This window comes from Vulcanisaeta sp. JCM 16159 (assembly GCF_001316265.1).
In the GTDB taxonomy this organism is placed as follows: Archaea; Thermoproteota; Thermoprotei; order Thermoproteales; family Thermocladiaceae; genus Vulcanisaeta.
Genome location: NZ_BBDN01000003.1, coordinates 164,457 through 215,577, shown reverse-complemented (window position 1 = coordinate 215,577; position 51,121 = coordinate 164,457). Strand labels below are relative to the sequence as shown.

81 protein-coding genes and 10 pseudogenes (2 of these 91 only partly in view) are annotated in these 51,121 nt (G+C 46.9%); 47 read left to right on the top strand and 44 right to left on the bottom strand.

The annotated features are described in order from the left end of the window. Nucleotides 1-1,047: the 5' portion of an NAD(P)/FAD-dependent oxidoreductase gene (locus JCM16159_RS04110; protein WP_054857040.1), read on the bottom strand. It extends 261 nt beyond the left edge of the window; the window shows 1,047 of its 1,308 coding nt (coding positions 1-1,047); it begins with the start codon at nucleotides 1,045-1,047; its stop codon lies off the left edge, out of view. A gap of 60 nt (nucleotides 1,048-1,107) precedes the next feature. On the opposite strand from JCM16159_RS04110, the gene JCM16159_RS04105 reads away from it, so the two are divergent. From JCM16159_RS04105 to JCM16159_RS04065, 12 genes are all read left to right on the top strand, one after another. Then, entirely contained in the window at nucleotides 1,108-1,437 is a 330-nt protein-coding gene (locus JCM16159_RS04105; RefSeq protein WP_243665828.1) for a glycosyltransferase, read from the top strand. A 139-nt stretch (nucleotides 1,438-1,576) separates the two neighbouring features. Beyond that, on the top strand, nucleotides 1,577-1,963 hold the full coding sequence (locus JCM16159_RS04100) for a hypothetical protein (RefSeq protein WP_054857038.1): 387 nt from the start codon (nucleotides 1,577-1,579) through the stop codon (nucleotides 1,961-1,963). Between the two features lie 105 nt (nucleotides 1,964-2,068). Next, nucleotides 2,069-2,824 (top strand): glycosyltransferase family 2 protein, encoded by a 756-nt coding sequence (locus JCM16159_RS04095; RefSeq protein WP_054857037.1) that lies wholly within the window; start codon nucleotides 2,069-2,071, stop codon nucleotides 2,822-2,824. Beyond that, nucleotides 2,824-3,129: a hypothetical protein gene (locus JCM16159_RS04090; RefSeq protein WP_054857036.1), complete on the top strand. Its 306-nt coding sequence runs from the start codon at nucleotides 2,824-2,826 to the stop codon at nucleotides 3,127-3,129. Before JCM16159_RS04095 ends, JCM16159_RS04090 begins: the two co-directional genes overlap by 1 nt. 191 nt (nucleotides 3,130-3,320) lie before the next feature. Next, nucleotides 3,321-3,848 carry a hypothetical protein gene (locus JCM16159_RS14400; protein ID WP_243665826.1) on the top strand — a complete coding sequence of 176 codons (528 nt, stop codon included), beginning with the start codon at nucleotides 3,321-3,323 and terminating at the stop codon, nucleotides 3,846-3,848. An 11-nt stretch (nucleotides 3,849-3,859) separates the two neighbouring features. Further along, nucleotides 3,860-4,084, top strand: a complete 225-nt coding sequence (locus JCM16159_RS14395) for a hypothetical protein (protein WP_243665825.1) — start codon at nucleotides 3,860-3,862, stop codon at nucleotides 4,082-4,084. Between the two features lie 11 nt (nucleotides 4,085-4,095). Further along, nucleotides 4,096-4,503, top strand: coding sequence for a hypothetical protein (locus JCM16159_RS14390; protein ID WP_243665824.1), 408 nt, complete (start codon nucleotides 4,096-4,098; stop codon nucleotides 4,501-4,503). Next, on the top strand, nucleotides 4,488-5,195 hold the full coding sequence (locus JCM16159_RS14385) for a hypothetical protein (RefSeq protein ID WP_243665823.1): 708 nt from the start codon (nucleotides 4,488-4,490) through the stop codon (nucleotides 5,193-5,195). The genes JCM16159_RS14390 and JCM16159_RS14385 overlap by 16 nt, the downstream gene beginning before the upstream one ends. After that, a complete protein-coding gene (locus tag JCM16159_RS04075) occupies nucleotides 5,180-5,746 on the top strand; it encodes an HAD hydrolase-like protein (RefSeq protein WP_054857035.1) in 567 nt (188 codons plus the stop codon). The genes JCM16159_RS14385 and JCM16159_RS04075 overlap by 16 nt, the downstream gene beginning before the upstream one ends. Before the next feature lie 137 nt (nucleotides 5,747-5,883). Next, nucleotides 5,884-6,054: a hypothetical protein gene (locus JCM16159_RS14380; protein ID WP_243665822.1), complete on the top strand. Its 171-nt coding sequence runs from the start codon at nucleotides 5,884-5,886 to the stop codon at nucleotides 6,052-6,054. Continuing rightward, the gene (locus JCM16159_RS04070; RefSeq protein WP_243665821.1) at nucleotides 6,051-6,389 is read left to right on the top strand and encodes a PaREP1 family protein; all 339 of its coding nucleotides are present in this window, start codon (nucleotides 6,051-6,053) and stop codon (nucleotides 6,387-6,389) included. Before JCM16159_RS14380 ends, JCM16159_RS04070 begins: the two co-directional genes overlap by 4 nt. 129 nt (nucleotides 6,390-6,518) lie before the next feature. Continuing rightward, entirely contained in the window at nucleotides 6,519-7,064 is a 546-nt protein-coding gene (locus tag JCM16159_RS04065; protein WP_054857034.1) for a PaREP1 family protein, read from the top strand. A gap of 209 nt (nucleotides 7,065-7,273) precedes the next feature. Here JCM16159_RS04065 and JCM16159_RS18530 read toward each other — a convergent pair whose 3' ends face one another. Both JCM16159_RS18530 and JCM16159_RS18525 read right to left on the bottom strand, forming a co-directional pair. Continuing rightward, entirely contained in the window at nucleotides 7,274-7,405 is a 132-nt protein-coding gene (locus tag JCM16159_RS18530) for a hypothetical protein (RefSeq protein ID WP_367834270.1), read from the bottom strand. A gap of 55 nt (nucleotides 7,406-7,460) precedes the next feature. Beyond that, nucleotides 7,461-7,592 (bottom strand): hypothetical protein, encoded by a 132-nt coding sequence (locus JCM16159_RS18525; RefSeq protein WP_367834269.1) that lies wholly within the window; start codon nucleotides 7,590-7,592, stop codon nucleotides 7,461-7,463. Nucleotides 7,593-7,744: 152 nt separating this feature from the next. Here JCM16159_RS18525 and JCM16159_RS14375 point away from each other — a divergent pair, with 152 nt between their 5' ends. Continuing rightward, nucleotides 7,745-7,918, top strand: coding sequence for a hypothetical protein (locus JCM16159_RS14375; protein WP_243665820.1), 174 nt, complete (start codon nucleotides 7,745-7,747; stop codon nucleotides 7,916-7,918). Nucleotides 7,919-7,941: 23 nt separating this feature from the next. Further along, nucleotides 7,942-8,127, top strand: coding sequence for a hypothetical protein (locus JCM16159_RS04060; RefSeq protein WP_054857033.1), 186 nt, complete (start codon nucleotides 7,942-7,944; stop codon nucleotides 8,125-8,127). A gap of 322 nt (nucleotides 8,128-8,449) precedes the next feature. Here the strand turns inward: JCM16159_RS04060 and JCM16159_RS14370 are convergent, their stop codons facing one another. The 16 genes and pseudogenes from JCM16159_RS14370 to JCM16159_RS14355 all read right to left on the bottom strand — a co-directional run bounded on the left by JCM16159_RS14370 (nucleotide 8,450) and on the right by JCM16159_RS14355 (nucleotide 19,676). Then, nucleotides 8,450-9,007 (bottom strand): hypothetical protein, encoded by a 558-nt coding sequence (locus tag JCM16159_RS14370; protein ID WP_243665819.1) that lies wholly within the window; start codon nucleotides 9,005-9,007, stop codon nucleotides 8,450-8,452. Further along, complete coding sequence (locus tag JCM16159_RS14365; RefSeq protein ID WP_243665818.1) at nucleotides 8,961-9,212, bottom strand: DUF86 domain-containing protein; 252 nt, start codon at nucleotides 9,210-9,212, stop codon at nucleotides 8,961-8,963. The genes JCM16159_RS14370 and JCM16159_RS14365 overlap by 47 nt, the downstream gene beginning before the upstream one ends. A gap of 81 nt (nucleotides 9,213-9,293) precedes the next feature. Further along, on the bottom strand, nucleotides 9,294-9,395 hold the full coding sequence (locus JCM16159_RS18520) for a hypothetical protein (RefSeq protein ID WP_367834268.1): 102 nt from the start codon (nucleotides 9,393-9,395) through the stop codon (nucleotides 9,294-9,296). A gap of 14 nt (nucleotides 9,396-9,409) precedes the next feature. Then, nucleotides 9,410-9,526: a hypothetical protein gene (locus tag JCM16159_RS18515; protein WP_367834274.1), complete on the bottom strand. Its 117-nt coding sequence runs from the start codon at nucleotides 9,524-9,526 to the stop codon at nucleotides 9,410-9,412. Nucleotides 9,527-9,607: 81 nt separating this feature from the next. After that, a pseudogene (locus JCM16159_RS18510) lies at nucleotides 9,608-9,688 on the bottom strand (DUF3782 domain-containing protein); the annotation flags it as partial. Between the two features lie 445 nt (nucleotides 9,689-10,133). Next, entirely contained in the window at nucleotides 10,134-10,259 is a 126-nt protein-coding gene (locus JCM16159_RS18505; RefSeq protein ID WP_367834267.1) for a hypothetical protein, read from the bottom strand. A gap of 45 nt (nucleotides 10,260-10,304) precedes the next feature. Further along, the gene (locus JCM16159_RS04045) at nucleotides 10,305-10,586 is read right to left on the bottom strand and encodes a hypothetical protein (protein WP_243665817.1); all 282 of its coding nucleotides are present in this window, start codon (nucleotides 10,584-10,586) and stop codon (nucleotides 10,305-10,307) included. Nucleotides 10,587-10,780: 194 nt separating this feature from the next. Then, on the bottom strand, nucleotides 10,781-11,149 hold the full coding sequence (locus JCM16159_RS04040) for a hypothetical protein (RefSeq protein ID WP_054857030.1): 369 nt from the start codon (nucleotides 11,147-11,149) through the stop codon (nucleotides 10,781-10,783). Continuing rightward, nucleotides 11,146-11,763: a hypothetical protein gene (locus tag JCM16159_RS04035; protein ID WP_054857029.1), complete on the bottom strand. Its 618-nt coding sequence runs from the start codon at nucleotides 11,761-11,763 to the stop codon at nucleotides 11,146-11,148. The genes JCM16159_RS04040 and JCM16159_RS04035 overlap by 4 nt, the downstream gene beginning before the upstream one ends. A 68-nt stretch (nucleotides 11,764-11,831) precedes the next feature. Continuing rightward, nucleotides 11,832-12,641: a hypothetical protein gene (locus JCM16159_RS04030; protein ID WP_054857028.1), complete on the bottom strand. Its 810-nt coding sequence runs from the start codon at nucleotides 12,639-12,641 to the stop codon at nucleotides 11,832-11,834. A gap of 101 nt (nucleotides 12,642-12,742) precedes the next feature. Then, entirely contained in the window at nucleotides 12,743-12,994 is a 252-nt protein-coding gene (locus JCM16159_RS04025; protein ID WP_054857027.1) for a hypothetical protein, read from the bottom strand. Between the two features lie 28 nt (nucleotides 12,995-13,022). After that, nucleotides 13,023-14,828 (bottom strand): hypothetical protein, encoded by a 1,806-nt coding sequence (locus tag JCM16159_RS04020; RefSeq protein ID WP_054857026.1) that lies wholly within the window; start codon nucleotides 14,826-14,828, stop codon nucleotides 13,023-13,025. Between the two features lie 8 nt (nucleotides 14,829-14,836). Continuing rightward, a complete protein-coding gene (locus tag JCM16159_RS04015; RefSeq protein ID WP_243665816.1) occupies nucleotides 14,837-16,732 on the bottom strand; it encodes a hypothetical protein in 1,896 nt (631 codons plus the stop codon). Nucleotides 16,733-16,757: 25 nt separating this feature from the next. Next, entirely contained in the window at nucleotides 16,758-18,380 is a 1,623-nt protein-coding gene (locus JCM16159_RS04010; protein WP_054857024.1) for a hypothetical protein, read from the bottom strand. A 180-nt stretch (nucleotides 18,381-18,560) separates the two neighbouring features. Then, on the bottom strand, nucleotides 18,561-19,463 hold the full coding sequence (locus JCM16159_RS04005; RefSeq protein ID WP_243665815.1) for a hypothetical protein: 903 nt from the start codon (nucleotides 19,461-19,463) through the stop codon (nucleotides 18,561-18,563). A gap of 15 nt (nucleotides 19,464-19,478) precedes the next feature. After that, the gene (locus tag JCM16159_RS14355) at nucleotides 19,479-19,676 is read right to left on the bottom strand and encodes a hypothetical protein (RefSeq protein WP_243665814.1); all 198 of its coding nucleotides are present in this window, start codon (nucleotides 19,674-19,676) and stop codon (nucleotides 19,479-19,481) included. Between the two features lie 457 nt (nucleotides 19,677-20,133). Between JCM16159_RS14355 and JCM16159_RS04000 the strand changes: the two genes are divergently transcribed. Then, nucleotides 20,134-20,733 carry a hypothetical protein gene (locus JCM16159_RS04000; protein WP_054857023.1) on the top strand — a complete coding sequence of 200 codons (600 nt, stop codon included), beginning with the start codon at nucleotides 20,134-20,136 and terminating at the stop codon, nucleotides 20,731-20,733. 90 nt (nucleotides 20,734-20,823) lie between these two features. Further along, a complete protein-coding gene (locus JCM16159_RS18500; RefSeq protein ID WP_367834266.1) occupies nucleotides 20,824-20,994 on the top strand; it encodes a type II toxin-antitoxin system RelE/ParE family toxin in 171 nt (56 codons plus the stop codon). Nucleotides 20,995-21,007: 13 nt separating this feature from the next. Here JCM16159_RS18500 and JCM16159_RS14350 read toward each other — a convergent pair whose 3' ends face one another. Both JCM16159_RS14350 and JCM16159_RS03995 read right to left on the bottom strand, forming a co-directional pair. Beyond that, nucleotides 21,008-21,346, bottom strand: a complete 339-nt coding sequence (locus JCM16159_RS14350; protein WP_243665813.1) for a hypothetical protein — start codon at nucleotides 21,344-21,346, stop codon at nucleotides 21,008-21,010. Further along, nucleotides 21,265-22,074, bottom strand: a complete 810-nt coding sequence (locus tag JCM16159_RS03995; protein WP_243665812.1) for an ATP-binding protein — start codon at nucleotides 22,072-22,074, stop codon at nucleotides 21,265-21,267. Before JCM16159_RS03995 ends, JCM16159_RS14350 begins: the two co-directional genes overlap by 82 nt. A gap of 90 nt (nucleotides 22,075-22,164) precedes the next feature. On the opposite strand from JCM16159_RS03995, the gene JCM16159_RS14345 reads away from it, so the two are divergent. The 6 genes and pseudogenes from JCM16159_RS14345 to JCM16159_RS14330 all read left to right on the top strand — a co-directional run bounded on the left by JCM16159_RS14345 (nucleotide 22,165) and on the right by JCM16159_RS14330 (nucleotide 23,584). Continuing rightward, a complete protein-coding gene (locus tag JCM16159_RS14345) occupies nucleotides 22,165-22,320 on the top strand; it encodes an aspartyl protease family protein (protein WP_243665811.1) in 156 nt (51 codons plus the stop codon). Then, nucleotides 22,313-22,654: a hypothetical protein gene (locus JCM16159_RS14340; protein ID WP_243665810.1), complete on the top strand. Its 342-nt coding sequence runs from the start codon at nucleotides 22,313-22,315 to the stop codon at nucleotides 22,652-22,654. The genes JCM16159_RS14345 and JCM16159_RS14340 overlap by 8 nt, the downstream gene beginning before the upstream one ends. Continuing rightward, nucleotides 22,651-22,731 (top strand): annotated as a pseudogene (locus tag JCM16159_RS14335) (HEPN domain-containing protein); the annotation flags it as partial. The gene JCM16159_RS14340 and the pseudogene JCM16159_RS14335, both read left to right, overlap by 4 nt. Before the next feature lie 9 nt (nucleotides 22,732-22,740). Continuing rightward, nucleotides 22,741-23,103, top strand: a complete 363-nt coding sequence (locus tag JCM16159_RS03985) for a nucleotidyltransferase family protein (RefSeq protein WP_243665809.1) — start codon at nucleotides 22,741-22,743, stop codon at nucleotides 23,101-23,103. A 43-nt stretch (nucleotides 23,104-23,146) separates the two neighbouring features. Next, the gene (locus JCM16159_RS03980) at nucleotides 23,147-23,359 is read left to right on the top strand and encodes a hypothetical protein (RefSeq protein WP_054857022.1); all 213 of its coding nucleotides are present in this window, start codon (nucleotides 23,147-23,149) and stop codon (nucleotides 23,357-23,359) included. A gap of 21 nt (nucleotides 23,360-23,380) precedes the next feature. Next, nucleotides 23,381-23,584 carry a hypothetical protein gene (locus tag JCM16159_RS14330; protein WP_243665808.1) on the top strand — a complete coding sequence of 68 codons (204 nt, stop codon included), beginning with the start codon at nucleotides 23,381-23,383 and terminating at the stop codon, nucleotides 23,582-23,584. Here JCM16159_RS14330 and JCM16159_RS03975 read toward each other — a convergent pair. The 3 genes and pseudogenes from JCM16159_RS03975 to JCM16159_RS03965 form a co-directional block, all read right to left on the bottom strand. Continuing rightward, nucleotides 23,531-23,974, bottom strand: a complete 444-nt coding sequence (locus tag JCM16159_RS03975) for a hypothetical protein (RefSeq protein ID WP_054857021.1) — start codon at nucleotides 23,972-23,974, stop codon at nucleotides 23,531-23,533. The genes JCM16159_RS14330 and JCM16159_RS03975 overlap by 54 nt on opposite strands. A 46-nt stretch (nucleotides 23,975-24,020) precedes the next feature. Continuing rightward, complete coding sequence (locus JCM16159_RS03970) at nucleotides 24,021-24,209, bottom strand: hypothetical protein (RefSeq protein WP_054857020.1); 189 nt, start codon at nucleotides 24,207-24,209, stop codon at nucleotides 24,021-24,023. A 34-nt stretch (nucleotides 24,210-24,243) separates the two neighbouring features. Then, a pseudogene (locus JCM16159_RS03965) lies at nucleotides 24,244-24,794 on the bottom strand (30S ribosomal protein S4). A 59-nt stretch (nucleotides 24,795-24,853) separates the two neighbouring features. On the opposite strand from JCM16159_RS03965, the pseudogene JCM16159_RS14325 reads away from it, so the two are divergent. The 8 genes and pseudogenes from JCM16159_RS14325 to JCM16159_RS18495 all read left to right on the top strand — a co-directional run. Then, a pseudogene (locus tag JCM16159_RS14325) lies at nucleotides 24,854-25,278 on the top strand (ATP-binding cassette domain-containing protein); the annotation flags it as partial. Then, nucleotides 25,267-25,563: an AAA family ATPase gene (locus JCM16159_RS14320; protein WP_243665806.1), complete on the top strand. Its 297-nt coding sequence runs from the start codon at nucleotides 25,267-25,269 to the stop codon at nucleotides 25,561-25,563. The pseudogene JCM16159_RS14325 and the gene JCM16159_RS14320, both read left to right, overlap by 12 nt. After that, nucleotides 25,560-25,721: a hypothetical protein gene (locus JCM16159_RS14315; RefSeq protein ID WP_243665805.1), complete on the top strand. Its 162-nt coding sequence runs from the start codon at nucleotides 25,560-25,562 to the stop codon at nucleotides 25,719-25,721. Before JCM16159_RS14320 ends, JCM16159_RS14315 begins: the two co-directional genes overlap by 4 nt. 50 nt (nucleotides 25,722-25,771) lie before the next feature. Beyond that, the gene (locus JCM16159_RS14310) at nucleotides 25,772-25,933 is read left to right on the top strand and encodes a hypothetical protein (protein WP_243665804.1); all 162 of its coding nucleotides are present in this window, start codon (nucleotides 25,772-25,774) and stop codon (nucleotides 25,931-25,933) included. 145 nt (nucleotides 25,934-26,078) lie between these two features. Then, a complete protein-coding gene (locus JCM16159_RS14305; protein ID WP_243665803.1) occupies nucleotides 26,079-26,462 on the top strand; it encodes a hypothetical protein in 384 nt (127 codons plus the stop codon). A gap of 49 nt (nucleotides 26,463-26,511) precedes the next feature. Next, nucleotides 26,512-27,209, top strand: a pseudogene (locus JCM16159_RS03950) (ribosome assembly factor SBDS). A gap of 52 nt (nucleotides 27,210-27,261) precedes the next feature. Then, the gene (locus tag JCM16159_RS03945; RefSeq protein ID WP_367834265.1) at nucleotides 27,262-27,747 is read left to right on the top strand and encodes a hypothetical protein; all 486 of its coding nucleotides are present in this window, start codon (nucleotides 27,262-27,264) and stop codon (nucleotides 27,745-27,747) included. Then, complete coding sequence (locus JCM16159_RS18495) at nucleotides 27,735-27,998, top strand: KH domain-containing protein (protein ID WP_367834264.1); 264 nt, start codon at nucleotides 27,735-27,737, stop codon at nucleotides 27,996-27,998. The genes JCM16159_RS03945 and JCM16159_RS18495 overlap by 13 nt, the downstream gene beginning before the upstream one ends. On the opposite strand, the gene JCM16159_RS03940 is transcribed toward JCM16159_RS18495, so the two are convergent. Then, on the bottom strand, nucleotides 27,930-28,850 hold the full coding sequence (locus JCM16159_RS03940) for an acyl-CoA thioesterase (protein ID WP_243665802.1): 921 nt from the start codon (nucleotides 28,848-28,850) through the stop codon (nucleotides 27,930-27,932). The genes JCM16159_RS18495 and JCM16159_RS03940 overlap by 69 nt on opposite strands. A 178-nt stretch (nucleotides 28,851-29,028) precedes the next feature. On the opposite strand from JCM16159_RS03940, the gene JCM16159_RS03935 reads away from it, so the two are divergent. After that, nucleotides 29,029-29,580, top strand: coding sequence for a nicotinamide-nucleotide adenylyltransferase (locus JCM16159_RS03935; RefSeq protein WP_054857018.1), 552 nt, complete (start codon nucleotides 29,029-29,031; stop codon nucleotides 29,578-29,580). A gap of 94 nt (nucleotides 29,581-29,674) precedes the next feature. Continuing rightward, nucleotides 29,675-29,815, top strand: coding sequence for a DNA-directed RNA polymerase subunit P (locus tag JCM16159_RS03930; RefSeq protein ID WP_048057262.1), 141 nt, complete (start codon nucleotides 29,675-29,677; stop codon nucleotides 29,813-29,815). Nucleotides 29,816-29,817: 2 nt separating this feature from the next. On the opposite strand, the gene JCM16159_RS03925 is transcribed toward JCM16159_RS03930, so the two are convergent. From JCM16159_RS03925 to JCM16159_RS03915, 3 genes are all read right to left on the bottom strand, one after another. Next, on the bottom strand, nucleotides 29,818-30,876 hold the full coding sequence (locus JCM16159_RS03925; protein WP_054857017.1) for an acetoin utilization protein AcuC: 1,059 nt from the start codon (nucleotides 30,874-30,876) through the stop codon (nucleotides 29,818-29,820). A gap of 86 nt (nucleotides 30,877-30,962) precedes the next feature. Then, nucleotides 30,963-31,871: a hypothetical protein gene (locus JCM16159_RS03920; protein ID WP_243665801.1), complete on the bottom strand. Its 909-nt coding sequence runs from the start codon at nucleotides 31,869-31,871 to the stop codon at nucleotides 30,963-30,965. A gap of 99 nt (nucleotides 31,872-31,970) precedes the next feature. Then, entirely contained in the window at nucleotides 31,971-32,453 is a 483-nt protein-coding gene (locus JCM16159_RS03915; RefSeq protein ID WP_054857015.1) for an HIT domain-containing protein, read from the bottom strand. An 83-nt stretch (nucleotides 32,454-32,536) separates the two neighbouring features. On the opposite strand from JCM16159_RS03915, the gene JCM16159_RS03910 reads away from it, so the two are divergent. Genes JCM16159_RS03910 through JCM16159_RS14300 form a run of 3 tightly spaced genes read left to right on the top strand, consistent with a single transcriptional unit; the run spans nucleotide 32,537 to nucleotide 33,850 of the window. Next, the gene (locus JCM16159_RS03910; RefSeq protein WP_054857014.1) at nucleotides 32,537-32,809 is read left to right on the top strand and encodes a hypothetical protein; all 273 of its coding nucleotides are present in this window, start codon (nucleotides 32,537-32,539) and stop codon (nucleotides 32,807-32,809) included. Further along, nucleotides 32,781-33,674, top strand: coding sequence for an ATP-binding protein (locus JCM16159_RS03905; RefSeq protein ID WP_054857013.1), 894 nt, complete (start codon nucleotides 32,781-32,783; stop codon nucleotides 33,672-33,674). The genes JCM16159_RS03910 and JCM16159_RS03905 overlap by 29 nt, the downstream gene beginning before the upstream one ends. A 20-nt stretch (nucleotides 33,675-33,694) precedes the next feature. Beyond that, on the top strand, nucleotides 33,695-33,850 hold the full coding sequence (locus JCM16159_RS14300; RefSeq protein WP_243665800.1) for a hypothetical protein: 156 nt from the start codon (nucleotides 33,695-33,697) through the stop codon (nucleotides 33,848-33,850). Here the strand turns inward: JCM16159_RS14300 and JCM16159_RS03900 are convergent. After that, complete coding sequence (locus tag JCM16159_RS03900; RefSeq protein WP_054857012.1) at nucleotides 33,847-35,031, bottom strand: glycosyltransferase; 1,185 nt, start codon at nucleotides 35,029-35,031, stop codon at nucleotides 33,847-33,849. The two genes, JCM16159_RS14300 and JCM16159_RS03900, sit on opposite strands and share 4 nt — an antisense overlap. A 143-nt stretch (nucleotides 35,032-35,174) precedes the next feature. Here JCM16159_RS03900 and JCM16159_RS03895 point away from each other — a divergent pair, with 143 nt between their 5' ends. Further along, nucleotides 35,175-35,924 (top strand): hypothetical protein, encoded by a 750-nt coding sequence (locus JCM16159_RS03895; RefSeq protein WP_243665799.1) that lies wholly within the window; start codon nucleotides 35,175-35,177, stop codon nucleotides 35,922-35,924. On the opposite strand, the gene JCM16159_RS18490 is transcribed toward JCM16159_RS03895, so the two are convergent. Then, complete coding sequence (locus JCM16159_RS18490; RefSeq protein ID WP_367834263.1) at nucleotides 35,917-36,048, bottom strand: hypothetical protein; 132 nt, start codon at nucleotides 36,046-36,048, stop codon at nucleotides 35,917-35,919. The genes JCM16159_RS03895 and JCM16159_RS18490 overlap by 8 nt on opposite strands. A 39-nt stretch (nucleotides 36,049-36,087) precedes the next feature. On the opposite strand from JCM16159_RS18490, the gene JCM16159_RS14295 reads away from it, so the two are divergent. Then, nucleotides 36,088-36,258, top strand: coding sequence for a hypothetical protein (locus tag JCM16159_RS14295; protein ID WP_243665798.1), 171 nt, complete (start codon nucleotides 36,088-36,090; stop codon nucleotides 36,256-36,258). Nucleotide 36,259: 1 nt separating this feature from the next. Here the strand turns inward: JCM16159_RS14295 and JCM16159_RS03890 are convergent, their stop codons facing one another. Continuing rightward, on the bottom strand, nucleotides 36,260-36,727 hold the full coding sequence (locus tag JCM16159_RS03890; protein WP_054857011.1) for a GNAT family N-acetyltransferase: 468 nt from the start codon (nucleotides 36,725-36,727) through the stop codon (nucleotides 36,260-36,262). Nucleotides 36,728-36,793: 66 nt separating this feature from the next. On the opposite strand from JCM16159_RS03890, the pseudogene JCM16159_RS18485 reads away from it, so the two are divergent. From JCM16159_RS18485 to JCM16159_RS03865, 6 genes and pseudogenes are all read left to right on the top strand, one after another. Then, a pseudogene (locus tag JCM16159_RS18485) lies at nucleotides 36,794-37,191 on the top strand (exosome complex exonuclease Rrp41); the annotation flags it as partial. A gap of 39 nt (nucleotides 37,192-37,230) precedes the next feature. After that, on the top strand, nucleotides 37,231-37,497 hold the full coding sequence (locus tag JCM16159_RS18480) for a hypothetical protein (RefSeq protein ID WP_367834273.1): 267 nt from the start codon (nucleotides 37,231-37,233) through the stop codon (nucleotides 37,495-37,497). A 90-nt stretch (nucleotides 37,498-37,587) separates the two neighbouring features. Beyond that, entirely contained in the window at nucleotides 37,588-38,439 is an 852-nt protein-coding gene (gene rrp42 / locus JCM16159_RS03880) for an exosome complex protein Rrp42 (RefSeq protein ID WP_054857010.1), read from the top strand. Between the two features lie 102 nt (nucleotides 38,440-38,541). Continuing rightward, entirely contained in the window at nucleotides 38,542-39,198 is a 657-nt protein-coding gene (locus JCM16159_RS03875) for a restriction endonuclease (protein WP_054857009.1), read from the top strand. 25 nt (nucleotides 39,199-39,223) lie between these two features. Continuing rightward, a pseudogene (locus JCM16159_RS03870) lies at nucleotides 39,224-40,685 on the top strand (carboxypeptidase M32). Nucleotides 40,686-40,731: 46 nt separating this feature from the next. Further along, nucleotides 40,732-41,831 (top strand): annotated as a pseudogene (locus JCM16159_RS03865) (S-methyl-5-thioribose-1-phosphate isomerase). Here the strand turns inward: JCM16159_RS03865 and JCM16159_RS18475 are convergent. From JCM16159_RS18475 to JCM16159_RS03830, 8 genes and pseudogenes are all read right to left on the bottom strand, one after another. Further along, nucleotides 41,817-42,677: a hypothetical protein gene (locus tag JCM16159_RS18475; RefSeq protein ID WP_367834262.1), complete on the bottom strand. Its 861-nt coding sequence runs from the start codon at nucleotides 42,675-42,677 to the stop codon at nucleotides 41,817-41,819. The pseudogene JCM16159_RS03865 and the gene JCM16159_RS18475 overlap by 15 nt on opposite strands. Next, entirely contained in the window at nucleotides 42,602-43,192 is a 591-nt protein-coding gene (locus JCM16159_RS18470) for an NAD(P)/FAD-dependent oxidoreductase (RefSeq protein WP_367834261.1), read from the bottom strand. The genes JCM16159_RS18475 and JCM16159_RS18470 overlap by 76 nt, the downstream gene beginning before the upstream one ends. Nucleotides 43,193-43,247: 55 nt before the next feature. Next, nucleotides 43,248-43,938 (bottom strand): annotated as a pseudogene (locus tag JCM16159_RS03855) (metal-dependent hydrolase). 43 nt (nucleotides 43,939-43,981) lie between these two features. Further along, nucleotides 43,982-44,263: a hypothetical protein gene (locus JCM16159_RS03850; protein ID WP_054857008.1), complete on the bottom strand. Its 282-nt coding sequence runs from the start codon at nucleotides 44,261-44,263 to the stop codon at nucleotides 43,982-43,984. Nucleotides 44,264-44,379: 116 nt separating this feature from the next. Further along, nucleotides 44,380-44,727: a Holliday junction resolvase Hjc gene (gene hjc / locus JCM16159_RS03845; RefSeq protein WP_243665797.1), complete on the bottom strand. Its 348-nt coding sequence runs from the start codon at nucleotides 44,725-44,727 to the stop codon at nucleotides 44,380-44,382. A gap of 1 nt (nucleotide 44,728) precedes the next feature. Next, nucleotides 44,729-45,169, bottom strand: coding sequence for a hypothetical protein (locus tag JCM16159_RS03840; RefSeq protein ID WP_054857007.1), 441 nt, complete (start codon nucleotides 45,167-45,169; stop codon nucleotides 44,729-44,731). Further along, complete coding sequence (locus JCM16159_RS03835) at nucleotides 45,169-45,438, bottom strand: hypothetical protein (protein WP_054857006.1); 270 nt, start codon at nucleotides 45,436-45,438, stop codon at nucleotides 45,169-45,171. The genes JCM16159_RS03840 and JCM16159_RS03835 overlap by 1 nt, the downstream gene beginning before the upstream one ends. Next, nucleotides 45,438-46,015: pseudogene (locus JCM16159_RS03830) on the bottom strand (TATA-box-binding protein). Before JCM16159_RS03830 ends, JCM16159_RS03835 begins: the two are co-directional and overlap by 1 nt. Before the next feature lie 125 nt (nucleotides 46,016-46,140). Between JCM16159_RS03830 and JCM16159_RS03825 the strand changes: the two are divergent. Beyond that, a complete protein-coding gene (locus tag JCM16159_RS03825; protein WP_367834260.1) occupies nucleotides 46,141-46,494 on the top strand; it encodes a 30S ribosomal protein S25e in 354 nt (117 codons plus the stop codon). Here JCM16159_RS03825 and JCM16159_RS03820 read toward each other — a convergent pair. Next, nucleotides 46,491-46,814, bottom strand: a complete 324-nt coding sequence (locus JCM16159_RS03820) for a hypothetical protein (RefSeq protein WP_243665796.1) — start codon at nucleotides 46,812-46,814, stop codon at nucleotides 46,491-46,493. The genes JCM16159_RS03825 and JCM16159_RS03820 overlap by 4 nt on opposite strands. Then, entirely contained in the window at nucleotides 46,790-47,395 is a 606-nt protein-coding gene (locus JCM16159_RS03815) for a hypothetical protein (protein ID WP_054857004.1), read from the bottom strand. Before JCM16159_RS03815 ends, JCM16159_RS03820 begins: the two co-directional genes overlap by 25 nt. A 53-nt stretch (nucleotides 47,396-47,448) precedes the next feature. Here JCM16159_RS03815 and JCM16159_RS14290 point away from each other — a divergent pair, with 53 nt between their 5' ends. From JCM16159_RS14290 to JCM16159_RS03805, 3 genes are read left to right on the top strand one after another with little or no spacing between them, the layout of a single operon-like run. Beyond that, entirely contained in the window at nucleotides 47,449-47,706 is a 258-nt protein-coding gene (locus tag JCM16159_RS14290; protein WP_243665795.1) for an ArsR family transcriptional regulator, read from the top strand. Nucleotides 47,707-47,761: 55 nt separating this feature from the next. Then, nucleotides 47,762-48,265 (top strand): hypothetical protein, encoded by a 504-nt coding sequence (locus JCM16159_RS14285; RefSeq protein WP_243665794.1) that lies wholly within the window; start codon nucleotides 47,762-47,764, stop codon nucleotides 48,263-48,265. 39 nt (nucleotides 48,266-48,304) lie between these two features. After that, on the top strand, nucleotides 48,305-48,841 hold the full coding sequence (locus JCM16159_RS03805) for a methyltransferase (protein WP_367834272.1): 537 nt from the start codon (nucleotides 48,305-48,307) through the stop codon (nucleotides 48,839-48,841). Between the two features lie 54 nt (nucleotides 48,842-48,895). On the opposite strand, the gene JCM16159_RS03800 is transcribed toward JCM16159_RS03805, so the two are convergent. The 3 genes from JCM16159_RS03800 to JCM16159_RS03790 form a co-directional block, all read right to left on the bottom strand. Further along, nucleotides 48,896-49,951 carry a phosphate uptake regulator PhoU gene (locus JCM16159_RS03800; RefSeq protein WP_054857003.1) on the bottom strand — a complete coding sequence of 352 codons (1,056 nt, stop codon included), beginning with the start codon at nucleotides 49,949-49,951 and terminating at the stop codon, nucleotides 48,896-48,898. A gap of 102 nt (nucleotides 49,952-50,053) precedes the next feature. After that, nucleotides 50,054-50,485: an Hsp20/alpha crystallin family protein gene (locus tag JCM16159_RS03795; RefSeq protein ID WP_054857002.1), complete on the bottom strand. Its 432-nt coding sequence runs from the start codon at nucleotides 50,483-50,485 to the stop codon at nucleotides 50,054-50,056. Nucleotides 50,486-50,598: 113 nt separating this feature from the next. Continuing rightward, nucleotides 50,599-51,121, bottom strand: the end of a protein-coding gene (locus JCM16159_RS03790) for an FAD-binding oxidoreductase (protein ID WP_054857001.1). Its footprint extends 647 nt past the window's final position; the window shows 523 of its 1,170 coding nt (coding positions 648-1,170); its start codon lies off the right edge, out of view; it ends in the stop codon at nucleotides 50,599-50,601.

Here is a 51,121-nt window from a genome sequence, read left to right as displayed (position 1 = left end):
ATCCTCCTTCACGGTCTCCCACGGAGATATTGTGATTTCAAGGAGTAGTGAGGATTTATCCCTTGGCGCGTTCTGCGGGCTATAGTTGGAGATCCAGGCATACCTATGGAAAATCACGTCCTCATTAGGCACATAAACCCAGTGCTGATCCGGCGCCGGCTTATTAAGGGCCACGCCAATTACTAAAACCCTATTGTAGTCCAATCTTTTCGATAACTTAATCACGTACTCGGGCGCGTTCATGTATGTAACAAGTTCGTTAAGCGGTATTGAACTAATGATGTTCTTAGCCTTAATTTCATCATTTATAATCCACTCATCCCCAACCTTCTTAAGGCTCTTAATGGCGTAGCCGCTTAGGAGCGCTATGCCGAGTGATTCAGCCTCCCTAAGCGCACTACTGTATAGGGTCTGAATACCGCCAATGCTTGGGTAATAAAATGTTGCTTGCTCTCTATAGCCAACAGTAGCTATCCCCATCGCCGACTTAACCACATCCCTCCAGTCAGGTATTGGAAGCCTACCCGGCGTATAGACCCAGTCAACATCAATCTCCCTCAAATCCCTTTTCCAAATCTTCCTATTGTAGGGAACCAAGTACTTCTTGGCAATCCACTTACCGAAGAACCCATGTATCCACTCATCAAGGTTACTAGGCCTCCAATCAACTGCGCGATTCATCTGGACCTCTAGGAAAGCTATCAATGCGTCAGCCCTATCCTCAAGCGGAAGTGCGTATAACCCATTCTCCAGTGGGTACGGGACTAGGGCATCGCCAATCCTAATAAACGACTTTCTCTCATGCTTAACAAACCCATTACCGAGGAAACCCAGCATCCTTGATAGGATCTCCTTATTGCCCGAGAATATTACGTGGCTACCGCCAACATCAAAGGTAAAACCATTAACAGCCTCACTCCTCAACAAGCCGCCCAACTGGGTCGACTTATCAATAACAAGAACATCAGTGCTAAGAAACCTACGTCTCAACTCAAGGGCATACACCAAACCAGCCCAACCACCACCCAAAACAACAGTGGAGAACATATAAAACACGATGCTTTATGGACTAAATAAATATAAGCAATATGCCTCAGCTTGATTTAGATGGTTGGTGTTTGTTTTGTGTCTTTTACTAGGAATTCTGGTCGTTGGTTGAGGGGTTTGCTTGATAATGTTGTTGATGAGATTGTAATTGTTGATGGATACTCAAGCGATGACACCGTAGAAATCGCCAAGTCCTACGGAGCCAAGGTATTCCAAAGAAAACCAAGGGGTTATGTGGAGCCCGATAGAGCGTTCGCAATTAGGCAGTGTAAAAACGACTGGGTACTTTACTTAGACACCGATAAAAGACTCAACTCAAAATTAAAGAGGGACTTGAGAAAAATAATTGAACACACCATAGAGAGTAATTTACTCAGCAATAATGATTAACAGATATAATTATTGCATTAAATCAAGAAGTTTCATACTTGATTCCGGATTTCCGGATCCGCAAATTCGGGTTTTTAATAAACATAGAATTGAGTATAGAGGCATAATTCATGAACACCCAAGGGTATATGGAAAAGTAATGAAATTACCATCGGAATATGCAATAATGCATTTGGTAAATGACCTAATGCCACTAAGTAGGAAGGATGTGATCTATGCATACGTAGAAAGGCTTGACCATGTGTATAGGTCATCAAGGCTTTATTCAGCGTTTATTCATTTACCACCACTTACAATATTAAGTGCATGGGCAATACTTTATGGTTACTCTACGGTGAGACAATTAATGGCGGGAAAACCCGTGAACATGATAGGGCTATTAAGCAACCTACGTGTAGCCCTCTATAAGCACTTGGCATTACTACTAATAACAACGCGTGGAAGGAAACTCAGTAGGATAGCGAGCGCGATAAATAGGTATGGGTTGATAAATTTACTGGAGCATGAGGTAGTAACTCAAAGCTAATGCATTACGATAACACGACCTAATACGTACTGCTCACTCATACCAATCACTTGGTACAACCCATGTGATGCTAACAATTTAAAAATACTCTGGCGCTCTCAACCTGTGGTTAAGGCCTCAGTCATATGGCTTAATTTTAATAGTATGGGCTTTATTGACATTGTACTTAGGAGTCTTGAGTCGTTTCTTAACCTTGATTTTGATGATTATGAGTTGATTGTTGTTGATAATGCCTCAACTGACGGTAGTTTCGAGCGTATTAGGAGGTTTGTTGAGGAGCATAGGCCAAGTGGTGTTAGGGTGAAGGTTATTCGCAATGAGAGGAACCTGGGCTATGCAGGGGGTATGAACGTTGGTTGGGAGGCCAGGGACCCGGACTCGAAGTACGTGGCCTTCGCAAACAACGACCTAATACCAACACAGGAATCACTAACCAAACTAATCGAGCACATGGAGGGAGACGAGAAGGTGGGAGCCGTAAGCGGACTAATCTATTACGGAGATGGAAAAACGATTTATGCGGCTGGTTGGGCTGTTGATGATATGTTAACTAGTATCAGCGTATGCGGTGGGCATGGATTGTCTGATTGCTTGACTGCTGATAAGATGCATTTCGTCACTTACGCCGATGGTTCTTATATGGTTATTAGGGTTAATGCCATCAGGGCTGCCGGCTTTGATGGTAAGCCCTTTATCGATGAAACGTTTCTGTATGCTGATGATGCGTTGCTAGGCATTAGGTTGTGGAATTTTGGGTATTCCTCGTACTACGTACCTATCAAAGCAGGTATTCACTATGCATCGTTGACTACGAAAGGCACGGGTTTTATCAAGTATTACCCAATTAGGCTAAGTTTATAATGTACGCCATGGTTAGAACCACGCATGATGACATAGTACCCATTTATTATACCAGGATTAAGTGGTCTTCTTGGCTACTGTGTAAAGCAGGCCTTAATCAATACTGTACCATGTATAGAGCCACCATTGACGGTTGGAAGTTAGGATTAGGTTTCAGAAGTAAGTACGGCGTTCTTGAGTTGAGTAAGGCACCGCACATTAGGGTTCCAAATCACGTAATAATAACCCACGCGTTCTTCCCAATAAGGTCGACATTCCTAAGGAATAGATTCATTGTTCATAGTGATTTAGTATTCGATGTGTAATTTCAGGTATAATGTTTTAGAAATTTCTAATGGGGTTTAGTTTTTATTTGGGGGTGTTCCCTGGTTTTGGGTTGTTATGTCCATGTTCCCGTTTGGCAGTGTTGTTGAGGTTAGGCCTGTGCTTGTTGGCATTACTAATTATGCTGTTTGGGGTTCTGTTTTTAGAGATTTTGATGGTTCAATTGGTTTGTATGCCTCTATCTGTAGTGGTCCTCGGGATTGTTCTATCGTTTTTTTATAGGTCGCTTGATGGTTTTTCATTTAGGGAGGTTGGTACTGTGGTTGGGGATGGGTTAACCGCGGCGCCCTTTAGGTTTGGTGACTCGTATTACCTCGTCTATGTGGATAGGAAGAGGGGTAATAGGGTTAGGCTTGCCGTTTCGGGGAACCCGGACTCCGGCTTTAAGGATGAGACGATAATCGCTACCTCGCAGGTCTTCGGTAACGCGACTGAGGTTGACCTTGGGTGTAACGTGTACATGAGGGGGCCCATGATTGATTTGGTGGTGAGCAACATACTGCCATACCCAAGGAGTCTATACCTACTTAGGTTCTCCATTAGTGGTAACTTCATAACCGTGAAACCCCTGGTCAGTGGGTCCGGAGTCCCTGGTCCCTGGCACAGTCTGCATAACGCCTCTGTCTACAGGGTTGGCGACACATATTACCTATTGTCAGCATCCAACGACTACTCGCAGAAGCCGTATAGGGCTACATAGTTGCCTTTATTATGGATCACCCATATAATGTCGGTGATTCATTTAGGTATGTGCTCATCGATGCAACCCAACTATCCAAGCTATTCATCGGTAGGGAGGCCGTGCTTGGCGCAGATACGCCATCACTACTGATGAACGATGGCGAGGCCCTACTATACCTGAGCGTCGTGGATAGGAACGGTGGTCCCTGGAACCTTTATGTGGTTAGGTATAAAAGCGAGCGTTATACCCACTGAGGTTGAGGGAAATGCGAAGTGCCAGGGTATTAATCACGGGTGTTGGCGGTATTGGCGGTGTGAATTTCGTCAATGCCCTAAGACTTGCGGAGAGCCAGGTTGATTTGAGGTTATACCTCGTGGGCACTGACCACAACCCATACTATATACACTTCGCCAATGTTGATGCCAGATATAGGACCCCTCGCCATGATGACCCAAACTTCCTAAGCACTATACTGGACATAATTAGGAAGCATGGTATTGAGTTTCTACACCCACATCCAAGTGTTGAGGCTAACGTAGTGGCGAGTAACAAGGGATTGCTTGACCCAATTAACGTAAGGACTTATTTACCGAGCCCGGAGTCAATAGCCCCTGATAAGGCCGTGATAGTTGATAAGATGACCAGGCAGGTGTGCCCGTGCCTAGGACCATGAGTATCAAGACCTTGGATGACATTGATGAGGCATTTTCCAGATTGGGAGGCCCACTGTGGATAAGGGCTAGGCATGGTGCGGGTGGTAGACTTAGTCTCAGGGTTAATAACCCTGAGGAGGCGAAGCTCTGGGTTAGGCTGAACGTGCTCCAGGGCAGGGCATCCATCGAGGACTTCATAATCCAGGAATACCTACCTGGTAGGGACGTGGCCTTCGACTCGCTATGGTACAGAGGCAAGTTAGTTACGTCCTACGCCAGAGAACGCATTGAGTATCCATTCAAGCACATATCGCTGTCTGGTATAACGGGCACGCCCTCGGTGGCTAGGACAATAAGTGATGAGGAGGTTAACAAGGTGGGAGTAAGGGCAGTACTTGCGCTTGACCCCGAGCCCCACGGCTTCTACTCAGTTGATCTGAAGGAAGACCCCAATGGTAGGTTCAGGGTTACCGAGGTTGACGGTAAGTGGCACACAACGGCACCGCTCTGGGGCCTCTCAATGGCAAGGGCATACCAGGACCCGAGGTATAACCTGGCATATGTCTACCTGGCCCTTGGCATGTGGGGTGAACTGCCCTGGGACCTACCTCAGTATGACCTATTCCCAAGCGACCACTACCTAATTAGGCAGATGGACAGCGGCGTATTACTAATGCGTGGAGGGGATGGTAATCTATGGAAGATACTATAGCCAACTACGCACTGGTCCTTGACTTTGACGGTGTAATAACCAGGCTAAACATTGATTGGCAAAAATTGAGGGAGGAACTCAGCAGGTACCTGGGCATTAGGGTCGTAAGTATTAACAAGCTCTTTGAGGAGACCCACGGAACACAAACCTTCTGGTTGGCGCATGAGTTTGTGGAGAGGCATGAACTAGAGGCCGTAAAGACAAGCGAACTAAATGATGAAATTAAGAAATTAATTACAACCTTCCCAGGCACTAAATACATTGCAACGCTGCAGTCTGAGAAGGCCGTAATAAGGTTCCTGGAGAGGCATAAATTACTGAGCATCTTTAGGGAGGTTCTTGGTAGGCCAAGGTTTGCCAGCAAAGAACAGGAACTTAAGTACATAGTAAATATAGTAAGTACTAACAGGGTAATATTCGTGGATGATTCACGGCAAAACATAGAAACCTGTGAAAGGCTTGGGATTAAGTACTGCATTCATGTTAGAAATTACCCAGAGGTTAAACACGTCATCAAGTTATTAAAGGAAATATCGCATACTTACTGGTGAAAAACAAGGCTTGTATTGGTAAGCAAACGCAACTTTGCAAGTGCCATTACATAGAAATTGTGAGAGGCATTGCGGAGGACGCACATAAGGATTAATAATTTGCGTTCAGGAATTGGAGTTGATTTGTTATGTGCGCAATGGTTATTGAGGTTCCGAGGGAGTTGTACGAGGAGACCATGGCGAGGGGTCTTGATGTTGAGGAGTTGTTAATAACGGTGTTGACTAAGGCCTTAAACCTAATCCCTGAGGTGACAGTGAGGGCTAGGCCTGAGCTGGCTGTTAAGTACTTGAATGAGGGTAGGGGTTGATTGATAGAGATCCCGTGCAGGCCAGCGAGAAGCTTTACAAGGCTGCTGAGGAGGTTGTTAAGGCCCTCGCCCAACACTACGACTTGAATGACGTATTGAGTAGGGTTGAGGATAGGTGGACGGTGATTGACCTTGCTAGGGCAGTGGCGGTAATAGCCGATAAGCCTGGTAAGTGGTTTGAGGAGGCTTGGGACACCGCGAATTACCTATGCGCCTGGGGATTCCATGAAGCAAAGCTTGACAGTGAATTATTCAGGAGGAGGCTGCTAGACATAGAAAGGATGGTCCAAGAAGCACAAAAGATAACTGGGGCAGTGAGGGTAAGGAATAATTAATTAGTGATTGTGTGAGTGGTGAAGTGCCGTAGAGGTAGGCCTAGAACGACGAGTTTACTACAGGAAAGTGAGTAACTCTCAATAAGTAAATAAGTATTTAAGTAGCTGGTTGGGTATTGGTGCGTAGATGTGGAGGTTCTTGAGAGGCCTTTGCCTAAACCAACCACGGAAGATTACATAGCGGCTAGACTGCTTGAGGCTTTGGTCGAGGCTAGGTTAGCCCTTGACTTCCTGGCCAGGGGCCTTGTCAGGAACGCCGCGGGTAAGGCGTTTCAGGCTTGGAGGGCTTTGCTTGCAGCCTTGCTGAGGCTCGAGGTTGATAATTTGATTAAGTTAGCTAAGACTGAGGAGGAGAGGAAGTGGCTCATGGAAAGGGCTGTTCCTAGGATACCGACAGGTAGGATGAAGGCGCTGTCGCAGATGCTTGAGGAAATTGGGCATGAGGGGCTGTCCTTCGTCACGAGCACCGCATTGAACCTGCATGCTTATCAATACAATGGGCCGGACCCAGACATGGCAATGAGTAAATACAGAAACAGGGAGGAGGCCGTGGTAGACGTGAAACTGCTCATGAGGGAGTTGGTTAGGCGTGTGGAGAAGCTGAAGGCAAGGGTGAAATGGACTAATGAACTCGAGAACGCACTAATGGAGTTAAAGAGGGAAGTTGAGTCATAGGAACGCATTAATGAGGCAGTGCCTACGTCCTCCCCACTGCCCATCATGAATGGCACGTCGCCCATGGCCACCAAATCCGCATTGGAAGGCCTGGACCCGCTGTGGTTCCTAGCAATTACGTGGAGCCTATGTTCATAACCCTCGAGTGGTTTTGTATACGGCCTTGGTCTCGAGTTCATGAGTAATCCTCCTCACGTCAACTCACCGAGCTAGGCAACGGTCTTAATGACGCTGTAATACGTTGAGTACTCCCTAAATCCCTCCCTAATAGGAAGAATGCTTCGTCCCTGAGTGGGGAGCCAGGCTCGAGGAATAACCTCCCTATGACGCCATCGATGCATAATCCTCACCGACAAATGCGTGGTAGTAAATACACCTAGCACCAGACCTGCTGCGTCACTTAAGAATAAGCCTGGTCTTACCAACCCTACGCCTACCATAAATAACGACCAGGCAGGGCCTCGAGGCATACGCACTGCCCAGAACCCTCAACTCCTCCTCACGATCAATAAACCCAGTAACAACCACAGTAAGTTACCCCAGCTGTTGCAACAACTAGGGTAATTAAGCCCAGCCTCCGCCACACCATAACCATGGAGTTTAGTCCAGTTATTATTAATTAATAATTAATTATTTATACTCATGTAAAATTGAATTAATTAGTTAAAATAAGTGGTGATATGCAGGGTAGGTGCCCTAGGTGCGGTGCACCGATTAAGGGGATTTACAGGGTGAGTAAGAGGTTGAATTTCTACTACGTGGCCGTGCATGTTGATGGCACACAGCATTACCTGGAGCCGCTGCATTATAAGTATGGGACTAGGACGAATAGGGTAGTGGTTAGGGCGCAATAGACATCAATAGGGAATTGAAATATATGGAAGAGATCACGAAGGCAATAACCGAGGAGAGGCTGGGCAGGGAAGCCATCATAAACGCCATTGAGGAGGTGATGAAGGCAACAGCCGAATTAATAACAACAGCAACACAGAAACACCCAGAGACAACTGAGGTAATAACACCATGGATAAAGTACATAAACAAACTAGTGAAAGGCCAATAAGCAGATAAAAAGCCAAAACACTCAAACAACCATCCACAACCACGGGCAGGCCATGTTAACTATTTATTCCCCGGCCACGTTTAGAAATTTCTAAAAACAACAAGGAAGACTAAAGCCAGGGGCAGCTCAATGACCTCCCTATGCCGTGTTAACCATCATTGAATTCCTCGCCAGTGTGAGGTCCTTGTTCCTGTTCATGGTTTTTGTTTATTGCCTTGATGGTTGGTACTAATCATTAATTGTTTGGTGGTATCTGGCTATTTCTGGGTTTGGCTGTTGATTAATTCTGAGTTCTCGAATTGGTCTATTGCTTGCTCGCGTTCTAGTCCTCATTATCCAGTGGCTTGGTGTCCTGGTTGGTCATTAGTTTGTTGAGACCTCTGTCTGTGGTGTTGGCTCTGTTAGGTGCTATGCGCCTTTCTGGGTGGTTTACGTACTCATTGATGGCCAGGAACTCTAGGTACCTCCTCCATAGGTAGTTCATGGCCTCGTCCTCATTGCCGTAGATCACCACGCCGTCATTAATCACTGAGTAGAGGATTGAGGCACCCGCGCTCCCTAGGTGTACCACTTCGACCAGGTCCTCGGTTACGTCTAGCGTCACAGCTATATCCACTATTAACCCGCCGAGTTCCAGGGCGCTCCTGAGGCTTGCTGAAACGGCGATGTCGTAGTCCCTATCCACCCCAGCCCTGGCCCTCAAGCTGAATAGGAACGCGTACTTAACGCCGTACCTCTCGAACACGGGCTTTAACCTAATCCTCAACTCCTCAATGCCCACCTGCTCTGGATCACCAACGCTGCCTATGAAGTTGCTGAGTCTCTCGAGCTCCTTAAATGCCTCCTTCCTCAAGGCCCCTATTATTTTCCGCGTATCCATGACCCAACACATTCCTAAAGCCGGCGAGACCCCTCAAGAACCTCCTTAAGTCTTCGCCTAGGTCAAGTTTATTGGATAGGTAATCAGCAATGCCACCGTAGGTCTCAGGCCTTTTGCCCCTGAGCTCAATGGCAGGCATTGCACCCAAGTCCAGCAAGGCTTGTATCGTTAATTGGGCAAGCCTCTCAATTGCGTAAACTCCCACCACCCCTACGCACATCCCTGAATTCGCTTAAGTACTTATTCAGTAAATCGAGGATTCTTCTAAGCCTCATGAAAACCACGCTCACTGTCTCGTCAATTCCTCAGGCTCTATGATCCTTATCCCCAGGGAGCTTGCGAGCTCAATCACTGCCTTCTCATCCCTCTCCCCAATGAAGTAGGTCACTAGGTACCTGGCGTCTAGTTTCCTGCCCGTGGCCCTCTCGTAGACTCAGTAATGCGCTTAAACGCCGTAACATCGCCCCTACTCACCGAGGACTTTATCTCCACGGCGAAGGCCCTGTCATCCTTAACCACTATGTCAAGGTCAACGACGCTTGGGTGGCCGAATACGTAGCCCTCAGTGTCATTGTAACTCCACTTCTCAACCCTATAACCAGCCCCGTTGAGCAGCTCCTCGACAGCCCTCCTGAAGGTGTCCTCACTAAGCACGCCCCACCTGGCGCCAATCGCCGACAACTTCCTATCAAGCCTATCATACCTCTCCCAAAGCCTGTCCTGGCCTTCACGTAATGCTTGATTTCCTGCCAAATTCTATTGTTCTCCTCAAGGAGCTTGTTCTGCACCTCCCTTAGTGCATCAACTTCCCGCCAAAGTCTCTCAATGTTTTCATTTATCCTCTTATTCTCCTGCCATAGCTTGTTTTGGTCATCCCTCAAAGCCCTAACCTCCTGCCATAACTTCTCCTGACCCTCCCTAAGCGCCTTCACCTCTTCCCAAAGCTTGTTATTCTCCTCAAGCATTTTTGTTTGAACCACCTTCAATTCATTAAGCTCCCGCCATATTTTGTTGTTATCCTCCCAAAGCTTGTTCACGTCAGCCCTAAGGGCCTCCTGACTCTCAACAAGTCTCCTAACCTCCTGCAATAGGCCGGCCTGATTCTCAGCTAACCTCCTTATCTCGACTAACACGTTGTTCTGACCCTCCTGGAGTACCTTGACCTGCTCCTGCAGGTTCTTAACCTCCTGCCAAAGTCTTCCTTGGGAGTCGAGGGATTGCTTGAGTAGGTCGAGTACCTTGCCCTCACCATCAATTAACTGCTTAACGGCCTCCCAGGTAACCCTCTGTACATCGGCTAATTGCTTAATGGCGCTGCCGAGCCCCTCCTGGCCCTTGGCAAGCTATCAACCATGTCGATGGTCCTGCTCAGAGTCTCCGCCAGGTCCATAATCATCTCATTTATCTTAGCCAACATGTCGGTGACCTTACCAAGCATCTCCGTAATCCTGGCCTCACCCTCGGCAATACCCTGCATCGCATTGACAGACCTTGTCTGGGCCTCCGCGAGTTTATTAATGGCGTTTATTAACTGCCTAAGGGATAATTGAATGTCAGTAATGCCCAGAAGCCCCATCACGCTAGCCTAAGCTCCTCATCCTCCCTGAGAAGCCTGAGCAGTTCATCCCTATTGACCTTATCTACCCTACTCACTACTACTTAACTCACGGGACTGGAATATAAGGTTGTTGGTTCCGGGGGAGGGAAAGAAAAAGGAGAAAAGATTTGAAGGGAAGGGGGTTGATTTTAAGGCGGCTTATGTATTTAAGGCCCTTACTTCGGCGGGCCCAGCAAGCCGGCTAGTCTCCTCCTCCTCCAGTTGCTGTACTCAATCAGCAGTATCACTATCAGTATCACCACTATTATTATCACCACAGCCAGCAGTATCAACGTGCTTACAGGCACAAAGCCCACGCCCGGTATGTAGTACCCACTCACTGGTATCTTCAGCGTCTGCGTCATTGTCTGCCCGGCCTGGCTGCTCGTTAGCGTCACCGTGGTGCTCGCGCTCTTTCCATAGCTATAGCCAGTTACTGTGCATGTTATTGAACCGCTGCTCGGTATTGGTATCACAACGTTCTGCTGACCAACGCCGCTAGCCACTGTAACTGGACCGCTCGGTGTCTGGCACGTTACATTCACCGTAGCTCAGTGCCCAGTGGCGCGCCGCTGGCGCTAACGGGAGTCACTGTTAGTTCAATGGCAGGTATTGACACTTGTATTGGCGTTGATGCGTTGCTGCTCGTTACGTAGTAGGTGTAGGTGTAGCCCAGCGGTATGCCCTTCCATGATTGTACCGTTACAGTTACCTGGGCTGTGAATGGCGATATTGGCACCACGAACGTGCTGGTCGACACTTGTCCCTGCGCATTCGTTGTAGCCATTGTGGGCTTGATTGCCGTGGTCATTGTGCATGTACTTGGCGACGGCACCAATGGCGATACTGTGTATGTATGACCAACGATTGTGGCTGGTGTTGATATTGTCGATATGGTCACTGGGCACTCAGGCTCGGATACGCTGTAGCTCAGGGTAACACCTGGCGCTGGGCCGAAGCTCGATAGTACAACGACTATGTTCGCCGTGGTCAGTATGTTGCTTAGTGTGAAGGACTCGATGGCCTCTGTGGCCGTCACGGTCCTCTGTATGCTGAAGGTATTCTCAAACACGGGCACTAGGTAAAGCGGCTCTCCACTGCTTATTGCCTGCTGTATCTCCTGCCACGTCAGCGGTGCACCAGTGGCGTTGTAGTACACGACTACGTAGTAGTTGGTTGGTGGTAGCTGGCTCGTGGCTGGTGGGTATATCCTGTAGTCAACGGGTGTTATTGAACCGTCAGTGCCGTTATGTTGAAGCCTAGGAACTCATTACCCATTGTTGGCTGGTCAAACACAACAACTAGGGCGCCGGGTATTCCAGTGCCTGTGGCGCTCTTTAGGTATATTGTGGCCGGCACCACGTGAGTTTCAACAGCCGCCTGTAAGACTGGGTTGCCTAAATTATTCACATCGCTTTGTATGCTCGTGTCGTATATGTTGATGAATGGGTAAGCGCCGCCAGTTATTGTGTACAGTAGGCAGCTGTCGTACCAATACACCACGGTCCTATTACCGGCAGGTAGTGGTTGCAGTAACTGCCCATTAACGCCGCTGAAGTCAATGGCTATTGGTGCAGTGCCTGCGCAGAGCACCGGTGTTGTGCCCATTCCGTACTCAACGACCATCTGGTTGGGCAGTGGCCTACCGTCCCAGTCCTCAATTGCGGCCAGTGGTATTGTTGGGTATGTGAACACCATCTTAGCCTCAGTATCACTGCTCGCACTTGGTAGTAGGTTCGGTATTGATGGAACACCTACATAACCAGCGATATCCCACGCACCATTGACCGGGTATGCCTTGTGGTCATAGTATATTGCCTGAGCGCCAACTATCGAACTTGAGTAGTTGTAGTAGTACTCACCGAATAGCGGCGTTGCAGTTGGGTACTGCGGTACAGCCACGGTCGTATTCACATTATCCAACTCACTGCCTGCATATAGCGTTGTGAAGTTAATGCTTGGTGACTGCAGCGGTACCTCCAGTTGGCTTATGCTGTAGGTGTGCGTTCCAATGGTGACTGTGCCGTTCGGGTACACAGTGAATGGTAATGGCGTGCCATTGGCTAGGTAGAAGGTGGCGTTGGGTGGTGTGTAGTAGAAGGTGGCTGATAGGTCTGGTATGTATGGCGTGTAGTTACCTAGGTCACACCATGTTGATGAGAACTCATAGCTACTACCATATATGTACTGGGCAGGTATCTCCGCAATTGTTCCTGGGGCAACCTCAGTGTTGGTACACTCAGTGGGTAGCTGCTTCCTGCTGACGAGTATGTGAAGCCAGTCACGAATATTGGGAATGAGGCGTTGTTGTATATGTCAACGCTCTCCAGGGCAATCGTCCTAATGTTATACACGCCACTGGCCGGCATAGTACTCATTGTCACGTTCACAGGTTCTCTGGGAATAGCGTATCGTACATTAGCATTGGGCTGATGTACCGCCTGTACCAGCGCCGATCGCAGTCATGTACAGTGAGCCGCTGCTTGATACCGTGCCTGTCGGTATCTCGCCAGTGTAGACCGTCGATGCTCCCTGCTCAGGCGTTATGTAGTTCAACAGCACATAACTGCTTATTGCCAGTTCAGGCAGTGGTGATGGTGCGGTTGCTGTGTACTGGCTTGGTGTTATTACTGCTGTTATGGTTCCATAACCAATGTTCGGCGTTACTAGGTAGCTACCGCTTGTTGCACCCATGACCCAGAACCTGGCGATCCTCGTGCCGTAGGCACCGGTCGTTGGTGCCCACCATGGTAGGTCGAAAACAGCCTCACCACTGCTTGGTACTGGTATTACAACTGTCAGTGGGCTTCCGAAGTATGGGTACCACTCAGTGTTGGGGACTGGGTATGAGTACGTTATTGTCCTTGTACCTGTGCCTGTGGAATTCACGTATAGATTAACTGATGTGTATTCTTCGACTGTACCGCCGAATCCAGTGCTTAGTACTGGGTACTGCACGTGTACGTGATCAGCAGCCGCTGCCGGTGGTAATATGTACAGTGAGCCACTGCCGTAGACATATAGCACTACTGCAATGGCATTAGCGCCCTCTACTGTACTCTCTATCTCGGCTACATTCAGTGGTAGGTATAGCGGTATTGTCCTTGTCATTGCCTCCTGGAATGTTGATGTCTCATTAACGCTATATACGAAGTACCAACCAGTGGCGTTGGCTGCGTATATGCCTATTGTGGCGTTGGTTATTGATGACATACCAGTGGCGTTTATGTAGGCCTCCCACAGCCTATAGCTTGCTGGGTATACATTTGATGGAATTACATACGTGAAGTTCAGCACTGAGTAGTACTGCTGTGAAATCTCGGCAGCATAAGTTGTTGGATATATTGTTTCTAGCAGTGTTGCTGATGGCTGTCCACTCGTTCCATTGAGCGATACGTAGGTTGGCGGCAGCAGTGTCTCATTGATCAATAATCTATACTCGCTGTAGGACGTGCTTGGTGCGTATAGTAGCGTGTCGTTGGGGTAAGCAGTCGCTGTCGTGCCAAGTATTGTTGAGTATGTTGGTATACCCATTGTTAGGTTGAAGACCACGATAGATGGTGTTGAGCTGAATACGTTCGGGAATATGCTCGTCATGTATAGCGGTGTTAGGCCTATTGTTGGGCTGCTGGAGTTGACGAAGAAGCCCATTAGGTTAGGCAGTACGTAACCGGCCATTGAGTAGTAGTTGGTAACCGGCTCATAGCCTAAAACCGTCCTCGGGTTATAGTCCATCTTTGTCGCACCGTAAGTCTCGACTATTGCGTACGTGCCATTATTCATTATCGCGTAAATCTCACTCGGCGTTAGTATTCCTGAGCTGTAGCCCATTGAATTAGCTGAGATTGCGTCGCTAAATGGATATAGTATGTTGCTTATGTACTGCTGGGCCGTCGACGTGCCCAGCGTTGTTCCTGGCATTACGTACTCCCTGTAGAGCACATCAGTGAATGTTAGGCCTAAGTAGGTGTTGCCTACTGGGTATAGTCCGCTCTTGCTGGTTATGTTGAAGGTGACTGGGTAGACGCTGGTCTCAATGACTATGCTGCCCGGCGGTACTGAGACCGCCTGGCCACCCTCATAAACAGTGTAGCTCGTCACGTATTGCACCTGCCCGTTTGGCGTCACCACGGCAATCTCGTTGGGCTGTGGCACTGGGACTAGGTTATTGAATACCTCCTGCCCTAGGTAGTAGACCTTCATTGGGAATACCTGTCCTGGCATGAATAGCCTTACGAATATTGTGCCTCATGCGGCACTATTGATGGGAAGCTGAACACTGCATACGGTGATGCAGTGCTGTAGTTGGCCAGTAATGCAGCTAGTATGTAGTAGCTGTAGTTACCGGTGTACCACATTGCGTATAGCGGTAAGCTTAGGTTCTCGTACTGGTACTCATAAGTGGCGGTATTCATTAACGACTCGAACTCACTCTCCAATGCCTTGTAGACAGGCTGCATCCAAGTCTGCCCAACAACCCTGAAGTCGGTTAGGTTGTTATAGAATGTGAAGGCTGGCATTGATGTTGCCCACTGGCTGGCTAGGTCGTATGGACTGTACTGGTCGGCAATGACCAGCGTAACGTTGTAGTAGAAGCTTGGGCAGTAGCTCGGCGTGGCGCATGGGTAAACCGGCTGGCTGCTCAGTACGTTGCCCTTCAGGTCAGTTACGTATATGTTCAATGTCTCCACGGGCACCGTGACATTAAACACCTGGCCGCATGTCGTTGTTACAGGCACTGAGAACTGCTGGTAGTAGATTACCAAGTCCTCATCAAATGGACCCCTAGTACCCAGCGTGTATGCGTAGTACCCACTTGGTATATTCATTGCATTTGTGTAGTTCTCATAAGTCTGTCCGTACTCATACGATACTTGGGCGTACGAGTAGGCGCTGTCCGTGGCTGGGCTTATCGTCCTCACCTTAAGCATCACGTACGCCTTGCCCTGCGGCTGTATGTAACTGGCGTTGAGTGGCACGTTCATTACGTACACGAGACCGCTCGAGTTAGTTATTGCATGCCACATCTCGAATGTTCCATTGTAGTTGTAGACACTGACTGCGAAGCCCCACAGTGGGTACTGCGGTGTTGTCTGGCTTAGTATTTGTATGTTTATGTCAATTAGTGGGAAGTAAATCACATTAATAATTCCTGGTGTCAGCACATAGTTATACTCTGGCTGCCTCGTGGTATAGCCTACACTCGGCATTATATAGCCGTAGAAGTTCAACGTGAAGTTGAACTTTGGCGATGCGGTCACTATGTATGGTGCGCCTGATACTGAGGATATCTGCAGAGCCATTGGTGCCGTAATCTTCATGATATAGGCCCCCGAACTCAACTGCACCGGCGGTAATGAGACCGTTGCACCACTTGGTGTTAACTCACTTACGTAGACCGTACCAGCGGTTATAGTATCATTACATAGATTGAGGAACTGCACGTTATAGACGGTGTATGTCGCTGCTATGAAGGCCCTCTCCACAGTCACGTTGGCAAAGACTATGGTGCCACTTGGCGTTACGCCGGTCGGCGTCATTACGGCAAGCTCGGTGGCATTGTCATAGAAGGACAGTAATGTCGTGTTACCCTCACTGACTGGGTACACGTCTAATATCGGCATCTCTGGTGTTGCCATCTTGTACTGCTCATTATAGATGCTGCCCGGCTGGTAACCAAGTTCGAATATTCCGTAGCCCACTGTCATGCCATTGTACTGCAGCCAGAAGGTGTAGTAGTAGACCTGCTGTGATGTTACTGTTATTGATGGGCTAGTAGTAACTGACCCAGTTCCTGAGACGGTTATTTTACCCGTAAGTAGCGGCGCCACGAACCAATCAACCTCAGGTGTTACAAGCACGCCGGATATTGATGATTCCTCAAACGGTGGGAACTGACCTATTGCGGCCGGGAAGTAGGTTCCATAGGTTGTCTCGTTGGTCCACACCTGCTCCTCGTAGTATAGCATACCCTGGACCGCACCTGCTGATGGCGTTGAGCTTATCACAGGCGTTGTTGAGAAGGTGTAGTAAATCGTCAGGTACGGCACTATGTTCGGACTTAGCGGTAACTGATTAGCCGCAGCAACTCCAGATGCATACTGGGTTATGTTTATGAAGACGGGCATTAAGCCACGGTTATGTTATTCACAGTTACCTGAGATACCGTTGACCCACTTGAAATAGATATCGAGGCCGTAAACACCGGCTGGTTCTCATAGAATATGTAGAGCTCTGGGGTTGGGAATCCAGTTGGCGATAAGGATGGCGCTCCAGGCCCAGTGCCGCTGAAGTAGCCCACGGGTAGTAGGCTGGTGTTGATTCGTAGTAGCGCAGGTAATTCTCACTGACTACGGTAGCCGTTGGCGTCGTTGCGAGCAACCACTTAACGTATAGCTTCTCCGCAAGTATTGGGTTGGGTATGTACGTGGCATTACCAATTATTAGGTTACCCTTCAGGTCAGTGACATTACCAAGGTAGAACTCAACGACGGGTACACCAACGAGCAATGCTGGGTCAACACCAGTGGTAGTGGTATTGCACAGCGCTGATAAGCTAATTATAGCTGAAGTGCCTGTGTAATTCCAAGTGTAGGCCTTGGCCACATTGAATGACTCCGGCGTTGTCGCGTTATTTACGTTCGCCGTTGTGTAGTTGTAGAGGACCACTGACTGGCCGCTTGGGTAGACCTCGCTCACTGTTATTGTTATTGGTTGTGCAGTGACGCTTGGGTAGTTGTGGTCTGCGGAGTTTAGGCCGCTGAACTCGTTGGTCACGTAGTAGATTGGGCCGAAGCCCGTGTATGAGTAACCATATATGGCTTGGCTAACACCACTCACCGTGCTGTTGTAGGTGGTTGGTCCGAATACGGTGACGCCAGTGCCCAGGGTTACCGATGCCTCCAGCTGTGATGTTGGTGATAATGGCTGTATTTCTGAGTTACTCGTTGTTGCACCAACGTATAGGAAGAAGAAGTATAGGTCCGGAAGCACGACGTAGTAGCTTGTCGGTGTTCCGCCATAGACCGGCCTGAAGAGCGGATAAGCTACGTAGGGCTCTGAGGTTATTGATGAATTCCATGGGACACCGATAGTTGGATAGTCAGAGGACGTGCCGGTGTAGGTTGTTGATAGTTGTGGTATTAGGCTTTGGGCTATTGATGGTGATACTGGTATGTAGCTGTCGGTGCTCACGGTCGTTAAGTTGCCCATTAGGTCTGCTAGGTCCATGAATATTGATGTTACGTTGAAGACCATCCAGTTGGCTCCTCCGTAGCCGTTTAGTACAACCACGACTGTCCAGTTTGCGTAGACCTGGTTCGGTGTTATACCGCCAGTTAGCGTTGTGCTTACCGTCCAGGTGACGCCACCCGTTGAGTTTGCCGTAGCCGTAGCGGTCATGGTTATTGGTGAGCCGAGCTGCCAACCACTGCTTGTGTAGTAGTAGACGTCGCTTGCATTAGCTATGTATATACTGAAGGACTTACCCGCGGTGAAGTACCAGGGAGCCATGTAATTAATTAGATTGGTGTAGCATGCTGATGGGCATGATGTTGGTGTTGCTCCGTACTCGAGCCTTGCGTCTGTTAGGTTCCAGTATAGGGTGTAGGTGTAGGTCCTTGGCGGTAGTGGCACTGACACTGGTCCGTAGGGTCCGTACGTTATTTGCGCTAGGGCTGGGTGTCCCAGCCCTGCAACTACTCCTATTATTACTAGTAGAGTTACTACTGGTATTATTAGTTTAGGTAGTGTCCAATTGGTTTTGGACCTGGTCATCGCACTCCATTGCATGGCTGGGTTTATAAGGGACTCGTTTGGAAAGGCCGTTAAACTGCTTCGTGGAACTCTTCGTTTCATGGAACAAATAAATATAATATTTATAAGGCCATGGTTAATATATAGTTGTTTGCATTTTATTGAAGAACTGATTGATTACGTACTAGCTCGGCGTTTCAATTAATGCTGGTTGGCCCGGTGCATCGAGCATACTGGGTAGTTCTGCGTTGTGCCTGTGATGTTCCATATGAACCATTGGCTTGGGTATCCCTGTGGGTAAGTAATTACCATTATTAGGTAGTACCTATTAGGTAATTCCTGGTTCATATTAATCACGATGCTGTAGGTCACTGGCTGTGGCAGTGTGCACCAGGTCCAGCCGTGGTTGTAGCATGCAATACCCTGTTGGTTTGGGTATTGTATCCAGGTCATGTCGAAGGTGCACTGAGTTACTATGTGCGTTCCCTGGCATGTTGGGCTTAGCCAAGCAGCGCTGTCCTGGCTTAGTACGTAAAGGGTGAAGTACTGTGGTTGTCTAATGAAGCCCGTGCCTTTGGGGAACGTTATGTCTATGCCTATTGCCGTGTTATTAATGGGGTTAATCTCTACCTGCGGCCAGTACCCGCTATACACGGCCGTGCTTATTGGCCCAGGTGGTGGCGCTGGGCATGTGGTCCATGAACCACCGACGCCCATGCCCCCATATAATGCTTGGCAGCCCCATTGCCCAATGCCGTAGTCCTTGGTTATGTATGTGTTTAGGCTGTTTAATGGGCCGACTATGTAGTTGGGGTCTATGTGTAGTAGGTAGTAGTTATTGCCCAGTGTTATTATGACCCCTGGGTATTGGCTTTGTTGGTTCTGCCCCGTGGTTATTACTGCCGAGACCCAGTGGTATAGGTAGTAGCTAATTGGGTTAGTGCCTGGGGTTGGGTTATTCGTAACTGGTTGTGTTGGGTCGAGCATCACAGGCCCAACATTGGTTAGTAGTAGCTCGGGCTCTGTGCCGTTATTTACATAATCATAAGTCGTTAGGTTAACTGCCTCAAAACCGTTCGGCGTCACGGCGCCGATCACCGTCACAGGACTTGGTGCTTATTAATGCGCTCCCTGCGTTATTAGGCCGCTGTACGTTGCGGCTGCCCTGCCCACCGTGTTCACGTGGTTTGCGGCTAGGTTCTCCAGGGTTATTACTGTGGACATAACCTCAATGGCGATGCCAATGCCCATGAGTAGGGCAATTAGTACTAGTGTTCCGGCGAGTATTGTCGATAGTGAACCCCTACTCCTCATCATTAAGTCATTACCAGCGCAATTAATAAGACACTACAATGGCCGGCATTGGCCTGAGCCGAGAATGATTTTTAAGAGGAATTAGGCTAAATTTAATGTGGAAACATTGGCTGTGCCCCGCTTCCCCGCATCTCAGTGACCCTAATCATTGGTCGGTTACTGTCGGGACTGTCCCATCCTTGGGGTATCAATGGTCGGTCCCCCGCGGGGCTGGGGCCCCACTGGCCCATCATGAGTCAGGTAACCAGTGGGGACGAATGAAATTATTTTAGTAAATTTAAATTCCTTTAGCATGCAAAATCCTTATACAGGGAGTTTGCAAATAGTGTTTGGTATGGCTGTATTGCAGCAGTACCTGATTCCGAGGCCTGTGGGGCTTGGTGGAGCTGGCATTAGTTGTTAAGCAACCCATTGATTACGTGACTGCCTGGGCATACCAAGGGATTTAATAGATAGTACCTTGAGTGCCTTTAGGGATGCGTTAGATAATGATGTTCGTACTATCTTGAATGCCGATAACCTCAGCAATGCATTTCTAACTAATTTATTAACATTCACGGTTAAGATCATAAACCCAACAATCAAGCTAACTCAGTACGTGTCCAGCAACATTGCTTTGGGGAGAATCAGCATTAATGACTTTAGCAGAGTCGAGTTGGAACTTGGTAAGGAATTGGCTAGGTCGATTAGGTCAACCAATTACCCACGTGCCGAGGACCTCATCTACGCATTATCCATACTCATTGAGCATGACCAGTGGGTCATGGATAACATGGTTAGGCATGGGTTTGATGGGCTTATGAGTAGGATTAACAAACGAGCACTTAATGAGGCTGGTGAGGCGTCGGCTTACCTAATGGCTACAATGTTCGCGTGGTACTCAGCAACAAACGCGGTGCTGGGCATTGTTAAGGAGTTCAGAAGGGAGAACCTTGATACACTCGCCCAGTGGTCTAGGGCATACGCGGAAGAGCTTGATGCGTACATAGATACGCTAGACCTACTAATTAGTGACGAGACTTACAAGGCATTGAGGGAGGAGGGTGTGATTAAGCAATGAATAGTTACAGGGTGGAGTTTTCACGAGAAGCAGAGAGGTCATTGAGGGATCTCCCTAATGATGCGCGTGATAGGATCCTAGAGAGGATTAATGAAATTAGCCAGCAACCCAATTTGCGAGAAGGAGCTTAAGGGAACACTCAGGGGATTATGCCGAGCAAGGGTCAGTGATTATAGGATAGTTTATAAAATAATCCATGAACAACGTATCATACGGATCATCGCCATAGACAAGCGAGAGAATATTTATGAAAAACTGTAGATGCCGTAATTAACTACCTCGTCTTAAGCACGGCGTATCTAACTATTGGATCTGGGATGCTGTACCAATCACCATCCTTGGTGAGGAAACCCATTTCAATCAGGTTGTTTAGGTCCCTGGACAGTGTTGCGTTGGTTGGTCTCTCACCAACCCTAGCCATTAGGTACTTCATGATGTCGCTCCACCTAGCCCTGCTGAGCACGGCAACCGCCTCCATTATGTACCGGTAATACTGACTCCTCGAGAACAACTCCTCAAGCTCAGTCCTAATTAGGTTGGCACCGATCTCCTTAACCTCGTTAATCGCGTCCTCACCCTTCTCGGGGTAAAGCCGCCAAAGTAAACAAGCCAACCCGCAATACCGCCCAGTTCATCGGCTGCCCTCTCAATGACCTTATCATCCACGTTAATGCCCAACTCCCTAAAACCCCTCCTCAGGAACTCGATGGATCTCTCCCTATCGAATGGCCTAAGCTCAATGATGAAGTAATACCTACCGTAAAGCTCTGATGATGAGTCGTTGAGTCCCAGGAAATCGTGCAGGTGACCAACTTCGCTGCCCGTGAGTACGAAAGTTATGTTCCTAAGGTAATCATAGGCGTACGCCAGTAGTGGTCTGAGACCAATCGTTGAGTACCTAAGGTATTGAGCCTCATCGAAGGCGAGCACAACATGACTACCAGCACTATTGATTGTCTCAAGGATCCTCGCAATCCCATCCCTGATCCTCGAAGCGGCAAGTCTAAACTTAATGGGTCCGAGGGACACGTCAATCTCATTAATGACTCCCTTAATCCTCTCCCAAAAGCTAAGCATGCCCAGTGATGACATTAGCTCATTGTATATTCTCCCCGCAGGTACCTTCCTCGAGACATTGTCGTAGAGCTTCCTAACATCAATAAATACGTAGTCAATACCAAGGGAATTAAGGACAGAAAGCACAAGGCTGGACTTACCAACCCTCCTAATCCCAAGCACAAGGACCAACCGCTCATTAAGGCCACTCCTAAACCTCTCCACCTCAACCTCCCTGTCAAAGAGCTCATCCAGCGACGTCTTTGGCTCGGTACTGAAGAGCAAGTATCACCCCCAATACTTAAGCTTTCCGAAACCCGTATTAACGAGCAAATGACTCCAGGTTAATTGTGGGAACGTATACGTGATATTGAGGTGATTGGTAGTAAGGGAGTTGGCAGGTTCAGGGCATCTGTGGATACGGGCGTCACGTATACTGTGGTTCCTCGGAAGGTTGCTAAGGAGCTTGGTATTGCCGGTACTGTTAGGCATGTTAGGATAATGATGGTGAGAGGGCGAGACCATGCTTGAGGAGGACGTGGCGGTTATTGGGTTGATGGGTGAGGAGAGGACTAACGTGGCTTTGGTTTGTGATGAGATCAAGCAGGTGCTCATTGGGGTGACCATATTGGAAGTCTTCAGCTTGAGGATAGACCCAACCATGGCGGCTGGAGAGGATGGGCGTGCTGCTCTTGGCCTTGCATCAATAGGTTTATTACCCTGGATGAAGGAGGAATGTCTTGATAATTCCATGAGCATTGACGTTGCTGAGGACTTCATGAGGAGGGCTAAGGAGTACATAGTGGTTGCCAGGGTATCTTTTGAGAGGGGGTTTACAACGCCGCGGCGGTTAATGCCGAGATAGCTGCCCAATTATCAATTAAGGCGTTACTCATAAAGCTCGGGGTTGAGCCGCCAAGGACGCACAATATTAGGTCATTACTGGGGCTCGTGGCTAATCAGTTAGGGGGTGGTGTTGGTGAGGAGTTTATGGAGCCTATGAGGAGGATTAGGCTGCTCAGGGATTGGAGGTCGTTAATCAATGAGGTTTCGCCAGTACTTAGGAAGTACGGCATTGAGTGTTACGTCTTTGGCTCCGTGGTGGCGGGTAGGGTCACGGGCTCGAGCGACGTGGATATCCTACTGGTGATTGATAGGGGTGACCCATTGGATGTTAAGGTCAGGGTAATAGAGGAGATCGAGGATGGGTTTGGCGACTTGGCGTATCTATTCGATGTTAAGGTCGTTAATGCTAGGGATAGGGATAAGCCGCCATATGCGTGGTTCCTGAGGAGTGCCGTTAGGGTCTTTTAGGTAAGGACTAAAGACTTATTTTTGTCTGATTCAATGTGTTTAAATGGCCATGGGTGAGGTCTGGGTTAGGGCCAGGATTGGTTCGCTGGACGGCTCCGTAATTAAGGATGTGGATGCCTTGGTCTATACCGGCGCTACGGATACGGCAGTGCCCAGGGAATTGGCCGATGAGTTAAAGTTACCCATGTTCTATAGGGATGTTGCCGAGACCGCTAGGGGTGAGGTTGAGTATGTGGCGAGCGCTGCGTTGATATAGGTTGAGGGCCGTAGTAAGGTCGTGCCTGTGACGATGATTGAGGGCTTGGATAAGGTCCTCATTGAGCAGATGACTCTGGAGACGCTGAACCTAGTGGTTGATCCAGGCACTGGCAGGTTGGTTAGGAAGAGGAGGGGGCACTGCTGTATTAGCACTAAAAAAATTGGTGTATCAGCACTGCCTTTGTTTTTCCTGCTCCTTCTGTCCCTGTTGTTGCTGCTGTGATTGCCTCCTAATGGCCTCTCCAACCATTATGCTCGCGTATATATGAAGCTTCCAGGCCTCTGGGTACTCACCGTACTCCCTAACCACCTTCCTAGCCAGTTCACGGAGTTCAAGGGCCTCCTCAAGCGTTAACTCATCCTTATCAAGAAGCTCCTTAATTCTATCCCACTCCTCCTTACTCAATGGGTTGCCGGAGGCGGCCAGCCTCATGACCCTCCTAGCCTCATTACGGAGCATTGCGGCCTTCTCAGCCTTTAACAAGCCCTCGGCGGTGAGGTACTCAACGAAGAACTCCTGGTAATCACTATATGCCTCAGCCAACTTACTAATCCTCGTATTAACCTGATTAAACCTCTCATCAACGTAATTCCTCAACTCATTAATCCTCATATCAACATAGCTCTTCAGGTCCTTTTCTAACTTGTCGAACCTCTCGTCAATTTTTTTCGAATCTCTTATCTATTTCCTCGAACCTTCTGTCGATTTGCCTAAACCTCTCGTCAATCTGCTGGAACCTCATGTCAATCTCCCTAAACTTACCACCAAGCCAATAAAGCGTCGTACCCAAAATCGTAACAATAGTAACTATGGGTCCAATGACGCCTAGGATTAATGATGCATCCACGGTGTGTAGTCTATGAACTTGAATAAAACCTTCCTTAGGTTGATTGGCTTTGAGCCTGCTGCGCCTCCTGCTGTGGCTGTGTCAATAATCTCTTTAGTATTGGGCTTGTCATTGCGTAGGTCACCCTGTCCTCAAGCTCCCTAGGCACTAAGTAACCTGGTGACCTAACAACCCTGCCGTCAACCGCTATGTGGCCGTGAGTCACCAACTGCCTTGCCTCATAAATAGTCCTCGCCAGGCCCTTCCTATAGACTATGGTCTGTAGTCTCCTGTCCAGTATTGCCCTAACATCTAGCGATAGCACGGCGTCGAGTGGTATGTCCTGCTCTGGTATGAACCCGGCCTTAAACAGCCTCGCCTTAAACTCGGCCTCCAACTTAGCCTCTGCTCGGTGGGCATTGACAATAGTGACCTAGCCCTATGCTTTATCTCCCTGAGTATGGTCCTCGCGAGCCAAAGCTCCCTCTTATTCCTGAGGCCATACTCACCAATTAGCCTAAGCTCCTCCTCAAGCAACTGCCTATTCCAAAGCCTCCTTGGCTTACCGCCCAAGTACTTCTTCCTTGGCTTCCTTGGATCGCCCATTTAAACGGCATATGCATAGAACCCTTTTTAAATTTGAGGTCCCTCAACAAGCCATGTAAATGCAGGCAATAATGGTTAGGGGATTAAGAAGGAGGTTCGGGGCCAGGGAGGTTTTAAGGGGTATAGACCTCGACGTTGGTTATGGCGTGATAGCCACATTGCTGGGCCCAAACGGTGCCGGTAAAACAACACTCATTAGGATATTAACGACCGAGTTAATGCCTCATGGTGGCGAGGCCTATGTCACTGGTTTCAACGTCGTTAGTCAAGCCTCTGAGGTTAGGCGTAGGATTGCCGTGATTCCGCAGGACGCTAGGCCCATATCCTACATGACGCCTCAAGAATTTGTTTACTCATACTTACTGCTTCGTGGCTTACCTAGGAATGATGCGAGGAAGGCCGCGAGGGATTCACTTGAGGAACTTGGCCTGTGGGACTTAGGAACACGCCCATTTATCAATTGTCCGGTGGCATGACTAGGAGGGTCCTGGTCGCCGCTGTACTCGCCTCGAATGCCGAGGTTGTGTTTCTTGACGAGCCAACAGTAGGGCTTGACGCGGCGTCTAGGCGAATTGTTTGGAATTCACTGCGGCGGTATAGTAATGGTGGGGCTTCGATATTTTTAACAACTCATTATATTGAGGAGGCCGAGCAAATATCGGACATGGTTTTCCTGATAGATAGTGGCTTGATAGTATCGCGTGGCAGGCCTAGCGAGCTCGTTAATAACTGCCTGGTAAGTACGTTGTTGAGTATCCGGCATCCATGAGTAATGGATCGTGCATTCGGGTTGGCTCTTCATGCTTTTCCTTCGTGGATTCCCTCAATGAGGTTGGGGATGATGCCATTAGGGTCTCGCCCAAGTCCCTTGAGCATTATGTGCTCGTGACCATAAGGTCCTGGGGTGAGGAGAATGAGGAAGGTTGAGGGTGGTTTAAGACATCAGTTAAGGGCTGTCCTGGTGCTTGCCTGGCTTAATGGGTTACTGCCGATACTTAGGTCGCCGCTTTGGACCGTATCCACCCTGCAACGCTATTTCCCTGTTAATACTGCTCACCGTGCTTTACCGGGGTATTGGCATGGCCATGGGCATAATCGGCGGTCTCGTCTGGACAATGCTATCAAGCGGCACGGCCTGATCGGCGACGCTGCCTATTATAGGCTTGAACTTAAGTTCCAGCAGATTATTGTGGCTACGCCAACTAGTCCACTGGCCTACGCATAGGCCTCGCACTTAGTGAGGTCATATTTACACTGCCCGGCATTGTCTTATTCGCGGTATTAATGGCGCTTAAGACGACCATTGATTTGTTGGGTATCCTGGAGATTACGGCTTCGTTAGTGCTCCTTTGGTACGCTACTTCCTCCATAGCCTTCTACTCATCGACTCTATTCACATACATTAGGTATACCTGGGCCGTCGTCAGCCTACTAACGCTCGTGCTCGGCGTACTGCCCCCTGTTTATTACCCGGCCACGTACTTAGGCAGTGCCTGGTGGGTTGCGTATTTAGTGCCGACCTCGGCCACCGCCATGGTTATACAAAACGCCGTCGGTGTGACGCATTATTCCGCGCTACAAATAGGCATTGCATACATCTCCAGTGCTGCTTGGTGTATTGTCGGTACATTGCTTACCCTGAGGGTTGCCAAGTGGAGGACTCCGTAGGCCATGTTGTGGAAGAATTAAAAATTCCCCTGCATAGGACTAGATGAATATGAGTAGGAGGAATTATGTAATTGCCAGGTATGAGAAGGATGGCTACGTCTTCGAGATACTTGTTGACCCAGACGCGGCCCTTGACCTGAGGCTTGGTAAGTCTGTGAGCATTGATAAGTCTTGATAACGGACACAATATATAAGGACGCCAGGAAGGGTCTCAGGGCGAGTGAGGAGTCGTTAATGAGGGTTTTCAGGACTACAGACCCCAGGAAGGTGGCTGAGTTCATAGTCAAGAATGGCGAGTTGCCACTCACGGCTGAGCAGAGGAGGAGACTCATTGAGCAGAAGAGGAAGCAGGTAATTGATTGGATTAGTAGGAATTGCATAGACACTAGGACTAGGACCCCAGTGCCTCCGCAGAGGGTTGAGGCCGCTATGCAGCAGATCGATGTCGCCATAGACCCGTTTAAGCCCGTGGAGGAGCAGGTGAACGCCATAATAAAGGCTCTCCAGAGGGTTTTGCCTCTTAAGGTGGCCGTTAGTGTCCTCGAGATTAGGGCCCCCGCTGAGCATGCCCATAAGGTTAGGAATACGCTGTCGAGGATGGGTAGGGTGGTTAAGGAGAGGTTTGAGGGTGATGGCTCGTTGGTGATGCAGCTTGAGGTTCCCGCTGGGCTTCAGGATACGATAATTGCCAAGGTTAATGAATTAACCCACGGTTCTGGCGATGTTAAGATAGTCTCCACATCATAGCACTAGCTTGGGATTAAAAATAAAATAGGGAACCCACAGGATTATCTTAATTATGCCTCTGTACGTAAGTGATAGGCAGATCGTATTGCCTGGGGATGCCGTGGCCACTAGGGATTACAACGTTAGTGGCGGTGTTTACTGGGATGGTAATATTGCCTACTCGGCGGTTGTTGGGCTCATAAACATCAGGGGTGAGAGGGATGTGGAGGTCATACCACTTAGTGGTATTTATAATCCGAGGGTTGGGGATGTGGTTATTGGTTACGTGGTTGATATTGGACTCACTGGGTGGGTTATCGACATTAAATCCCCATACTCGGCATACCTACCTGTTCAGGAGGCCACTCTTAAGCCTGTTGATTTAACGACTGTTGATTTAAAAAGCCTATTGGGCATTGGGGATATTGTACTCGCCAGGATTGTGGACTTCAACCTAACCAAGGATTATCCAGTGACATTGACCTTAAGGAGGCTAGGCTTGGCAGGATTGAGGGTGGGACGCTGGTTGAGATTGATGCGAGTAAGGTGGCTAGGGTGATTGGTAGGAGGGGCTCGATGGTTGGCATATTCAGTGAGGAGCTTGATTGTGACGTGACTGTTGGCCAGAATGGTAGGGTTTGGATTAGGTGTAAAGATCCAGGGGATGAAACATTTATTGCCAGGATAATAAAGTTGATAGAGAGCGAGAGCCACACAAGTGGGTTAACCGATAGGGTTAGGTCAATAGTGACTCAGTATAAGGAGAAGAAGGTGGGCACTAAGGCCCAGGGCTCGTCCACATCTTCTTAATCTTCGCCAACTCCTCATCCCTAACCTGCCTTCTTTTCTCGCCCTCCATGAACAACTTCCTTTCATAGTCATTGCTGGGCACGTACTCGGGAATAGCGCCGGCCTTCCACTACTGTCGACGTGAATGTACGTATAGTATGCCGTGCACACATGCCTAGCCTGGCCATAAGCTCCCTCGGCAATTACATCGAGCATTATCTCCATTGACGCCTTACCAACGTAGGTAATCCCAGCCCTAATCGTGACTATATCCCCAACCCTAATTGGCGCGTAGAATGCCGTCTCATCCACGGAACCCGTCACTGCGGCGCCACCTGAGTACCTGGCCGCGAGTAGGCCGGCTATCTCGTCGAGCCAAGCCAATAACCTACCGCCAGACACCAGGTTACCGATGAAGGCATCCGACGGCGTGGCCCAGCGACTAGACTCAACGCGCCACCTAAGTCCCTTAGTTGGGTCTGTAAGGTCGAATCTCCTAAGTTTCCTATCCTCAATCTTTATCTTCCTCTCCTCATATCTTTTCCTGGCCTCCTCGTAGACCCGTCTCTCCTCATTAGTGGGCTCAAGTACGTTATTTATGGGTCTTGGGACTCCATACTCGTCAACGGCCACGTAGGATGCCGTGGCCATCGTCACCAATTCCTGCTTACCACCTGGGCTTTCCTTCGAGGCTTCAATACGGACTTCCATGGATGATTTACCGGCATACTCAACCCTGGCCTTGAGTATTACGAATTCACCAAGTCTGACGGGTCTTATGAAGAAGTGCCTGTCTAGGTATGCGAGGACGGCTGGACCTCTTGAGAATCGGGTGGCGGCTACCGTTCCTATGTTGGCCATCCACTCGAGCATTCGGCCACCGAATAAATTACCTAGTGAGTTAATGTCGAAGGGTTGGACGGCTCGATAAGCACGACCTCGGTCTCCTTAATACTAACCATATAATTATTACTGCTCCTTAATGCTTATTAAGTATAATCATTTAGGAATTAGGAAATAGATAAAATAACCCCTCATTAACTGGCGCTGTATGGTTAGGGCATTGTTTGTTGGGAGGTTTCAACCGTTGCATAGAGGGCACGAGGAAGTAATTAAGTGGATATTGAGTAGGCATGATGAGTTGGTTATTGCCATTGGATCAGCGAATGAGTCGTTTACGCCTAGGAATCCGTTCACTGTTGGAGAGAGGATTGAGATGCTGGTTTCAATGCTCAGGGAGTTGAACCTAATCGAGAAGGTCATGTACTGCGCAGTACCTGACACAAAGGGTGACTCGGCGTTATGGCATGCCTATGTTCATGAGCAATGCCCATCATTCGACATAGCCTACACAAACGATGAGTTTACGAAGTTATGTCTTGAGTACGGCGGCATTAAAGTCCTTAATACGCCATTCTTTAATAAGGAGGTTTATAGTGGTACGAGGATTAGGGAATTGATGGCTGCTGGTGATAAGTCGTGGCAGGGCTTCGTAGCCACGGGAGTATTGCCAGTTCTGAGTAGAATCAACGCCGAGGATAGGGTTCAGAGAATAATGCAAAACAAATTTAAGGGGTCTGCTTCATCAATACAGCGTGGGTGAGGAATTCTTTGAGGAGGGTGGTGAGAGGGAACCAGCTAGTACATTGAGTGGAGAGGTTGGTGAAGAGGCCACTGGTGAGGTTGCTGGTCGAAAGATGTACATGTGCCTCAGGTGCGGTAGGGTATTCTCACTTGAGGATATGATAACACCCGGTGTTCATTGCCCATACTGTGGGTACAGGATCATAATTAAGATAAGGTCCTTCCAGACAAAGAGGGTATCGCATATTGAGTAGTTTCATAAACCAAATCTTTGCTTTACTGCGTCAATTATGTATAATGCCTCTTCATAATAACGGCCTGGGGTCCTTGTGGGCTCTTGGTCAAAGTAATTCGAGAACTGACTAAGCCTATTTGGGTCCGTGAGAAATACCGTGGCAAGGAACCAAGTCTTAACCGTGTTCCAGATATTATAGCCCCCACCACCTGTCAGGACTAACCTACCGCCGGCATGCTTATGGGCCATCTCATGAATGGTACCGAGGACCTTAAGGTAAGACTCCGTGGTTAAGTCAAGAATCCCCAGCTCATCACTTGTATGTGCGTCAACCCCAAATTGGAGAATAAGAAACTCAGGTGAGTATCTGTCAAGTATTGGCCTTATTATCTCGTCAATAACCATGGAGTATACGTCATCACCCGTGTGCGGCGGTAATGGTATGTTCACCTTAAGACCCTTGCCTGCACCAATGCCATCCTCATCAATCCAGCCAGTACCTGGGTAGAATTGACCGTCATAACCATGCGTCGATACTAAGAGCACATCCTCACTGTTAAAGATTACTTGCGTACCATCAGCATGGTGAACATCGATATCGACCACAGCCACGCGCCCAATACCGTGCTTCCTAAGCCACTTAACGGCGATCGCTATATCATTATACACACAAAAGCCTGCTGCCTCGCTGGGCTTTGCGTGGTGGAATCCACCGCCTGGGTTGAAGCCGTGAACGTACTTACCCCCGTTAACGAGCTCTGTTACGAGTAATGTACCGCCAACCCTAATGGTCGCCGCCTCATGAATTCCCCTAAAGGCCGGTGTGTCGCCGTAATCCAAGTAACCAACACCATTTATACTCGCCCTCTTTACATAGTCAATGTAATCCTTCGTATGAACAAGCATTAACTCCTCATCTGAGGCGGGTCTGGGTTCTACCAGGTCAACGTAGGAACTCAATAAACCGTGTTCCCTAAGCAACTCCACTAGTTGCCTTTCCCTATGCGGTTTGAAGGGGTGCCATGGGCCAAAGTTATAGTCCAGGTATTTATCTGAGTATGCAAGTGCAAGTTTCTCCATAGTCTAATTACTTTGGGTTGGGGAATAATTAAGTTTTCTAAGTATTGCACCTTGACTATTTAATTATTTATTAAATTATGTAGGGATTATTGAAGGTGAATTTCTGAGATCTCGACATCGAAGTAATACTCAATTAAACCATTATCTACCAATGCATTTAATAATGACTGAGACCTATTACTCGCCTTAATAATTAGCTTATCCCCGTCAGCACTTACTAAAAGTCCATGGAGTTTAAGTACGTTGGATATGTTATCAATGTCACCGTGAACCTTAACCACGACCTCGAGAGGCTTGGCATCCCGTGGCTTGACGTTGTATTCCTTAATTAGTCGGACGACCTCATTGGCTATTTCACGCATCTCGGCATCCTTGGGTATTGATAGTATTATTGTGGGGTAATTCTCATAGGAGAAGTGATGCATGAAGTCAGCTGGGTCTGGTTTTTCGGTGTTATAGTCATTAATCCTTATTAGTTCTGGGGTTGTTATTGACCATTTATCGGAGCCTATGAGCATTATTATGAGCTCGGGATTTACTTCATGCACAATATTATGTAGCTTCACTGAGTACCTGCTCCTGAGTGTTAATGCATCATACCTTACAGGGATGCCCTCATCATCAATTGCGTAAAACCCACTTTTACCTCGAATGATGTCCCATGAGCTGAAGGGCCAGGGATTTGCCATGGGTATTATTCTAATTGACCAATTACCTAATTGTGAGGCGCTAAATGTGGGTATTGGGTATACGTGGTTCATGCATTTATTAAGCACCATGTAAACTAGTGTATTACTTATCCTGTAATCATTTATTGAGAAACCAGCTATTAGGAGTACCTGCCTTGTCCCAGTACCTATTGTTAGCACTGGGAACTCGCTATTGGTTACTGATCCGCATTTAAGGGAATTCATTAGTGAGTACACGTATTTGGGTGTAACCACGTCCGTGAGTAACGCCTTTAATGGCTCACCTGTGAATGGCACACTTTTCATTGAATTAAGCGTTTATAAAAAGTACATTCTTGAATAGGTCGTAAATGCGTCATGGTTAATTAGGTATTGGACCGTAGAATACCCAGGGTAATTAACGCGTTAACTAATGAATTGCGGAATTGTTTCCCTAAGCTTGCCCGCTAATTCCCTGGTCCTCTCCATAACGAACCCCACATCTATTGATTTGAAGGATACCACTGAGGGCTTGGGAACGATGTGTATGTGCACGTGCTCCTCAATGCCCGCGCCGGCAACCCTGCCAATGTTTATGCCAATGTCAAAATCACCATAGCCGATACCCAGAACCTTAGCCAACGCCTTGATAATCGCCATTAGCAGCGCACTGCATTCGCTCAACTCATCCTTGCTTAAGTCTGCGATTGATGGTACGTGCCTATTGGGCACTATCATTACGTGGCCGATGTTGTATGGGTACTTATTCATAACAATAAAGCACTGCCTACCCCTGTAAACCACTAATTCGTCACTGTTATGCAGGTATGCGCACAACACGCATTCACCGCCCTTACTATTTGTTGATCTTATGTAAGCCCAACGCCATGGCGTAAATACAACCTCCATTTTAATGCAGCATTTACCTGAATCAAATATAAGGCTTATCCGGACGGAAAGGTATTTTATCCTTCAGTGAATAGTTGGGTTTGATGACCAGAATAGTGCATGTTAGGAAGTTTATACCGCTAAACGTAAGCGTCGGTCAGTTGGTTAGGGGTGTTGAATTTGATGTGGCGTTGAATCGACTTGATGAAACACTGAACAAGGCATTAAGTGAGTTAAGTAATGTTGTTGGATCACGTAGTATTAGGCAGATGGGTATTAACGTTAGTAATGTTAGTCTTGGTAATGTTAGCGGAATATTAATAATAGCCTACGCATTGGTTGATGAGGATGACGAGACTCGTAAAGACGATAGTTAAGGGATTCAAGGGCCTGGGTAGTGGGGTAACAATTAACCTGGATGGCAATGCGGTAATTGTTGGGCGCAGTGGATCAGGTAAGACGAGCTTGATGGAGGCCCTGGCACTCCTAATGCAGAGCAGGGGTGAGGAGTGGCTTGTCCTTGAGGGTAATTTGTTGATTATTCATGAACCTGAGGACCTGGCCTATGGGTTGGACCCCAATGAGGTGATAACGATTGGTGTTTATTATGAGGTTGATGAGGATGGGGAGAACCTTGGGCGTAGCGTAGGTTTTGAACTTGGTAAGGGTTCCGTCATTGGTTATCACTATAGCTTTAGACTTAGGGATTATTGGGTTCGCCAGGAGCTGTACCTAGACAATGAGTTGGTGGCTATGGTTGAGAAGGTCGGTAATGAGGGCTTCATGAGATACCCTGTAAACACCAGGCTTTGCATGGCACCGACACATGTCATGCATGAGGATGCATTTATTGTATGCGATGGGGATGCATCAAGGAGGGCTTATTCCCTGTCGTTTATCCTGAGGAACATGCTCAAGAATAAGTTTTACTATCTTGGTGAGGGCAGGGTTTGTTGGTGGAAGAGGGATTACGAAACCACCGTGGATCTGCCGAGTAATTCCGTGGGATCTGATGGCCAGTACACCGTGCATCAGCTTTCCGTGATACAGACAAGGCCTGAGTACGAGAGTGTTTACAATGAGTTAATGAACTTAATTAATGAACTTGGCATAGAGGGTATTAAGGCGGGTTTCACGGCTCCAAAGAGGGTTTCAGGCTATATTAAGGTAAGTAATAGGTGGGTTCCCATGTTTCATGCCAGCCTTAAAATGAGGCCTTACTACCAATACTTGTTCAATTAATACTCACACCACCAGGTTCTGTGTTGCTTATTGATAGTGTTGACCTGGGGCTCACGCATGATGAGTTGAATACCGTGGTAAACATCATCGACAGGATGGCCAGGAGAGTTGGTTATCAAGTGGTGATGAGTAGTAAGGTGGCGCCCACCAGTAATGTGGGGATAGTGAGTATTTAACGATTTGTCTTTAACCAATTATTGATTGGCATTAGCGGTGATGTTATCGTCACGGTACCAAGCAATAACCAATATGCTGGCAATAGGATTATTGCCCTCCCAATGTTCATGCTCTCATTTATGAAGTCACGCATTAGGTATAGAACCACGACTTCGGAGACGATCATAGCAAGCACTAACTGGTATAGGGAACCTAGCGTAAATACCCTCCCTATTACGGTCATGTAGGCAACCGCGATGAAGCCAATCACGGAAATTAACAGTAGGGCCGAGGGTAGTGCTATTAATATGTACAGCGCCAGCACCCTAAAAGCATAGCTCCATTGGATACCCTGCCTAAGTATCAAAACGAAGTTCTGGGCATAACCCTTATTCCACCTAATCCTCTGTTTTATGAAGCTGATAATGTTCACAGGCGCTAATTCATAAACATAGGAATCCAGTAGGCCCACTGAGTAACCACGACTGGATAACTTCAGTGATAATAATGCGTCCTCAGCCATACTCTGCGGTATTGAGTCAACGAGGTCCTTCCTTATGAAGAGACCCTCACCGGATAGTGGCGTTATCTTGACCGTGGACTTAAGAAATGGTATTATCGCGTTGTACCAAACTATTGACTCCAGGTACATCAATCCACCAAGCACACTATCCCTGAACCTATATACCCTGGTGCCCACGGCTGCGTAGTTCCGCTCAAGCATTAGGAGGACTGCGTTGAGGACTTGGTCCCTTGGGAACATGTCGTCAGCATCATAAAACCCAATGATTAAACCGCCGGCATGCCTTATTGCCGTATTCATGGCCACCGCCTTAAGCCTACGTCCCGTCTTCTCGTTAATAATTAACTTAATATTAAGTGAGCCCAGGAATTTCTCAGTGGCTTTTAGCGCCTCGTTGAGTGTGCGTACGTCATCCTTATCAATTACTATCAAAACTTCGAGGAGTGTCTTTGGGTAGTTCTGTGATGATATGCTGTCGAGTGTTTTCTCAATGCTTTGCCTTCTCTCCTTATAAACGGGCAGTACGATTGAGACCTTTGGTAGATTCTCCACCTGGGCGTTGATTAACATTGGCTTTTCATATGCGTGGGTCTTCCTTGAAACCAGGTATTGTAGTGCCCATAGCGATGTACCTATTACTATTAATACCTCTAATATCGTGACTACGTTAACTGCCATATCAAGGGTGTTCTAGATCTAAGTCATTTAAAGCATTTTTATTCACAGGGCCTTTGGCATTGCAAGACTTGTTAATGCAGTAACGGGTATTACCACTATGATTAGAATGAGTGCTTTAAATACTGTCGGAGCAATGATAAACTGTGGACCTGAGTATTAGGATTATTCAGGAGAGTGGTGAGTATCAAGTGATTATTGAGGGTGATGGGGTAACACGCATTCTTAAGGCTAGGTCAATCAATGAGCTCATTAGTTCATTAGGCACTGAGGTTAGGGATTTATTAACGATTAGGGAGGGTGATGATGCCCTAAGGTCGAGTCCGTGTAACCTAAGAGGTTGGTACATTAGGCTACCAATCTCTAAGCTTCTCGACATAGTGGCATTTCTTGTGAAAAATAGGCAGGGTGATGACACTGAGGGCATAATGAAGTATTTGGACTCACACGGGCTTAGTAGGTCGAATTACAGGGTAATCATACCAACACTGTCGGCATTGGGTCTTTGGAAGCAGGGTAAATTAACAAAGGAAGCCGAGGAACTGGGCAAGGCTATAATTAGTGGTGGCCAGGAATTACCCAATCTACTGTATAGGTTAGCCACTAGGAATTGCGCATTGAGGGAGGTTATTGATAAGTTAGCCGAGGGTTTATCAATCAATGAAGCCATAAAACTACTGAACCTCACTAGAAGGGATGAGATAAATTACACGGGTAATTTATTGGAAATGATAATGAACAGTGACGAGTTTAGGTGCCTCCAGTATTCCAGGGCCTTAGAAAAATATTTGAAAAACGGCGGTTGTTTTATGGCAATAGACGTACCTAAGGACTGCGCATTAAATCAAGTAATTACAATCTTCAACCACCTAGTGAGCAATAAGGCTTTCACCTAACGAGCCTTCTAAGTGATATTGACATCACGATAAACCTAAGCCTAACCAGCACGCAGTTAAGTAATGACCATGTATTGATAATACAGGGTGGTAAACCCATTGGTGCGTTGATTGGCGATGTCATAACAGCAAATAATAACTATGCGCCTAGGCTAGGGAGGCCGTGGATAAACTGGAGCCCGTGGCAACAAGGATAATAAAAGCTGACAACCTATTGTTTAGCATGATAATTGTGCCTATTGTGATAATTGAGGAGTGCCCAAGGATTAAGGTTTACGTAATGGTTGGTAACAAGTTGGGGGATTGGATTGCGAGGGTTTTTGACCTACCCTGACCTAGGTCTCCCTCGCGTAGATGCTAACGAGTGACCTAAACCCCATCTTGTTATAGAAGTTTACGGCTATCTGGTTCTGGGTTGGGAATTCCGCCGTTATTAACTGGGCACCCCTCTCACGGAGTATTGTTATGGCTCTCTCAAGCATCATCCTACCCAACCCCTTACGCCTGTACTCAGGCATTACGTAGAAGTCCACAATTGCGCCCTCAATACTTGGTGAGTAGAATAATCGCTCCCTAATGTCAGCCTTCAACACACCGACTATCCTCCCCATGTCCTCGGCAACAAGTATTAGGTGGTTTTTGCTATTACGTAGCGCATTCAGTAGATATTCCCTGGCACGCTCTGCGCAGTCATTCCTAGCGCTGAAGAGCGGATCGAATTCACTATTGAGCCTTTTTAGCCTAATTACGAGATCAACCAATGCATCTACATCGCCTTCCCGGGCCTCCCTAATTGTGACCATATAAATAATTGAGGAAATCCACCCCTTAAAAATGCTTTTATATTTCAAGGTTAGAAATGAAAACCAATGGGTAAGCAACCCCCGGTACCCCTGCTTACCAATGGCAAGAGGAGTGATGGTAGATTACCAAGCGAGCATAGGCCCGTTAGGATGGAGGTCGGCGTGATAAATAACGCCGAGGGCAGCGCGTTAGTTGCTTATGGCAACACTGTTATATTGGCCGCGGTTTATGGGCCAAGGGAAGTGCCTCAGAAGCACCTTGAGTTGCCCGACAAAGCCATACTGAGGGTTAGGTATCACATGACCCCATTTAGCACATCCGAGGTAGGAAAAGCCCAACACCATCCAGGAGGGAGATAGAGATATCCAAAGTCATTAGGACAGCACTTGAACCAGCGGTTATTCTTGAGAGATTCCCGAGAACGGCGATTGATGTTTATATAGAGGTACTGCAGGCCGACGGCAGTACCAGAGTCACTGGTATAACGGCCGCATCGTTAGCGTTGGCAGACGCTGGAATACCAATGAGGGACTTACTGGTTGGTGTTTCCATAGGTAAGGTTTCCGGGACCATAGTCGTTGACCTTAATCAACTTGAGGATCAGTATGGCGAGGGTGATATGCCCCTGGCCATTATGTATGGACGTGGATTAATAACGTTAATGCAAGCCGATGGTGAATGGACCCCCGCTGAGGTTAGCCAAGCCGTTGACCTTGCCTTTAAGGCCGCTGAGCAGATATATAAGCTCGAGAAGAATACCCTTAAGTAAGTACGTTGAAACCTCGATGTCATTAACCGTTTAATACCCAAAATACATAGACGAATAAAGTTAAAAGGACTTAAGTTGACAGTTCCCTAAATGCTGAGTGTAACCCAGGAAAGGGGTGTTATTCCGAAGCTTAAGCAAGATGTCATGAGGAAGATGATTGAGCAGGGTGTTAGGATTGATAATAGGGGATTGAATGATTATAGAGCATTAAGTATTAGGGTTGGTGTTGTAAAGACCGCGGATGGAAGTTCCCTTGTATCCCTCGGCAATACCAAGGTAATGGCTGGTGTAAAGGTTGAGATTGGAAAGCCCTTTGAGGATACGCCAGACGAGGGCGCGTTAATCGTGAACCTAGAGATAGCGCCAACGGCATCACCGGACATAGAGCCGGGGCCACCGGATGAGAACGCCATTGAGATAGCCAGGGTCGTGGATAGGGCAATAAGGCACAGCGGCTTTCTAGACTTTAAGTCGCTCTCAATCGTCACAGGTAAACATGCATGGTTCCTATGGGTCGACATATACGTGCTCAACCATGATGGTAACCTAGTGGATGCATCAACGATAGCGGCCGTTACTGCATTGATGAATACTGCATTACCGAAGGTCGAACTAGACCCCACAGGCAATATACTGAGGATAGATAAAGGCGCTAGATCGCCACTTGCACTTAATATCGATAAAATACCATTAACCATAACCCACGTTAAGATTGGCAACTTACTGCTTATTGACCCAACCCGTGAGGAGGAGGACTTGTCCGATGGCATATATATAACTGGCATTGCCGGTGGTAACGTTGTGGCTATTCAAAAGGTTACGGGCGCCTTCACGAGAGATGAGGTGAACAGCATAATTAATAACTCGGTTAATCAGTATGTTAAGCTTAGGAACACATTAATGAGCACCATGGCAAACCCACAAACAGATCTTAAGCTATGAAATCAGTGCTCAGTGGTTTCGTCATTTACTCAGGGCTGCAAACCATCATCACTGGACTAAGAAATATCAAAATTAATTAAAGGGTTTGCGCAATATTAGTTAGTGGCTAATGTAGGCGTTAGGTTTGAGGATTACGTGGCCGAGCTACTGAGTAGGCTTGGGCTTAGGGTCCTTGGTAGGAGGGTTAAGGTCACCGTTAATGGGGTTGAGGTTGGCGAGGTCGACATAGTGGCTGAGGATGGCTCGGGCAATAAGTACGCCATTGAGGTCAAGTCAGGCAAGATCGACGTTAGCGCCATTAGGCAGGCATACGTTAATGCCAAGGTACTAAACGCGAAGCCCCTAATTGTGGCCAGAGGCTTTAGTAATGACTCGAGTAAGGCCTTGGCCGATGAGTTAGGAGTTTCTGTGATAAATCTTGAGGAATCAGTCGTACTGACGATTGATGAATTGAGGACCGTCATTGAGAACGTGATTTACGACGCTGTTGGTGATTTAGTAAATACCGTATTTACATTAGCCATGAAGTCATGTGATGGTAAGGTTAGGGATGTTATGAACGTGATTATGACTTGCAATGACTGGAGCTGCGTATGTGAAAAACTGGGGGTTAATATGGATAATTGTGGTTCATTAATAAGCGATGTTAGGAGGGAGTTGGGACTTGGCAATTTATCGTTGAGTAAGTTAAAGACGGCCATTCGATTATACAACCTTATCTCTCTATTAATTAACTCATGCAATAGAGGAAATGCTTAATTAGGATGTTACGGTTAACGTGTTAATGAAGATTGATAACCTACTCAGGGAATACAAATTCGTGTGGGCCATTGACCACGCAAACTCACTGCTTGGGTGGGACCTCGAGGTTAATATGCCCGTTGAGGCCGCGTCAGCACGTGGCGAGGCGTTGGCTTACCTAGCGCTCATACGTAGGGAGTACCTTCTTCGGCTTAGGGATTTGGTTAGTAAGTATGAGGATGCCAAGGACTTAACGGATATTGAGAAGGGCGTCATTAGGGTTTTGAAGAGGGAGTTGAAGTACTACACGTCAATTCCCCCTGAGATTATTGAGGAATTAAATAGGGTAACTACGAAGGCTGCCGTGGTTTGGAGGGAAGCGAGAAGAGAATCGAACTTTGAGAAGTTTAAACCATACCTATCAAAGATTGTGGAGCTAGAGAGGGTTATTGCTGATAAGCTTGGTTATGAGGGACACCCATACAATGCGCTGCTGGATTTGTATGAAGAGGGCTTTACAGTTAACGATGCTGATAACGTATTCAACACATTACTCCCTAACCTAAAGTCAATACTTGAGAAGGTGTTGAGTGAGGGTAGGTACCCAAGTAAGCATCCACTTGAGGATGTGCCTTACGATGTTAATGTCATGAAGTCCATCAATGAGGAGTTACTTAAGATACTCGATATGCCCGTGGGCACGAGGTTCCGCATGGACGTGTCCGCGCATCCATTCACAACAAGTATGTCCATAAACGATGTCAGAATAACCACTAGGTATGAAGGTAAGGACTTTAGATCAACGATGTTCTCCGTAATTCATGAGAGCGGTCACGCAATGTATGAGTTAATGATCGACATCCCTGGAAATGACGCCCGTCGGCCGTGGAGTCTCCATGGGCGTTCACGAGAGCCAGTCTAGGTTTTGGGAGAATGTTGTTGGTAGGAGTAGGGAGTTCGTGCATTTAATATACCCATTACTTAAGGAGAGGCTGCCATTCCTTAAGGACTATGGCGAAGAGGACATTTACAAGTACTTTAACATTGTTAGGCCGAGCCTCATTAGGGTTGATGCTGATGAGGTAACTTATAACTTCCATATAGCCCTTCGTTATGAGATAGAGAAGGGGTTGATAGCCGGTAAGCTTGATGTGTCTGACCTACCATCACTTTGGAACGACTTCATGGATAAGTACCTGGGTGTTAGGCCTAGGAATGATGCTGAGGGTGTTCTCCAGGATATTCATTGGTCCCAGGGATCCTTCGGTTACTTCCCAACCTACACATTGGGCAACGTCATTGCTGGAATGATCTATGCAAAACTCCCTGGGCTAAGGAACAAGGTTGCAAGCAAGAGGTTTAATGAGATTAGAGAGTTCCTGAGGGATAGGATTTGTAAGTACGGCGCCATATACCCGCCTAAGGAGTTACTCATAAGGTCCTTCAACGATACGTATAATCCAACGTACCTGCTGAATTACCTGCGTGAGAAATACCTGGGCTAAAGCTTGTTAAAAAGACTTAAAAGTCATTGATTATTATCAGTAAGGTATGAGAATCAATATTGAGGAATTGAAAAACAAAATAAAGCCCAGGTTAAGGCCAATAACTTGGCGCGATTATGACAATACGCTGGTACTACTTGATCAGAGGAAATTGCCCTTTGAGGAGGTTTACGTAGAGCTGAGGGACCCCGCATCAACAGCCAATGCCATTAGGCAGATGGTTGTACGTGGAGCACCAGCAATAGGCATAACGGCAGCTTACGGGATGGTCTTAGCCGTAGCCCACGGCAATGAATCAACACTTGATGAAGCCCTAAGGGAGTTGGCTAGGGCTAGGGAGATCCTCAATGCCGCGAGACCAACTGCGCATAATCTTTTCTGGGCTACGGAGAGGATGTACAATAGGCTAGGGATGCCGTGAATAATGGTGAGGCTAAGAGCGTGAAGGAGTTAGTCGAGGTCTTGAGGAGGGAGGCTAAGGCTATTTTTGATGAGGAGTTTAATGCGGAGTTGATGATGGGCATTTATGGGCTTGAGAAGATAAATGATGGAGACACTATATTAACACAATGCAATGCCGGTGGGTTGGCAACGGGTACTGGCATTGGGACTGCTACGGCGCCTGTGAGGGTCGCCCACGCATTGGGTATTAAGGTATCGGTTATTGCGCCGGAGACTAGGCCGTGGCTCCAGGGTGCTAGGTTAACTGCTTATGAGTTAATGGTTGATGGGATACCAGTCACGTTGATAACGGATACGGCAGTCGGTTACGTAATGTACAGGGGCATGGTCAGTAGCGTGATGGTTGGTGCGGATAGGATACTCAGGGATGGCCATGTGTATAATAAGATTGGGACGTTTAAGGAGGCCGTGATTGCTCATGAGCTTGGTATACCGTTTTACGCAATAGCGCCATCATCCACCTTCGACATGAAGAGTAGGGTTGAGGATGTGAAGATTGAGGAGAGGGATCCTGACGAGGTTAGGAAGATTAGGGGTGTGCCAATAGCCCCTGAGGGCGTTCCTGTGTTTAATCCAGTATTTGATGTTACACCTCCCAAGTACGTGACTGCACTAATAACCGAGAAGGGTATTATCTACCCACCCTTCGAAAAGAACATACCTAAGGTATTAGGTATTACTTAACCATTTCAAAGTTATGCCAAGCTTACCCGCGTAATCATGATAAACACTTGTTAATTTACCATACCAACTCGATAAACCACTGGGACTCTCTGGATAGGTCTCGTATAAATTCTTGACCTCGCCCATATACCTCAGCGCAAGCCTTAGCTTAGACGCCACGTCAGGCACCTTCATTAGTCGTAGGCCAATCTTTAACTTATCAATGAGCGATAACTCCAGCGAGCCCTTCTCGGAGATCTCAAGCACCTCATCCTCAGTGAGCAGCCTAGCCTTTAACCCTCTATTCAATTGATCATTAGTGAGTGTTTGAAGCATGAGCCTAAACACATCAAGCATTGCCTGCTTTATCCCATAAGCCCTTAGATACTCAATATTATACCTCCATAACCCCCTCTCGGTGAAGTCACCCTTTTCAAAGGCCTCCAGCACCGTCTTAGAAGCCAACTCGGCCGAGAGCAAGGCAGGGCCTATACCACCACCATGTACTGGATTGACCGTGACCGCCGCATCGCCAGCAGCTAGGAAGCCATTGGCCACTAGTGACGGTAATGGCCTGCGCGTTGGCACTATACCTCCACCCACATGTATTATCTTCCTGCCCCTAGTGTACTGGCTATTGGCGAGGTACTTATCATAATTATGCCTAGGGTTCAATCCCTGCTCCTCACTCAGCTTACCCCATAGGCCAAGCCCTATATTCATTATATTTCGGCTTTTCGGGAATAGCCACCAGTAACCACCCGGCGCTATGTTAGCGTCTAGGTATATCTTTATGAATTCGGGCTTCTCAATATCATAATCAACCTGGATAATCTCCCTATAGGCATTCGAGACGTCCTCAGGCAATAATGCTCAGAGACCCACCACTCACGCGGTAACCTACTCCTAACGACAGCGCCGACACCACTGGCATCAATAACCACCTTGGCTCTAAACTCTTCCGTAGAACCGTCAGGCTTTAGCACCCTAACCCCTGAAACCATGCCACTCTCAATTATTGGTCCCTGAACCTTGTGGTTATCAAAGATGTGTGCGCCGGCCCTCTCTGCTTCACCAATTAACCACCGAGCCCACTTAGCCATATCAAGCCCAAAACCCTTACCAAGCACTACATACTTAATTGATAGGTCGGGGCTGAATAATTCGGCACCTTCATACTTAATCATGAATACGTCACTCGGCGGCTTAATGGTCATTCGCTCGATATGGTGAATGCCGATTGCGTCACCCGTCGTCTTAAAAACCCTATCTTTACCCTTCATCTCTATTAAGGCGACGTTAAGCCCCGCCTTGGCAAGTAAGTATGACGCATAGGAACCGGCAGTACCCGCGCCAACAACAATAACATCGAAATTACCCATACCAGCAACGAAGCATTTGAGAGATTTTAAATATTAAGGGCTTGGCACCAATTGGTTATTTGATTGGCAATTGTAAAATCTCACCAGGCTTCAATATAAATACCCTAATGTCCGGGAGCATGGACTCCGCAAGCTCCTTGAACTGCTGCGGGTCCTGCTTAATGTCTGGGAATGTGTTGTAGTGCATGGGTACCACTGCCCTAGGCCTCAGCATTGTTAATGCGTAGGCGGCTTGTCTGGGGTCCATGGTGAATAAACTACCTATAGGTAACATAGCCACATCGATCTTAAATAACCTACCCAGCAAATCCATCTCACTAAATAACCCAGTGTCTCCAGCGTGGTATATCGTTGCCTCAGGAGCCCTTATTATGTAGCCCACGGGTACGCCCCTACTCGAACTATGAAGAGCCGGGGTTACGTAAACCTCGATCTCACTGGTTAACTTTACGGAACCACCGACGTTCATGCCTATGGTATTCTTAACACCCTGCTCACCGAGGTAATTAACGAGTTCGAAGACTCCGACAACGGTGGCGTTCGTCTTTTTTAGCGATATCTATAGTCTCGCCTAAGTGATCGAAGTGGTCATGCGTTATGAGTATGAAGTCGACATTGGATATTTCGTTAAGAGTCACGGGAGAGAGTGGATTGGAGATCCATGGGTCGATTAGGATTTTCTTACCGCTTAGCATTATTTCGAAGGCCGCATGGCCAAGCCATTTAATATACGATTGCGCACTCATTAATATGTGAGTAATCTCCGCAATAAATAAGCTTTACCGCAAATTACCTCCTCTTAATGGTGAAGATGAGCTTAATGGCCCTTGAGTGAGGTGAGTATATCATTATATCGTCCATTGTAATACCATACTTACTAACCATTGACCTTGCCAATTCATAAACACTACTGAGACGTATCGGATGCTCAAGGTATATCTTTATATTCACCTCAAAGCCATTGTCAGAAGCCTTAATACTAACCCGCGTAAATCTCAGTGATTTAGTTTCCGAGGTCTTAAGTAACTGGTCAACAAGTGCCTTTATCTCCCGCTGTATAGTTGACGACATTAAGTACTCATGGATTTAGAAAATATTAAAGATTAATCATCAACATTACCTTAAGTATTCGGTTAATGATCTACTCACGTATTTATTAATCAATTGCTCAAGTGTATATGCACTGCCTAAGTCATCAGTCTCACAACGATAACCCCCTTGTCCGTGATCGGTAGAAAACGCCAGTCATCGCCCTTAAACTTCACGGCAATATACGCATCACCCCTCGCCCTACGCGCAAACTCCAGTAGCTTCTCCACCTTCTCACCCTCAATCCTTATGGAACCCCTCTCGGACCTATACTTAGCTTCGATTACCAGTACGAAGCCGGGACCTATAGCTACAATGTCAGGCACAAACCTCTTTTTAACACCGCCGCCCGATGAGCAACCCCTAAGTACCGCAAGCCCCATATCCCATAACTTATTGGCCAAGGCCCTCTCATGCGCAGAACCCTTTCTCTTCGGTGAACTCATGTTACTCAACCCTAACCTCCCTAATTAAGTCTACGTCGGAACAAATTAATGCGCAGATTGGAGTTGGTGAACCACCACAAAAATCACACCTAGCATTTACAATCACCTTTGAATTACCAGCAAGGTTACCCTTAATAATGCCGTTATATAGCTCGGCCAATTTAATATCATAAGTGAAAAGCAACCGCGAGTGCATTATTAAGTCGATATTATTTATGGAGTCACCACGTACCAGCACGTAGAGGTCACCCCCCGAGTCTACATAATCCATTAACCAATCAATGGCAACCTTCGGTATTGCCCTAGGCAGTACCGGTGTTTCACCATTGATTACTGGGTCTATGAACAACTCATTAGGTATATTAAGTAAGTGCGGTCTTGCATTCATAATCCTCATTAGTGAGTCGAACGTGAAGCCAATTACAGTATTTGAGAGACTCATTATGTACCTGAGCCACGACTCACCAACCCAGGCCCTAGTATTACGATTGCCTTATCAAACTTGCTTAATGAATTTGGGAGTCTGGCGTGGATCCTTCCATTGATCCTAACAATACCAATGGCCTCCTTACTCAGCATTCTTAGTCTCTTTATAATAGCAGGACCAACCTCACCTCTTAATTCCATTGCTAACTTATTCGTAAATACTAAATTAGGTACTCGACTAACTTCCTGGCCTATTATGGGTACTGCCTCTGGGAACATGGACATCAAAACTCCTCTTCCTCCTTACCCTCCTCCTCGTATAAAGCACCAATGTCTTTAAGCACATCGTGTATCTTAAAGACTGCATCCTTGACCTGCTGCTCTCTCTTAGCGCCAGTGCACACTATCTTGCCTGAACTAAATATTAGTAGGACGACCTTCGGGTCATCCATCCTATAGATCAGGCCGGGGAATTGCTCGGGTTCGTACATCGAATTCTCAAGCATTAACGCCGACTTCTCAATATCAACTTCAGCATGCAGGTTGCCGGAGGCACTATGTTCTGTACCTGTATCTCCGGTGTGAGCGGTACGTCAGCCCCATGCTCATTAAGCAGCCTTACCAATTCCTTGACGGCCCTCTTAAGCTCATTCTCACTCTTAGCCCCTGTACACACCATCTTACCTGTCCTAAATATCAATGCTGATATCTTCGGCCTTTGCAACCTTAGGATCAAACCAGGGAATTGCTCAGGGTTATACTCAGCCGCTGGGAGTCTCTCCGCGAGTTTGTCCAGGTCTAAATCAATGCCGAGGTTTACCGTGGCGACAATATTCTCAATACGATAAGTGGGATTTGGCATTATTCATGATTTAAAAAAAGCACTTAAAAAAACCTTTCCGACACAATCATAGGCATAATACTTAACTCCCGTGCGGAGGAAAAGAATAGTTTATAAAGGGAGGTGCGGTAGGGTTACTGACCTGTATGGGTGGAAAGAAGAAACCAACACTCTCGCAATTAGCAAAGAAGCAGGAAAAGCAACAGCAAGCCCCCGCCAAACCAGCTGCGAGGGGTAAGAAGGCAGCTACTGAGGAGAGGCCAACAGCTAAAGCATCACTCATTGATCAAAAGCTCCTTAGCGATGTTGAGAAGGAGGTAGTCAAGTGGGAGTATGCGACACCGTACCTAGTAGCCACTAGGTTTAACACAAAAATAAGTGTTGCATACCAAGTACTAAGGCTCTTGCCAGTAAGGGCGTACTCGTGCTTGTATCAAAGGGGCACAGGACCGAGGTATACACGACTCCCGAGAGACTCAAGCAGGTGGCCGCGTAACTAAGTGAATAGTGAGTCAAGCCTAACCTTAACGAATTCCTTGGGTAATTCCTTAACCCTATTAACAACGCCAGGTTCCACAACCTCCACAATACCCAACCTCCTGAGAGCCCTTAAGACCCCATCCTCAATCCTCATGATATTCTCACCGGTGCTGCCAAGTTGCTTGGCAATATCGAACTTAAGCCTCAATTCACCAACACTCCAATACCTCTGCAGGTAACTGAGCATTGCCATGGCAACCTTATAACCCTCCTCCCTGTTCTGTGGTAATTCCTCCTCAATGACTCTCCTAAGCATTACCATGAAGTCCTCCATGGGCACTGTCGAATAGTCCGTTGGAGTGCCTGTCCCCTCAATATTAATAGAGCCGGCTGTTTCCTTATTCTCCCTCTCGGCTCTCTCGCCTCATTAATACTCCGCACCTCCTCTTTGCGCTCCTCAACCTTAGGCTCAGCCTTTTGCTGCGCATCTTCGTGCTTAACCTCCTTAGAAGTCTCTGTCCTTACCTCCCTTACTACATTCTCATTAATCTCTACCGTGGTTCGCTTTTCCTCCGGCCTTTTATCTTCACTAAACACCTCCAAAATGCTTGAGCTCCTAGTGCGTCTTTGCTTAGCCTGACGCCTTGTAGGTATTGATTGCTTAGTGACTTCCCCAGGTACCTCTATGTACATTGGTATTGATAGTTTAATGTCGTTATTACCAATTCTTATGGTTCCAATTACGTACTCCCCGGAAACCTTAAACCTCTTTTCATGAATTAACTCTCTAATTATTAGGTACAGTAGTGCATTACCTACCTTATTACTTGATGACCACTTCAGCAGGTCCTGGTAAGTAACCCGCTTATTCCTTGTTATATACGTACTCAGTGAAACCTTCAAATCATCAAAACTAACCACAGAATACTCCCAAGAAAGAACTCTTTTATACTTACTCTATAGGTATTGCTGTAATGAGTAGGGACGTTGATGATGTAAGTAATATCGTATTGAAGCCAAGGAGACTGCAGATATTGAGATTATTACTTAATCGGGGAACCATGAGGATATCGGACTTGAGGAGAGAATTGAATGCCCCCCAATCATCTATTTACTACGACGTTGAGATACTAAGAGCTAATGGCTTAATTATCAGGGATGGACCGTATGTGAAGATAACGAGTAAAGGTAGGATGCTTATAGAAAAAAATCGATGGGATAATAAGCCTTGACCAGGGTACTGAGAAACCGAGTATAAAAACCGATGAACTAACTGATATATTACTGATGAGACCATTAATAATAAATATGTATAGGCTTGGGCCAAACGCATTACTTATTTATTCAATGGTGATAATAGTCCTTGGTCTAGTCACGGCTTTCATACAGAATTACGAATTACTACTCTTGATTTTTGCGGAAGGTATGAATTCCATGCCAGTAGGCGTAACGATAATATCAGTACTTGCCTATCTCGGCATCGCATTATTTATTTATAGGTACCTACTCAGCAGCGAGATTATTGACCTTAAGTTGTTGAGCGGTATCTTAACATCCCTTATACCGATATCGTTATACCCAACGATAATGGCGTTGATAACGCCGTGGTTACCACCCTACCCACTCTCAATAATCGACGCCTTGCTTAAGGCATTTTTACCGCTTATTAGCTTGGTAATACTTTCCACGGTACTCTCAATGAGTTCAGGAAAGCCCATGGAGTACTCATTACTCTTTGGAACGCTATTTCTGCTAATACCTTCCGTATTAATATATATAGTATTATTTTAGGTAGCTAGGTAATATGAAAATCAGAGTGTTAGGCGATGTATATCCCCCGCTGAGGATACTTGGCAAACTGTTGAGTTACTTCGCTGGGTTTTAAATAATTACGCTAATCACGGATATTTACGTATAATCGATGCGGGTTCCGGAACAGGTATACTAACACTGGCGGCGCTGGAGGAGGTAATAAATAAAGAGGGTATTACGTGGGTTTTAGCTGTTGATATTGATTACAACGCATCAATGAATACCAGGATAAACCTAATTGATAATGACCTCTATCAATATGCTGATGTCATAACTGCGAACCTCCTGGACACGATTAAGGCTGGATTCCGTATTGACATAGTAATTAGTAATCCGCCTTACCTGCCAGGTAATTGGAGTGAGGATTGGAGGATTTTCGGTGGACCTCATGGTAATGAGGTAACCAGGTCATTAATACAGTTGGTGTGCCAGGGCAGAGTTCGCATGGTTATCCTAACTCAATCATCATTATCTAACTGGGAAGATTTAATTGGTTATTTGGGAAGTTGCGGCTTTAAATTAATAATATTTAAGGCAACTCATTACTTTTTTTGAGGATATAGTAACAATGGTTTTTGAAAAATTTAGTTTTTAGCAAATTTGGTCGAATCAACCAAACTGCTCAATTGCAAGGTTAAGTAATGCTTCGCCAACATCTGATGCATACTCAGCGATTCTATAGATACTATCCAGTATTAGTCTAGCGGATGCCGCCGCTTGAGTGGTTAGGTTGTAATTCAATAGTGACGAGTCGAGCGAGTCCACCGCTGACCGTATCTCATACTTAACAGTATCAATTATGTAATTAATTTCCCTCATGTCCACCTTCTCCGTCATTGCCTTACCAACATTATTCATTATCACGGAATCCTTACTAAGCAATTCACTGAACTTCTGTCTAAGCTCCTGCGGCATTATCAATATGTACTTATCACTAAGGTTCACGATCTCTCGGGCTATCTTAACTGCATGGTCGGCCGCCCTCTCCAACGACTTATTAATTATTGCGTACTCAATAATACTCCTTGGGTCCTGAATGCCAGATAGGCTTAGGGCATGCTTACTGACGAGGACCCTCTTCAACTGCCTATTTAGGAGCCAGTAGAACTTATCAACCTCGTTATCCCTCTCGATAATGTCGGTGGCCACTGCCTTATCACCATTCTCTATCGGTGTTCTTAAGTCATCAATCATACCAACGACGGTCTTACCAAGCTTCACTATTATGTCCCTAATGTTTATGTCAGGCACATTAACGAGGTTCTGAATAACAAGTGTGTTTCTGCCCTCCTCGATAATCTCAACACCTGTCAGCTTTCTCCGAACAATATCCTTAACCTGTTTCTTAAGGTTCAGCGTCGATACATCAAAATTAAGCCTAAATATATCATAACCAGATAGGTAATGAGCCAGCAATACTCTCTCCAAGTGATCTATGTTTGATAGGTCCTGGGTAACGTTTATTGATGACTCAAGGAGCGGCGCCTTAACCATCTTCTTGGGCACAACAAGTAGCGATAGGTCTGGCTGCGGTATTACGAGGACCTCATCGCCAGGCTTAAGATCCACCTGCCTAGTCCACTCCTTTGGCAGTGAAACTATTAGGGTTGCGCCTCCCGTTAATTGAACCCTCCTGGTTTCCGGCTCAAATTTCACTATAGACATCACGACCTAATAATTAGACCCCTATAAATACCTTATCCTAATAAATCAATAATTATTAATCGTATGATTTTTAGAGATGAAATACTTATTTATTACTCATAACTATTCTATTAAAACCTCCGTTTCTGCTATACTACCTAATTTAGGTATAATTATCTGTAATACGCCATCTCTATACATTGCCTTAGCGCTATCAACCTTAAGTCTCACTCCGAGTTCCACCTTCCTATAAACCCTGAAATTGCTCAACCTCTCCACCCTAGCTGCCTTACCGACTGCCGGTAGTGGCTGTGGCTCGGCCATTATCTCCACGTAATTACTACCAACCCTGACCTTAATATTTTCCTTCTTGACACCAGGTAGGTCAGCGAGTATTATTACTGAATCGCCATTATCGAAAACATCTATCGGAGGCTCCCTGGTCACCAGCCTCGGGTCAACAACAGTGGCTAACCTACTTATTAGCTCATTTACCCCCGCCTCCACCTTATTAACACTCACTGCAATATCCGTAGTACTCTGCTCCATCGTCATGGTTAATAATTAGCTACGATTAATAATTACCCAAACACATTAATTAAATGATACTCCATGAATTACACATGAATAATACGAAGACCTGAGCAAATAGGAAACTGCCTATGTATTTAAATAACCAGTAATTCCTTGATTAGATTCCCCGTAGTAAACCGATCGGGCAGAAATGGCTCCATTATTGGATCAACAACGCCATTAATCATGTAATTAGCCAGCAACTCAGCGGCGTATGGGCCAAACATGAAGCCGTGGCCTGAGAAGCCAGACAGCACGTAAACACCCTCGGGCCATGTACTTAACCTACCCATTACGTGACTATGGTCAGGCGTCATTTCGTAATAACCGGACCACACCCTCATAACCCTAATCCTCTTAAGACTGGGCACTAACTTCACTGTCTCCCTAGCCCAAGCAGTTAACCAGGAAAGGGTATTTCCATAGGGTAAGAAACCTTCGCCACCCTCAAGTTCTATACTACCCAATATCTCACCCCTCATTGTCTGACCGACATATAGGTTAGTCTCAGTATCTATTATGTAGGTATTAATTATTGGTTTCACAGGTTCTGTAATCCCGATTTCCCTTCTAACGGGCTTAATCGGAATATCTATATTGAGTGTGCTTTTCATGACC

Bases quoted from the DNA above. Each gene is read 5' to 3' on its own strand.
- JCM16159_RS14305 (WP_243665803.1), top strand. From the start codon at position 26,079: ATGGCGCTTAAGACGACCATTGATTTGTTGGGTATCCTGGAGATTACG.
- JCM16159_RS03800 (WP_054857003.1), bottom strand. From the start codon at position 49,951: ATGTCTATAGTGAAATTTGAGCCGGAAACCAGGAGGGTTCAATTAACG.
- JCM16159_RS04075 (WP_054857035.1), top strand. From the start codon at position 5,180: ATGGAAGATACTATAGCCAACTACGCACTGGTCCTTGACTTTGACGGT.
- JCM16159_RS14310 (WP_243665804.1), top strand. From the start codon at position 25,772: ATGGGTTACTGCCGATACTTAGGTCGCCGCTTTGGACCGTATCCACCC.
- JCM16159_RS14290 (WP_243665795.1), top strand. From the start codon at position 47,449: ATGAGTAGGGACGTTGATGATGTAAGTAATATCGTATTGAAGCCAAGG.
- JCM16159_RS04100 (WP_054857038.1), top strand. From the start codon at position 1,577: ATGAAATTACCATCGGAATATGCAATAATGCATTTGGTAAATGACCTA.
- JCM16159_RS18500 (WP_367834266.1), top strand. From the start codon at position 20,824: ATGAAATTAGCCAGCAACCCAATTTGCGAGAAGGAGCTTAAGGGAACA.
- JCM16159_RS04015 (WP_243665816.1), bottom strand. From the start codon at position 16,732: ATGCCCGTCTTCATAAACATAACCCAGTATGCATCTGGAGTTGCTGCG.
- JCM16159_RS03935 (WP_054857018.1), top strand. From the start codon at position 29,029: ATGGTTAGGGCATTGTTTGTTGGGAGGTTTCAACCGTTGCATAGAGGG.
- JCM16159_RS14395 (WP_243665825.1), top strand. From the start codon at position 3,860: ATGGATCACCCATATAATGTCGGTGATTCATTTAGGTATGTGCTCATC.
- JCM16159_RS14315 (WP_243665805.1), top strand. From the start codon at position 25,560: ATGAGTAATGGATCGTGCATTCGGGTTGGCTCTTCATGCTTTTCCTTC.
- JCM16159_RS14400 (WP_243665826.1), top strand. From the start codon at position 3,321: ATGCCTCTATCTGTAGTGGTCCTCGGGATTGTTCTATCGTTTTTTTAT.
- JCM16159_RS03850 (WP_054857008.1), bottom strand. From the start codon at position 44,263: ATGTCGTCAACTATACAGCGGGAGATAAAGGCACTTGTTGACCAGTTA.
- JCM16159_RS03835 (WP_054857006.1), bottom strand. From the start codon at position 45,438: ATGTCCATGTTCCCAGAGGCAGTACCCATAATAGGCCAGGAAGTTAGT.
- JCM16159_RS03910 (WP_054857014.1), top strand. From the start codon at position 32,537: ATGACCAGAATAGTGCATGTTAGGAAGTTTATACCGCTAAACGTAAGC.
- JCM16159_RS14320 (WP_243665806.1), top strand. From the start codon at position 25,267: ATGACTAGGAGGGTCCTGGTCGCCGCTGTACTCGCCTCGAATGCCGAG.
- JCM16159_RS03825 (WP_367834260.1), top strand. From the start codon at position 46,141: ATGGGTGGAAAGAAGAAACCAACACTCTCGCAATTAGCAAAGAAGCAG.
- JCM16159_RS03890 (WP_054857011.1), bottom strand. From the start codon at position 36,727: ATGGTCACAATTAGGGAGGCCCGGGAAGGCGATGTAGATGCATTGGTT.
- JCM16159_RS03930 (WP_048057262.1), top strand. From the start codon at position 29,675: ATGTACATGTGCCTCAGGTGCGGTAGGGTATTCTCACTTGAGGATATG.
- JCM16159_RS03920 (WP_243665801.1), bottom strand. From the start codon at position 31,871: ATGAAAAGTGTGCCATTCACAGGTGAGCCATTAAAGGCGTTACTCACG.
- JCM16159_RS03940 (WP_243665802.1), bottom strand. From the start codon at position 28,850: ATGCTCGAGTGGATGGCCAACATAGGAACGGTAGCCGCCACCCGATTC.
- JCM16159_RS14370 (WP_243665819.1), bottom strand. From the start codon at position 9,007: ATGGATACGCGGAAAATAATAGGGGCCTTGAGGAAGGAGGCATTTAAG.
- JCM16159_RS14340 (WP_243665810.1), top strand. From the start codon at position 22,313: ATGCTTGAGGAGGACGTGGCGGTTATTGGGTTGATGGGTGAGGAGAGG.
- JCM16159_RS03840 (WP_054857007.1), bottom strand. From the start codon at position 45,169: ATGAGTCTCTCAAATACTGTAATTGGCTTCACGTTCGACTCACTAATG.
- JCM16159_RS04060 (WP_054857033.1), top strand. From the start codon at position 7,942: ATGGAAGAGATCACGAAGGCAATAACCGAGGAGAGGCTGGGCAGGGAA.
- JCM16159_RS03975 (WP_054857021.1), bottom strand. From the start codon at position 23,974: ATGAGGATTAATGAGTTGAGGAATTACGTTGATGAGAGGTTTAATCAG.
- JCM16159_RS03795 (WP_054857002.1), bottom strand. From the start codon at position 50,485: ATGACGATGGAGCAGAGTACTACGGATATTGCAGTGAGTGTTAATAAG.
- JCM16159_RS04010 (WP_054857024.1), bottom strand. From the start codon at position 18,380: ATGACCAGGTCCAAAACCAATTGGACACTACCTAAACTAATAATACCA.
- rrp42 (WP_054857010.1), top strand. From the start codon at position 37,588: ATGCTGAGTGTAACCCAGGAAAGGGGTGTTATTCCGAAGCTTAAGCAA.
- JCM16159_RS18490 (WP_367834263.1), bottom strand. From the start codon at position 36,048: ATGACATCGCCAATCAACGCACCAATGGGTTTACCACCCTGTATTATC.
- JCM16159_RS03905 (WP_054857013.1), top strand. From the start codon at position 32,781: ATGACGAGACTCGTAAAGACGATAGTTAAGGGATTCAAGGGCCTGGGT.
- hjc (WP_243665797.1), bottom strand. From the start codon at position 44,727: ATGAGTTCACCGAAGAGAAAGGGTTCTGCGCATGAGAGGGCCTTGGCC.
- JCM16159_RS14355 (WP_243665814.1), bottom strand. From the start codon at position 19,676: ATGATGAGGAGTAGGGGTTCACTATCGACAATACTCGCCGGAACACTA.
- JCM16159_RS14390 (WP_243665824.1), top strand. From the start codon at position 4,096: ATGCGAAGTGCCAGGGTATTAATCACGGGTGTTGGCGGTATTGGCGGT.
- JCM16159_RS03980 (WP_054857022.1), top strand. From the start codon at position 23,147: ATGGCCATGGGTGAGGTCTGGGTTAGGGCCAGGATTGGTTCGCTGGAC.
- JCM16159_RS18470 (WP_367834261.1), bottom strand. From the start codon at position 43,192: ATGGGTAATTTCGATGTTATTGTTGTTGGCGCGGGTACTGCCGGTTCC.
- JCM16159_RS03915 (WP_054857015.1), bottom strand. From the start codon at position 32,453: ATGGAGGTTGTATTTACGCCATGGCGTTGGGCTTACATAAGATCAACA.
- JCM16159_RS04105 (WP_243665828.1), top strand. From the start codon at position 1,108: ATGGTTGGTGTTTGTTTTGTGTCTTTTACTAGGAATTCTGGTCGTTGG.
- JCM16159_RS18505 (WP_367834267.1), bottom strand. From the start codon at position 10,259: ATGGTGAGGGCAAGGTACTCGACCTACTCAAGCAATCCCTCGACTCCC.
- JCM16159_RS04090 (WP_054857036.1), top strand. From the start codon at position 2,824: ATGTACGCCATGGTTAGAACCACGCATGATGACATAGTACCCATTTAT.
- JCM16159_RS03900 (WP_054857012.1), bottom strand. From the start codon at position 35,031: ATGGCAGTTAACGTAGTCACGATATTAGAGGTATTAATAGTAATAGGT.
- JCM16159_RS04020 (WP_054857026.1), bottom strand. From the start codon at position 14,828: ATGCCAGGACAGGTATTCCCAATGAAGGTCTACTACCTAGGGCAGGAG.
- JCM16159_RS03925 (WP_054857017.1), bottom strand. From the start codon at position 30,876: ATGGAGAAACTTGCACTTGCATACTCAGATAAATACCTGGACTATAAC.
- JCM16159_RS18530 (WP_367834270.1), bottom strand. From the start codon at position 7,405: ATGCATCGATGGCGTCATAGGGAGGTTATTCCTCGAGCCTGGCTCCCC.
- JCM16159_RS14375 (WP_243665820.1), top strand. From the start codon at position 7,745: ATGCAGGGTAGGTGCCCTAGGTGCGGTGCACCGATTAAGGGGATTTAC.
- JCM16159_RS03945 (WP_367834265.1), top strand. From the start codon at position 27,262: ATGCCTCTGTACGTAAGTGATAGGCAGATCGTATTGCCTGGGGATGCC.
- JCM16159_RS14380 (WP_243665822.1), top strand. From the start codon at position 5,884: ATGGTTATTGAGGTTCCGAGGGAGTTGTACGAGGAGACCATGGCGAGG.
- JCM16159_RS14285 (WP_243665794.1), top strand. From the start codon at position 47,762: ATGAGACCATTAATAATAAATATGTATAGGCTTGGGCCAAACGCATTA.